The organism is Acidobacteriota bacterium, from assembly GCA_030697165.1.
In the GTDB taxonomy this organism is placed as follows: domain Bacteria; phylum Acidobacteriota; class Vicinamibacteria; order Vicinamibacterales; family UBA2999; genus 12-FULL-67-14b.
This window is the reverse complement of sequence record JAUYQQ010000011.1, coordinates 228526-278781: the sequence shown is the minus strand read 5'-3', so window position 1 is coordinate 278781 and position 50256 is coordinate 228526. Positions and strand designations below refer to the sequence as shown.

Annotated in this window: 46 protein-coding genes (1 of these 46 only partly in view); 34 read left to right on the top strand and 12 right to left on the bottom strand. The window is 67.5% G+C overall.

Annotated elements, in window-relative coordinates:
* From Q8T13_12710 to folK, 6 genes are all read left to right on the top strand, one after another.
* Positions 1–631: arylesterase (locus Q8T13_12710; GenBank protein MDP3718617.1), on the top strand; the 631-nt coding region annotated here is incomplete at its 5' end.
* Positions 632–669: 38 nt separating this feature from the next.
* Complete coding sequence (locus Q8T13_12705; protein ID MDP3718616.1) at positions 670–1410, top strand: ABC transporter ATP-binding protein; 741 nt, start codon at positions 670–672, stop codon at positions 1408–1410.
* Positions 1407–3941, top strand: coding sequence for an ABC transporter permease (locus Q8T13_12700; protein MDP3718615.1), 2535 nt, complete (start codon positions 1407–1409; stop codon positions 3939–3941). The genes Q8T13_12705 and Q8T13_12700 overlap by 4 nt, the downstream gene beginning before the upstream one ends.
* A gap of 135 nt (positions 3942–4076) precedes the next feature.
* Entirely contained in the window at positions 4077–4415 is a 339-nt protein-coding gene (locus tag Q8T13_12695; protein MDP3718614.1) for a TraR/DksA family transcriptional regulator, read from the top strand.
* A gap of 10 nt (positions 4416–4425) precedes the next feature.
* Positions 4426–4917: a hypothetical protein gene (locus Q8T13_12690; protein ID MDP3718613.1), complete on the top strand. Its 492-nt coding sequence runs from the start codon at positions 4426–4428 to the stop codon at positions 4915–4917.
* On the top strand, positions 4902–5387 hold the full coding sequence (gene folK, locus Q8T13_12685) for a 2-amino-4-hydroxy-6-hydroxymethyldihydropteridine diphosphokinase (GenBank protein MDP3718612.1): 486 nt from the start codon (positions 4902–4904) through the stop codon (positions 5385–5387). The genes Q8T13_12690 and folK overlap by 16 nt, the downstream gene beginning before the upstream one ends.
* Here the strand turns inward: folK and Q8T13_12680 are convergent.
* From Q8T13_12680 to Q8T13_12655, 6 genes are all read right to left on the bottom strand, one after another.
* On the bottom strand, positions 5347–8466 hold the full coding sequence (locus Q8T13_12680) for an efflux RND transporter permease subunit (protein ID MDP3718611.1): 3120 nt from the start codon (positions 8464–8466) through the stop codon (positions 5347–5349). The two genes, folK and Q8T13_12680, sit on opposite strands and share 41 nt — an antisense overlap.
* Before the next feature lie 68 nt (positions 8467–8534).
* Positions 8535–9872, bottom strand: a complete 1338-nt coding sequence (locus Q8T13_12675) for an efflux RND transporter periplasmic adaptor subunit (protein ID MDP3718610.1) — start codon at positions 9870–9872, stop codon at positions 8535–8537.
* A gap of 45 nt (positions 9873–9917) precedes the next feature.
* On the bottom strand, positions 9918–11597 hold the full coding sequence (locus Q8T13_12670; protein ID MDP3718609.1) for a TolC family protein: 1680 nt from the start codon (positions 11595–11597) through the stop codon (positions 9918–9920).
* Between the two features lie 38 nt (positions 11598–11635).
* Positions 11636–12097 (bottom strand): periplasmic heavy metal sensor, encoded by a 462-nt coding sequence (locus Q8T13_12665; protein MDP3718608.1) that lies wholly within the window; start codon positions 12095–12097, stop codon positions 11636–11638.
* Positions 12098–12205: 108 nt separating this feature from the next.
* Positions 12206–12697 (bottom strand): hypothetical protein, encoded by a 492-nt coding sequence (locus tag Q8T13_12660; GenBank protein MDP3718607.1) that lies wholly within the window; start codon positions 12695–12697, stop codon positions 12206–12208.
* The gene (locus Q8T13_12655) at positions 12694–13341 is read right to left on the bottom strand and encodes a sigma-70 family RNA polymerase sigma factor (protein MDP3718606.1); all 648 of its coding nucleotides are present in this window, start codon (positions 13339–13341) and stop codon (positions 12694–12696) included. The genes Q8T13_12660 and Q8T13_12655 overlap by 4 nt, the downstream gene beginning before the upstream one ends.
* A gap of 152 nt (positions 13342–13493) precedes the next feature.
* Here Q8T13_12655 and Q8T13_12650 point away from each other — a divergent pair, with 152 nt between their 5' ends.
* The 9 genes from Q8T13_12650 (at position 13494) to selB (ending at position 26473) form a co-directional block, all read left to right on the top strand.
* Positions 13494–15086, top strand: coding sequence for a phosphoenolpyruvate carboxykinase (locus tag Q8T13_12650; protein ID MDP3718605.1), 1593 nt, complete (start codon positions 13494–13496; stop codon positions 15084–15086).
* Positions 15087–15145: 59 nt separating this feature from the next.
* Entirely contained in the window at positions 15146–16585 is a 1440-nt protein-coding gene (gene gatB, locus Q8T13_12645) for an Asp-tRNA(Asn)/Glu-tRNA(Gln) amidotransferase subunit GatB (protein ID MDP3718604.1), read from the top strand.
* Positions 16586–16588: 3 nt separating this feature from the next.
* Positions 16589–18973 (top strand): DUF3108 domain-containing protein, encoded by a 2385-nt coding sequence (locus Q8T13_12640; protein ID MDP3718603.1) that lies wholly within the window; start codon positions 16589–16591, stop codon positions 18971–18973.
* A complete protein-coding gene (gene ftsE, locus Q8T13_12635) occupies positions 18970–19641 on the top strand; it encodes a cell division ATP-binding protein FtsE (protein ID MDP3718602.1) in 672 nt (223 codons plus the stop codon). Before Q8T13_12640 ends, ftsE begins: the two co-directional genes overlap by 4 nt.
* A complete protein-coding gene (locus Q8T13_12630) occupies positions 19638–20525 on the top strand; it encodes an ABC transporter permease (protein MDP3718601.1) in 888 nt (295 codons plus the stop codon). The genes ftsE and Q8T13_12630 overlap by 4 nt, the downstream gene beginning before the upstream one ends.
* 123 nt (positions 20526–20648) lie before the next feature.
* The gene (locus tag Q8T13_12625) at positions 20649–20918 is read left to right on the top strand and encodes a hypothetical protein (GenBank protein ID MDP3718600.1); all 270 of its coding nucleotides are present in this window, start codon (positions 20649–20651) and stop codon (positions 20916–20918) included.
* A 38-nt stretch (positions 20919–20956) separates the two neighbouring features.
* Positions 20957–22267 carry a DUF4147 domain-containing protein gene (locus tag Q8T13_12620; protein ID MDP3718599.1) on the top strand — a complete coding sequence of 437 codons (1311 nt, stop codon included), beginning with the start codon at positions 20957–20959 and terminating at the stop codon, positions 22265–22267.
* Complete coding sequence (rnr, locus tag Q8T13_12615; GenBank protein ID MDP3718598.1) at positions 22257–24545, top strand: ribonuclease R; 2289 nt, start codon at positions 22257–22259, stop codon at positions 24543–24545. Before Q8T13_12620 ends, rnr begins: the two co-directional genes overlap by 11 nt.
* On the top strand, positions 24542–26473 hold the full coding sequence (selB, locus tag Q8T13_12610; GenBank protein ID MDP3718597.1) for a selenocysteine-specific translation elongation factor: 1932 nt from the start codon (positions 24542–24544) through the stop codon (positions 26471–26473). The genes rnr and selB overlap by 4 nt, the downstream gene beginning before the upstream one ends.
* Positions 26474–26476: 3 nt before the next feature.
* Here the strand turns inward: selB and tatA are convergent, their stop codons facing one another.
* A complete protein-coding gene (tatA, locus tag Q8T13_12605) occupies positions 26477–26635 on the bottom strand; it encodes a twin-arginine translocase TatA/TatE family subunit (GenBank protein MDP3718596.1) in 159 nt (52 codons plus the stop codon).
* A gap of 238 nt (positions 26636–26873) precedes the next feature.
* On the opposite strand from tatA, the gene Q8T13_12600 reads away from it, so the two are divergent.
* Genes Q8T13_12600 through Q8T13_12590 form a run of 3 tightly spaced genes read left to right on the top strand, consistent with a single transcriptional unit; the run spans position 26874 to position 30458 of the window.
* Positions 26874–27767 (top strand): energy transducer TonB, encoded by an 894-nt coding sequence (locus tag Q8T13_12600; GenBank protein MDP3718595.1) that lies wholly within the window; start codon positions 26874–26876, stop codon positions 27765–27767.
* Positions 27768–27776: 9 nt separating this feature from the next.
* Entirely contained in the window at positions 27777–28859 is a 1083-nt protein-coding gene (locus Q8T13_12595; GenBank protein ID MDP3718594.1) for an alpha/beta fold hydrolase, read from the top strand.
* Positions 28860–30458, top strand: coding sequence for a peptide chain release factor 3 (locus Q8T13_12590; protein ID MDP3718593.1), 1599 nt, complete (start codon positions 28860–28862; stop codon positions 30456–30458).
* Positions 30459–30549: 91 nt separating this feature from the next.
* Here Q8T13_12590 and groL read toward each other — a convergent pair whose 3' ends face one another.
* The 4 genes from groL to Q8T13_12570 form a co-directional block, all read right to left on the bottom strand.
* Positions 30550–32181, bottom strand: coding sequence for a chaperonin GroEL (gene groL, locus Q8T13_12585; protein ID MDP3718592.1), 1632 nt, complete (start codon positions 32179–32181; stop codon positions 30550–30552).
* 18 nt (positions 32182–32199) lie between these two features.
* Positions 32200–32502, bottom strand: a complete 303-nt coding sequence (gene groES / locus Q8T13_12580) for a co-chaperone GroES (protein MDP3718591.1) — start codon at positions 32500–32502, stop codon at positions 32200–32202.
* Between the two features lie 294 nt (positions 32503–32796).
* Entirely contained in the window at positions 32797–33009 is a 213-nt protein-coding gene (locus Q8T13_12575; GenBank protein MDP3718590.1) for a helix-turn-helix domain-containing protein, read from the bottom strand.
* A complete protein-coding gene (locus tag Q8T13_12570) occupies positions 33002–33940 on the bottom strand; it encodes a phosphoribosylaminoimidazolesuccinocarboxamide synthase (protein MDP3718589.1) in 939 nt (312 codons plus the stop codon). Before Q8T13_12570 ends, Q8T13_12575 begins: the two co-directional genes overlap by 8 nt.
* A 114-nt stretch (positions 33941–34054) precedes the next feature.
* On the opposite strand from Q8T13_12570, the gene Q8T13_12565 reads away from it, so the two are divergent.
* Genes Q8T13_12565 through Q8T13_12550 form a run of 4 tightly spaced genes read left to right on the top strand, consistent with a single transcriptional unit; the run spans position 34055 to position 39145 of the window.
* Positions 34055–35062 carry a lysylphosphatidylglycerol synthase transmembrane domain-containing protein gene (locus tag Q8T13_12565; protein ID MDP3718588.1) on the top strand — a complete coding sequence of 336 codons (1008 nt, stop codon included), beginning with the start codon at positions 34055–34057 and terminating at the stop codon, positions 35060–35062.
* Positions 35059–35523, top strand: a complete 465-nt coding sequence (nrdR, locus tag Q8T13_12560) for a transcriptional regulator NrdR (GenBank protein MDP3718587.1) — start codon at positions 35059–35061, stop codon at positions 35521–35523. Before Q8T13_12565 ends, nrdR begins: the two co-directional genes overlap by 4 nt.
* Positions 35524–35528: 5 nt before the next feature.
* The gene (locus tag Q8T13_12555; GenBank protein MDP3718586.1) at positions 35529–37778 is read left to right on the top strand and encodes an ATP-binding protein; all 2250 of its coding nucleotides are present in this window, start codon (positions 35529–35531) and stop codon (positions 37776–37778) included.
* Entirely contained in the window at positions 37775–39145 is a 1371-nt protein-coding gene (locus Q8T13_12550; protein MDP3718585.1) for a sigma-54 dependent transcriptional regulator, read from the top strand. The genes Q8T13_12555 and Q8T13_12550 overlap by 4 nt, the downstream gene beginning before the upstream one ends.
* 30 nt (positions 39146–39175) lie before the next feature.
* On the opposite strand, the gene ftcD is transcribed toward Q8T13_12550, so the two are convergent.
* Positions 39176–40099: a glutamate formimidoyltransferase gene (ftcD, locus tag Q8T13_12545; GenBank protein ID MDP3718584.1), complete on the bottom strand. Its 924-nt coding sequence runs from the start codon at positions 40097–40099 to the stop codon at positions 39176–39178.
* Positions 40100–40149: 50 nt separating this feature from the next.
* Here ftcD and Q8T13_12540 point away from each other — a divergent pair, with 50 nt between their 5' ends.
* The 12 genes from Q8T13_12540 to ffh all read left to right on the top strand — a co-directional run.
* Entirely contained in the window at positions 40150–41007 is an 858-nt protein-coding gene (locus Q8T13_12540) for a hypothetical protein (GenBank protein MDP3718583.1), read from the top strand.
* Positions 41004–41993 carry an RDD family protein gene (locus Q8T13_12535; GenBank protein ID MDP3718582.1) on the top strand — a complete coding sequence of 330 codons (990 nt, stop codon included), beginning with the start codon at positions 41004–41006 and terminating at the stop codon, positions 41991–41993. Before Q8T13_12540 ends, Q8T13_12535 begins: the two co-directional genes overlap by 4 nt.
* Complete coding sequence (locus tag Q8T13_12530) at positions 41990–42457, top strand: phosphatidylglycerophosphatase A (protein ID MDP3718581.1); 468 nt, start codon at positions 41990–41992, stop codon at positions 42455–42457. Before Q8T13_12535 ends, Q8T13_12530 begins: the two co-directional genes overlap by 4 nt.
* Entirely contained in the window at positions 42442–43716 is a 1275-nt protein-coding gene (locus tag Q8T13_12525) for a competence/damage-inducible protein A (protein ID MDP3718580.1), read from the top strand. Before Q8T13_12530 ends, Q8T13_12525 begins: the two co-directional genes overlap by 16 nt.
* Positions 43716–44351, top strand: a complete 636-nt coding sequence (thpR, locus tag Q8T13_12520) for an RNA 2',3'-cyclic phosphodiesterase (protein ID MDP3718579.1) — start codon at positions 43716–43718, stop codon at positions 44349–44351. The genes Q8T13_12525 and thpR overlap by 1 nt, the downstream gene beginning before the upstream one ends.
* Positions 44327–44899, top strand: coding sequence for a glycerol-3-phosphate 1-O-acyltransferase PlsY (gene plsY, locus Q8T13_12515; protein ID MDP3718578.1), 573 nt, complete (start codon positions 44327–44329; stop codon positions 44897–44899). The genes thpR and plsY overlap by 25 nt, the downstream gene beginning before the upstream one ends.
* On the top strand, positions 44896–45897 hold the full coding sequence (locus Q8T13_12510) for an NAD(P)H-dependent glycerol-3-phosphate dehydrogenase (protein ID MDP3718577.1): 1002 nt from the start codon (positions 44896–44898) through the stop codon (positions 45895–45897). Before plsY ends, Q8T13_12510 begins: the two co-directional genes overlap by 4 nt.
* A 17-nt stretch (positions 45898–45914) precedes the next feature.
* Complete coding sequence (gene ftsY / locus Q8T13_12505) at positions 45915–46838, top strand: signal recognition particle-docking protein FtsY (GenBank protein ID MDP3718576.1); 924 nt, start codon at positions 45915–45917, stop codon at positions 46836–46838.
* Positions 46832–47917, top strand: a complete 1086-nt coding sequence (gene ribD, locus Q8T13_12500) for a bifunctional diaminohydroxyphosphoribosylaminopyrimidine deaminase/5-amino-6-(5-phosphoribosylamino)uracil reductase RibD (protein ID MDP3718575.1) — start codon at positions 46832–46834, stop codon at positions 47915–47917. The genes ftsY and ribD overlap by 7 nt, the downstream gene beginning before the upstream one ends.
* Complete coding sequence (locus tag Q8T13_12495; protein ID MDP3718574.1) at positions 47880–48491, top strand: riboflavin synthase; 612 nt, start codon at positions 47880–47882, stop codon at positions 48489–48491. Before ribD ends, Q8T13_12495 begins: the two co-directional genes overlap by 38 nt.
* 122 nt (positions 48492–48613) lie before the next feature.
* Positions 48614–49771, top strand: coding sequence for a bifunctional 3,4-dihydroxy-2-butanone-4-phosphate synthase/GTP cyclohydrolase II (locus tag Q8T13_12490; protein MDP3718573.1), 1158 nt, complete (start codon positions 48614–48616; stop codon positions 49769–49771).
* A gap of 32 nt (positions 49772–49803) precedes the next feature.
* Positions 49804–50256, top strand: the 5' portion of a protein-coding gene (gene ffh, locus Q8T13_12485) for a signal recognition particle protein (GenBank protein ID MDP3718572.1). Its footprint extends 909 nt past the window's final position; the window shows 453 of its 1362 coding nt (coding positions 1–453); its start codon is at positions 49804–49806; its stop codon lies beyond the right edge, outside the window.

Genomic DNA, 50256 nt, shown 5'->3' with positions numbered 1-50256 from the left:
CGGGGCGCCGGCTCCGGCCGCGGCCCCGGCGCCGTGTGCCGCGACGCCGGCCGCACCGGCGTCCACCGCGCCGCGGCCGCGCATTGTCTTCCTGGGCGACAGCCTGACGGCTGGTCTCGGGCTGGATCCGGCGCAGAGCTTTCCGTCGTTGATCGGCCAGCGGTTGGCCGCTGAGGGCCTCGACTACGAGATCGTCAATGCCGGCGTGTCGGGCGATACCTCGGCCGGGGGGCTGCGACGGGTGGACTGGTCGCTCGAAGGCGACGTGAAGGTGCTGGTGGTCGCGCTCGGCGCGAACGACGGCCTTCGCGGGCTGTCGCCGGTGGAACTCAAGCGCAACCTGAGCGCGGTGCTCGATCGGGCGACGGCCAGGGGCATCACTGTCATCCTCGCCGGCATGGAGGCGCCGCCGAACTTCGGCGCCGACTACACCCGGCAGTTCCGCAGCGTCTATACCGACCTGGCGCAGACCTATCGCGTGCGCTTTGTGCCGTTCCTCTTGCAGGGCGTCGCCGGCAATGCGTCGTTGAATCAGGGCGACGGCATTCACCCCAACGCCCGCGGCGCGCAAATGGTGGCCGACCTGGTGTGGGCGGAACTGACGCCCGTGTTGGCGCGTCCTAACCGGTAAGCCGGGAACCTCTGAACTCCTGAACCCTTAAACCTTCCATGATTCAGCTTCGCGGTGTCAGCAAGACCGTCCAGAGCGGCGGCCAGCCCCTCACCATTCTTCACCCGCTCGACCTGGATGTTCCCGAGGGCCAGTGCCTGGCCATTGTCGGACCGTCTGGCAGCGGCAAGTCCACGCTGCTGGGGCTGATTGCCGGGCTCGACTCGGCGTCGACCGGGACCATTGCCATTGCCGGCACCGAGATCACGAGCCTTGACGAAGACGCGCTCGCGCGGCTGCGCGGCGAGAAGATCGGCTTCGTGTTCCAGTTCTTCCACCTGGTGCCGTCGCTGACGGCGAAGGAGAACATCCAGGTGCCGATGGAGATTGCCGGCCGCCGCGACGCGGCGGCGCGGGCGCAGGCATTGCTCGACGAGGTCGGCCTGCACGATCGCGGGCACCATTACCCCTCGCAGTTGTCGGGCGGCGAGCAGCAGCGCATTGCCATCGCGCGCGCGCTCGCCAACGATCCCCCCTTGATCCTGGCCGACGAGCCCACCGGCAACCTCGACAGTTCAAACGGCCGGCACATCCTCGACCTGCTGCTGCAGGTGCGGCACGCGCGCAAGGTCACCCTCGTCATGGTGACGCACGACCAGTCGGTGGCGGCGGTCGCTGACGCGCGGCTGGTGTTACGCGACGGCCGGCCGGTGGCCGACGCACCCGTGGTGAGCGAGCTTCAGCGCGGTGGGCGAATCGAACCACCTGTCCTCAGCGAGCGAAAGCGAGTCGAAGGATGAGGTTTGTGCTGTTCATGGCCGCGCGCGAGATGCGCGCGTCGTGGCACCGCCTGTTGTTCTTCTTCATCTGCATCGCCATTGGCGTCGGCGCGATTGTCGCGTTGCGCTCGGTGATCCAGAGCGTGCGCCATACCTTCGCCGGCGAGGCCAGGACGCTGATCGCGGCCGACGCCATTATCACGAGCAACCGGCCGCTGACGCCGGAGGTCGTCGCCAAGATCGGCGATCGCGTGACGGCCGCCGGCGCGGACAGCACGCGGTCGATCGAGCTGGCGACCATGACGCGTCCCGCGGACCGTGCCGATGGCCGCGCCCGCATGGTCGAGTTGCGCGCCGTCGAGGCGGGATTCCCGTACTACGGCACCTTGAGCCTGGCCGATGGGGTGACCTACGACCACGCCCTGTTGCGCGGGTTCGGCGTGCTGGTGCGCCCGGAACTGCTGGCGCAACTCGACGTCACGGTCGGCGACGTGCTGGCGATTGGCACCAGGCAGTTCACCATTCGCGGCGTCATCGAGAACGAGCCGGGCCGCCGGCTCGGCGCCTTCAGCATCGGCCCGCGCGTGTTTGTGGACCTGGCCGACCTCGAACAGTCCGGGCTGATGGGGTTTGGCAGCCGGTCCACGTCGCAGCGGCTGCTTCGCGTGCCTGACGCCCGACTCGACCAGTTGGTGCGCGACCTGCGGGCGGACCTGGCCAACGAGTTTGCGCGGGTGCGTTCGTACCAGGCGACCGAGGACGACATTGGCGAAGATTTCGAGCGCGCCGAGAACTACCTGAGCCTGGTGGGCCTCGTGATTGTCATTCTCGGCGGCATCGGCGTGTCGAGCGTGACGCGCGTGTTCGTGCAGCAGAAGATGAAGAGCATCGCCGTGCTCAAGTGCGTCGGCGGGCGCTCGTCACAGCTGCTGGCGGTCTACGTGGCGCAGGTGGCGATGCTCGGGTTGGCGGGCAGCCTGCTCGGGGTCGGGTTGGCCGCGCTGGCCATGCGGGCCATTCCGTCGCTGCTCGCGGGGGCCACGCCGGGCGTGGCGATCGACTACGCCCTGACGGTGCCGGCCGTGGCGCAGGGGATCGGCATCGGGCTGCTGGTGTCGTTGTTGTTCTCCTTGGTGCCGCTGCTTGAAGTGCGTCACGTCAAGCCGTCGTTGCTGTTGCGCGACGAGGCGCGCAGCCGGCGGCCAGACGCGGTCCAGGTCCTGGTGTCGGTCTTCGTGGTCAGCGCGCTGGTGGCGCTCACCGTGTGGCAAGCAGGCAACTGGCGCATTGGCCTGGTGGTCGCCGCCGGGTTTGCCGGCACCGCGCTGGTGCTGCACCTGGCGGGCATCCTCGTCATCCGGGCCATTGCGCCGTTGGCCCGGTCGCAATCATTTGCGCTGCGCCACGCCGTGCTGCAACTGAGCCGCCCCGGCAGCCAGATGCGCATTGTCTTGTTGGCGGTCGGCCTCGGCAGCTTTTTCATCATCGGCGTGCGCTCGCTGCAGCAGAACCTGGTGGACCAGTTTGCCGTGAACGTGACGGCCGATTCGCCCGACATGTTCCTGCTCGATGTCCAGAACGACCAGGTGGCGCGCGTGCGCGCCGCCATTACCGCGCACCAGGAGACGGGGGCCGTGCCGCCGCGCCTGTTGCCGGTGCTGCGGGCGCGGGTGGTCGGCGTGGCCGGCCGCGAGGTCAACCTCGAGAACTACCAGGACGTGCGCGGCCGCGGCTCGCTGGCGCGCGAGTACACGATCACTTACCGCCAGACGCTCGAGCCCAACGAGACGATCGTCGCGGGCCAGTTGTGGGACGGCACGCCGTCGACCGAGCCTGAGGTGTCGATCGAGCAGTTCCTCAGCGAGGAGTTCAAGATTAACCTCGGCGACACCATCCGCTTCGACGTGCTCGGCCGGATCATTACCGCAACGGTCACGAGCATCCGCCTGGTCGAGTGGGGCGACAGCCGCGCCGGCGGCTTCATGTTCGTGTTCAGGCCGGGCGTGCTGGAGCAGGCGCCACACAGCTTCATCGGCTTCCTGCGCGGTCCGCAGGACGCCGCGACGCGGGCACGGCTGCAGGCCGCGCTGGTCGAGGCCGCCCCCAACGTCTCGGTGATCGACGGCCGCGAGATTCTCGCCACGATCAAGGGGGTGGTCGACAACGTCACGCTGGCGGTCACCGTCGTCGGCACGCTGGTGTTGTTCAGCGGATTGCTGATCCTGATTGGCGCCGTCGCCATGACCAAGTTCCGGCGCGTCTACGAGGCGGCGATTTTCAAGACGCTCGGCGCGACGCGCCGGCTGATCGCGATGGTGCTGGTGATCGAGTACGGCCTGCTCGGGTTGCTGGCCGGCGGCATTGGCGCGGCGGGGGCGGTCGTCCTGTCGTGGGCGGTCAGCCGTTATGCCCTCGATATTCCCTTCACGCCCCTGCTCGGCGTGAGCCTCACCGGCGTGGCCGTCACCACCGTCCTGGTGGCCGCGATCGGCGTCCTCTCGAGCTGGGAAGTCCTCCAGAGGAAACCGCTCGCCACGCTCCGCGCCGAGTAGCGTTCCAATGTGGTGTCCGGCTTCAGCCGGACCGCTCCGGACGGCACGGTCCGCCTAAAGGCGGACGCTACAGCGTGCGTGGTAATATCAAGGTTTAGCGCCCCCCCGTTGGGCGCGCTGGGAGTACGAAGTCACATGAACGTCTCGCAACACAAGGACGCCCTGCTCAAGAAGCGGGCGGAACTCGTCGAAGGCGCTGGGCTCAATACCCTCTCGAGCTCCATGGAGCACAATAACGGCCGGCAGGGCGACATGGCCGACCAGGCCTCGGGCAACAACGAAGTGCATATCCAGTTGCGCTTGAAACAGACCGATGCCAAGATTCTTCAGGCCATCGACGAGGCCCTGGTGCGCATCGAGAAGGGCGCATTCGGGCTGTGCCGCGACTGCGGCGAGCCGATCGCCGAGGCCCGGCTGAACGCCATTCCCTGGACGCGGGTGTGCATCACCTGCAAGGAAAAGCAGAAAGGGTAAAGCAGAAGGCGTGAGCACCACATCCACCCTCGCGGACCTGATTCGGGACTTCCTGATCGAGCGCACCGGCTTGCTGATGCGCCATGAAGACGTCGCGCAGCAGGTGCCGGACTACGACATCAACAACGCCTATCAGTACATCATCGCGCGCGAGCAGACGCACCTGTCGTGGCTGCAGCACGCGCTGCTGGACCTGGGCGCGCCGCTGCCGGCCGATCCCGCGCGCCAGGCCGTGGCCGTCGGCAAGGGTGATGCCTGGATGGCGCTCGCCGCCGACGATGCCCGCGACAACGCCAGCTTCGTGGAGAAGTGGCGCGCGAAGGTGGACGAGGTCTCGCATGCCCGGCACAAGGGCATGCTCAAGATCGTGCTCGGCGAGATGCTCGAGCACAAGCGCCTGTTCGACCAGGCCGCGGCCGGCAACCAGAACCTGATCGGCACGTCGCTCGCCATCAACGACCACTCCGGCGTTGTGATGGGCGCGCGGTGGACGGGGCAGTAGCGCCGCCGACCCTCGTGGCGATCGCCCTGGGCAGCAACCTGGGCGATCGCGAGGCCCACCTCGCGTTTGCCGTCGGCCGGCTGGCCGCCCTCCTCAACAATCTCCGTCACTCCACCTGGCACGACAACGCCGCCATCGGTGTCACCGATCAGCCCCGCTACCTGAACGGCGTGGTGGTCGGGACGACCACCCTATCGCCCCGGGAGCTGCTGGACCGGTTGCTGGCGATCGAGCGGGAAGACGGGCGCGAGCGGCCGGCGCGTTGGGCCGCCAGGACGCTCGACCTCGACCTGATTCTGTATGGGAGTGCGCGGCTGGCCGAGCCCGGCCTGGTGGTGCCGCATCCGAGGTTCCGCGAGCGGCTCTTCGTGCTCGAGCCGCTCGCAGAACTGGAACCTGACTGGGTCGACCCGGTCAGCGGGGCAGCCGCTAGTGAGCTGCTTCAGCGGGCGCGGCAGCGCCCTTCTTGAAGAGCCCGCTCCAGCCTTCCTCGAACAACGTATACATCGCCGGCACGAACACCAGCGTGATGATGGTGGAGGTCATCAGGCCGCCGACCACGACCCGCGCCAGCGGCGCCTGCAGTTCGGCGCCTTCGCCAATACCCATGGCCATCGGCACCAGGCCGAGCGAGGTGCAGAGCGAGGTCATCAGGATCGGGCGCAGGCGGTGCTTGCCGGCCAGCTCGATGGCGGCGCGCAGTTCCATCTTGTCGCGGTGCCGCAGCGTGTTGGTGTAGTCGACCAGCAGGATGGCGTTGCTGACGACGATGCCGGCGAGCATGATCACGCCGATGTACGCCTGCATGCTGAACGGCGTGTTGGTGAGCATCAGCATGCCGACCACGCCGATCGCCGCCAGCGGAATCGAGAAGATGATGATGAACGGGTCGCGCAGCGATTCATACTGCGACGCCATCACCGTATAGACCAGCACGATCGCCAGGATCAGCACCAGCCGCAGTTCGTTGAACGACCGCGCCTGTTCTTCAACCTCGTTGCCGAAGCCGACCGCGAAGTCCTTGGGCACCGTAATCTCGCCCATGCGTGCCTGGATGGCCGCTACCGCCTCGCTGAGGGTGGTCTCGGTCTCGGCGTTGACGCGCTGCACGCGCTCCTGGTTCTTGCGCTCGATCGATACCGGGCCGGTCTCGCGGGCGATGACCATGACGTTCTTGGCCGGCACGATCTGGCCGGCCGGCGTGCTCAGCAGCACGTCGCCGACTTCGGCCACTTCCTGGCGATCCTCCTCGCGCAGGCGGACGATGATCGGGTACTCGTTGCCGGCATCGCGATACATCGCCGCCTGCGTGCCGGCGACGTTGGTGCGAATGGTGTTGGCCACGCCGGTCACGGTCAGGCCCAGCAAGGCCGCCTTGTCGCGGTCGACGCGGACCGCCAGTTCGGGACGGCCCTCTTCACGCTGCAGCCGCGAGTCGGCAATGCCGCGGGTGGTGTCGAGCATCGTCTTGAGGTCCTGGGCAATGGCCTTGGACGTCTCGAGGTCGTGGCCGAGAATCTCGATCGACAGGCGGCCGTCCTGGCCGCCGCCGCCCATGCCGCGCATCTGCATGCCGCCCGACGGGCGGGCGCGGACATTGACGCCGGGAATGCCCGACAGGTCGCGCCGCAGCTGCATGGAAATCTGTTCGTTGCTGCGGGTGCGCTGGTCGCGCGGCACCAGCCGGACGTTGACGTTGCCCCGGTGCGTGGAACTGTTGCCGAAGCCGCCGCCACCACCGGCCTGGGTAATCAGCATCGTGGCCTCGGGCACGACCTGGCGGATGCGTTCCTCGAGTCCGATCAGCACGGCCTCGGTCAGTTCGATGCGCGAGCCGACCGCCAGTTCGGCGTCGACCTGCACTTCGCCCTCGTCGGTCTGCGGCTGGAACTCGAAGCCGATCCGTGGCAGCAGGAGGATGGCGATCGCAAACAGGGCGAAGCCGGTGGCGAAGACCGTGGGCCGGTGGTGCAGGGCCAGGTGCAGCGTGCGGGCGTAGAACTCGTCGAGGTGGTTGAGCCAGCCGTCGACCGTGCGGTTCAACCGGGCCATCACGCCGCCGCCGGCATGCTGCGCGTGTGGCGCGTCGAGCAGGCGCGAGCACAGCACCGGCACGATCGTCACGGCGACCAGCAGCGACATGGCCAGCGAGAACGAGACCACCGCGGCCAACTGGCCGAACATGATGCTCGAGACGCCGGTCAGGAACAGCATCGGCACAAACACCGCGATGTGGGTCAGGGTCGAGGCCAGGATCGCCGACCACACTTCTTCGCTACCGTCGATCGCGGCGGTGACCCGGTCCTTACCCATCTCGAGGTGGCGATAGGTGTTCTCGAGCACCACGATCGCGGCGTCGACGATCATGCCGATGCCCAGGGCGAGGCCGCCGAAGGTGAGCGTGTTCAGCGTGTAGCCGCCGAAGTAGAGCAGGGCGAACGTGCCGATCACCGAGATCGGGATCGAGGTGCAGATGATCAGCGTCGACTTGATGTCGCGCAGGAACAGGAAAATGATCAGGATCACCAGGAAGCCGCCGATCATGGCGTGCTCCTGCACGTTGCCAATCGCCCGCTGGATGAAGCGGGACTGGTCGTCGAGCACCCGCAGCGTGATGCCATCGACGTCGGCGTTGATCTTCTCGATTTCGCGCTTGACCCCCTCGGCGATCTGGATCGTGTTGGTGCCGGACTGCTTGGTCACCTGCATGCGAATACCCGGCGTGCCGTTGATGCGCATGAACGAGCGGCGGTCTTCGGTGGTGTCGCGGACCTCGGCGACGTCGCGCAAGTAGACCGGCACGCCGTCGCGCGTCAGCACCACCAAGTTGCGAATTTCGTCGATGTTGGTGAACTGGCCGGGGCTGCGCAGCAGCAGGGTGCGATCGGCGTCGTTGACCTCGCCGAGCGGGATGTTCTGGTTCTCGGTGCGGAGGATCTGGATGATGCGATCCGGCGCGAGGTTGAGCGCGGTGATCTTCTCGCGCGACAGGTCGACGCGAATCTGGCGGCGCAGGCCGCCGTTGATGGTGACCGCGGCGACGCCGGCGACGCGCTCGAGACGCGGCGACAGCTGGTTCTGCGCCAGTTCACGCAGCGTCACCGCATCGAAATCGCCCTCGACGCCGACACCCATGATCGGCATCGCGGTCGAGTCGAACTTGAACACCGTCGGCGGGTCGGCGTCGACGGGCAGCCGGCCGCGGACCCGGTCAAGGCGCGTGCGCACCTCGTCGGCCGCCTCGGCGAGGTCCGAGCCCCACGCGAAGTTGAGGCGGACGTTGGCGTTGCCTTCCGACGAGGTCGAGTCGACGCGCTCGAGGCCGGCGACGGCGCTGACCGCCTGCTCAATCGGGCGCGTGACCAGCTCCTCCATCTCGAGCGGGCCGACACCTGGATAGTTGACGCGCACCGTGATGGTGGGCATCTGCGTGTCGGGCATCAGGTCCACCGGCAGGCGGGTGAGCGAGATGCTGCCCAGCAGGATGATGACCATGCTGATCATGAACATCGTGACCGGGCGTTCGATGGCTATGCGCGGAATACTCATAAAGGGTCTCGATTGGGCGACTGACGTTGTCTGCTACTTGGCGGCACTACCGTGCCGCCCTCCTGGCGCTATTTCGGGGCCGGCCGCTGGCCGCCACCCGGACCACCGGGGCCGCGACCCTGGCCGGCCGGACCGCGTCCGGCTCCGCCCGGTGCCCGTCCGCCCGGACCACCGGGGCCGGCTGCACCGGCGATCATCAACTGGTCGTTGTTGCGGACGGCGGTGGCACCGGTCGTGACGATCTGATCGCCTTCCTTCAGGCCCCCAACAATTTCAATCCGTTCGGGGTCTTCGATGCCGACCTGCACCGCGACGAACTTGGCCCGGTTGTCCTCGTTGGGCACCCAGACGCCGCGCCGGTTCTCGAAGTCGATGACGGCGTTCTTCGGGGCGACGAGCGTGCCCTTGCGCTCCTCCACAACCAGGCTGACTCGGGCATACATGCCCGGCTTCAGGCGCCGGTCGCCATTCGCGATCTCGATTTCCATGGTCGCGGTGCGCGTCGCCGGGTCCAGCACCGGTGCGACCCGGGCGATGCGGCCGAAAAATTTCTCGCCCGGATAGGCATCCACGTCAACCTGGCCGCTGTCGCCGACCGTGACCAGGCGAATGTCCTTCTCGACGACGTTCACCACCATCTTCAACTTCGAGATGTCGACCACCGAGGCAATCGGGGTGTTCTGCGAGACCATCGCGCCCGGGTCAACATTGCGCTTGCCGACAAAGCCATCCACGGGCGAGGTGACCGTCGTGTTCTGCAGGTTGATCTTCAGCTCTTGCAGGCGCGCCTCGGCCTGGGCGAGTTGCGCCTTCGACAAATCAATCTGCGCGTCGGCGGCGAGGAAGCGGGACTCGGCGTCGTCCAGGGCCTGCTTGGCCAGCAACTGGCGTTCGAACAGGTTCTGCGAGCGCTCGAAGTTGACCCTCGCCACGTTGAGGTCGGCTTCGCGCTGGCGAATGGTCGCCTTCGACACCAGGAGGGACGCCTCGGCCTGGCTGACCTGCTCGACGATTTCGCGGTCTTCGATCTTGCCGATGACCTGGCCGCGCCGGACCGGGTCGCCCATCTGCACCGAGACCGTCAGCAGCCGTCCGTTGGTGCGCGGCGCCACGTCTACCGTTTGCAAGCCAATCAGGTTGCCGACGACCGTCAAGTGCGCGGCGACGTCGCCGCGCTTGACCGTGCCGAGTTCCACCGTCATGGGCGAGCGCGGCCCGCCGCCGCCGAAGCCGCCCATGCCCCCACCGGGGAAGCCGCCGCCACCGCCGCCGCGTCCGGCCCCGCCGGGCGGGCCGCCCTGTTGGCCGCCCGTGGTCGCGGCATCGGGATTCGAGAAGACGCCGAGGTACGCCGCCGCGCCAGCGGCCACGGCCACGACCAAACCAATCACTACAAATTTACGCATATAAGAATCCGTCTCTACCCTCGTCGAAAGAATGTCGGTCGCGCGCTACTGCCCGCCGGTGGCCGCGTTCAAGCCGCCGCCGCCGCCGGCCGGCGACTGCTGCGCCCGTTCGAAGTTCACGAGCGACTTGCGGTAGTCGGCCAGCGCCCGGAGTTCCGTGTTCTGCGCATCGCGCAGGTCGCGCTGGGCCTGGACCACGAAGAAGTTGGTCGTCATGCCGACCTCGAACCGGCTTTGCTCGGCCTCGAGGCGCTTCGACGCCAGCTCGCGTGCCGCGGTGGCCGCTTCGACGCGCTTCAGATTGCTCTGCACCGTCAGCGCGGCGTTGGCGACTTCGGCGGCAATCTGCACCTCCATGGCGCGCAACCGCGTCAGGGCCTGGGTGCGCTGCACCCGGGCGCGCGCATGCTGCGCGTCGGCCTGGTTCCCGCCGATCGGATAGCTCATGGTGACGTTCAGGTTCCAGGTGGGGTAGTCGCGCGCTCTCAGCAGCGAGAGCGCATCACTGTATCCGCCGGGGATGATCGCGGACACCGTCTGGTTTCCCAGCGGGCCGGTCCGGACGATGGCCGTGCCGCCGACGCCCTGGGCGCCGTAGCTCGCGTTGAGGTCAACGGCCGGCAGGGACTGGTTCTGGAAAAAGCGGAGGCTGACGTCGTTCGAGTCGAGGTTCTTGCGGGCCGTCACGACGTCGGTGCGCTCGGCCAGCGCCCGGCGAATGGCGCCGTCAATGTCGGCGGGCGCCGGACCAAGCGACGGCAGGTCGACCGGACGGATGGTCTGCCGCCACAGCGGGTCATCGGTGCCGCTCACCAGGAAGCGCTTGAGCGCCAGTTCGGCGGTCTGCGCGGTCGCTTCGGCCGCCGCCAGGTTCTGGCGGCGGGTGGCCGATTCGGCCTGCGCCTGGACGATGTCGAGCGGCGCGAGCGTGCCGACTTCGACGCGCGCCTGGTTGTCGACCACCAGCTTGTCGGCGAGTTCGGTCGCCCGCTGGGCCACGTCCACCGCACTTTGCGCGAACACCAGGTCCCAGTAGGCGTTGCGCACGTTGGCCAGCGTCTGGAACGTGGTGGCACGCGCGCTCTCTTCCGACACGTCGCGATTGATCAGGTTGATCAGCAACTGCTGGCGCATGTTGTCGATCCGAAAACCGCGCAGCAACGGCTGCGTGTAGGCGGCGACCAGGTTGGTCGTGAAGCTGGGATTGAAGGTCGAGAACGTGTTCGACGTTTCGACGCGCGAGTTGCTCCAGTTGACCGTGTAATTACCGCCCCACTTGTTCACGTTCTGCGCCAGGCCAAAGTTGTAGGTCCTGGTGCCGTTGTTGACCTTGGTACCGCCATTCAAGCTGCTGGTGGGCAGCTGATATTGATCGCGCAGGCCGACCGTGGAGTTGGCCACGGGACGATACGTGTTGCGGAACCCCGCGATCAAAAAATCCACCGACTCGGGTTCGAGCCGCGCGACCTGGATGTCGAGGTTCTTCTCGAGCGCAATGGCCACGGCGTCTTCGAGCCGCAGATCGCGCAGCGCGCCAGACGGCGAGCCGGGCTGGGTGATGCCGGAGGCTGCGGGACTGAGGTCGTTCAGGCCCTGCTGATAGGTGCGTACGGCCTGCTGCACGACCGCGTCCTGGCGGGCGGCCTCCGACAATGTCTGCGCCGTGGCGTGGGGGACGGCGAGACAGACTGCTGCCGCCAGGAGGACACACGTAAAGGATTTCATGGTCGTCAAGGATCTCGAGGGTTGCGAATGATTGCGACTCAGTTAGAGCGGTCGTGAAACAGCTCGCCCTTCGGCTTGCGCGCACGCTCGCGCTCGCGGCGATCGTGATCGTGCATTTCCTTCATCTTGGTGTTCTGCTCGTCTGTTAGGACGCGGCGCATCCGGAAGAGTTGCAGGGTCCGGGTGCGGCTCAGTTCGGCGCGCGCGGCTTCCACCCGTTCGGCGGCCTGCAGCACGGCGGCTTCATCCGACGTCGAGTCGGTGATGATCTTCGACAGCTTGTGCTCGGCCTTATCGAGCGCCGCCTTCTGGGCGCGCAGCGACGGCTCGGCAGTCTGGAAGATCGCCTCGACCCGGTCAATCTGCTCCTGGGTCAGCGATAGACCCTTCTGGAAGCGGTCCATCTGCCACCACTTGAAGCCCTGGGCAGCGGCTGGTTGCACACTGGCGACAACCAGAGACAAAGCTAAATAAATGAACGACTTACGTAAGATATGCATGGCTCTGTATCGTTACGACCAGCCCCGGCCGGACGTTTACGGAATAGCGGTTGAGCTTCGCCCGAGGCAGAGAACGAGGTCTGGGCAGGATGGGGCCGAAAACCCGGGCTATTGAGGGTCGTGAAACGGGGTCAGCTCGTCGAGGGTCCGCAGTTCGCTGGCGCTGCGCACCTGAACCGCGAAGTCCACCTCGCCCAGCAGGCCGTCATCCTGCGGCAGGGTGGCACGAGCGGGGAAGTAACCGTTGACGCTGCCACCACTTGGCGCGATCGACGACCCCAGGGGGGCCGTTCGGCGGGGCTGGAACGGCAACAGGTTGACGATCTGGCCGCCGAGCAGCCCGATGATCAACCCTGCCGCCGCCGCAACGCTGATCCAGCGGCGATTGACGCCACTGGCCGGGGCCGGCACGGGCGCGGTTGCAGGGAACCGAATCACCTTCGCGGGGTGCGCCAACTGGGCGAGCCGGGCCAGGATCTTGTGGCGCTGGCTCTCGAGAGCGCGGTCGTCGAAGTGGGCGTCGGCCTCGGCATGCGCCGCGTCCCGGTACGCGGCCAGCGTCGCGTGCAGGTCGGGCTCGGTGATATCGCGTCGGCTCATGCTTGACCTCCCAACACTGCTCGTAACTTGCGCAACGCCCGGAACAGGTGCACCCGAACCGTCGCCTGGCTCATCCCGGTCGCGGCGCTGATCTGCGCCGGGGTCCGTTCGTCCAGGTGGCACAGCGTGAAGACCAGCCGCTGCCGATCGGGCAGCGTCGCCACCGCCTCGGTCACCTGCGCCCACCGTTCGCTCGCCAACATCCGCCGTTCGTTCGACGCCTCGGTGCCGGCCACCTGTTCGACCGGCCGGCCGTTGTCTTCGTCGGTCGAGTGGCTGATCCAGCGTTGCTGCCGGGCCCGTGCCTTGAGGCGGTCGAGCGACGCGTTGACCAGAATCCGCGTAAACCAGACATCGAACGGCAGGCCGTTCCGATACTGCTCGATGTGCAGGAACACCTTGATGAAGGCGTCCTGGACGGCCTCGTCCGCATCCGCGGCGTCGCGAAGGTACTGGAACGCGATCCGCACCGCGCGGCGTTGCAGCAGCGAGACGAGCGCCCCGAATCGCTCTCGTGCCGCATCGCGATCACCGCGTTCGACGAGCGCCTTGATCTCGGCTGCCAGGACGGAGGCGGGCGAGGGATGGGCGCCGTCGGCGGGACGGGGCGGGGCGGCGAGGTCGACGAGAGGCTTTCCTGCCATGTGTTACGGGATTCGGTTGTGGCCTGTTTACCGCAGTTTAACAGGCCCGGGTCAAGTCCGCATACGAGATTGACTTAGCGCCTTTTCAATCTGTACCATTCACACTTTGGATGCGATCGGCTGATACGTTCGAGTTTTTGGAGTCATATTTCATGAGTACTGCACAGGTCGGGCGTGGCTTGGAAGCCCACGGCGTTCAATCCTCCAAGCCGGTTCATTTCAACCTCGGGGCGGCCGCGTTGTACGAGCACGCGATCCGTCGCCAAGAGGGCAGCATCGCCGCGGACGGTCCTCTGGTTTGCCGGACCGGCGCGCACACGGGCCGCTCGCCCAACGACAAATTCGTCGTCAAGGAACCGTCGAGCGAAGCTCATGTCTGGTGGGGCAAGGTCAATCGTCCGATTGAACCGGCCCAGTTTGACCTCCTGCGCCGCGACATCGTGGCGCACTTGAAGAACCAGGAACTGTTCGTTCAGGACCTCTACGCCGGAGCCGACGCGGAGTACCGCCTGCCGGTCCGGTTCATCCAGGAGTACGCCTGGCACAGCCTGTTTGTGCGTAACCTGTTCATCGTGCCCCCCGCCGGCGACCTGGCGGGCTTCGATCCGCAGTTCACCGTGCTGACCGCGCCGACCTTCAAGGCCGACCCGGCCCGCCACGGCACGCGCTCGGAAGTGGCCATCGCCGTCAACTTCGCCTCGCGCGAGGTGCTGATCTGCGGCACGAGCTACGCCGGCGAGAACAAGAAGTCGATCTTCACGGTGCTGAACTACCTGCTGCCGCTCCGGCACGTGCTCGCCATGCACTGCTCGGCCAACATCGGCCCGGACGGCGACACGGCGCTCTTCTTCGGCCTGTCCGGCACCGGCAAGACGACCCTGTCGAGCGACCCTGAACGGCAGTTGATCGGCGATGACGAGCACGGCTGGAGCGATCGCGGCGTGTTCAATTTCGAGGGTGGCTGCTACGCCAAGATGATTCGCCTCTCGGCCGAGGCTGAGCCCCAGATCTTCGAGACCACCCGCCGCTTCGGCACGGTGCTCGAGAACGTGGTCATGGACCCCGGCACGCGCGTGCTCGATTTCGACGATGCCTCGCTGACCGAGAATACGCGCGGCGCGTACCCGATCGAGTTCATCGACAACCACGCGCCCCTGGGCAGTGGCGGACACCCCACGAACATCATCATGCTGACTGCCGACGCCTACGGCGTGCTGCCGCCGATTGCACGACTGTCGGCCGAAGGCGCGATGTATCACTACCTGTCGGGCTACACCGCGAAGGTCGCCGGCACCGAGAAGGGCGTGACTGAGCCGAGCGCCACGTTCAGCACCTGCTTTGGCGCGCCGTTCCTGCCGCTCAACCCGAATGTGTATGCCAAGCAACTGGGCGAGCGGATCGCGAAGCACCAGTCGCGCGTCTGGCTGGTCAACACCGGCTGGACCGGCGGCCCGCACGGCGTTGGCAGCCGCATGAAGATTGCCTACACCCGCGCGATGATTCGCGCGGCGCTCTCGGGGCAGCTCGATAACGTCGCCTACACGCGTCATCCGGTCTTCAACATCGAGGTGCCGGCCGCGGTGCCCGGGGTGCCGGTGGAAGTGCTCGATCCGCGCGGGACGTGGGCCGACAAGGCGGCCTATGACGCGCAGGCGGCCAAGCTGGCCCGGATGTTCGTCGAGAACTTCAAGACCAACTTCGCCGATGCCGACGCCGCGGTCGCCGCCGCCGGCCCGACGATCTAACCGAGCGAGAAGTGAGAAGTGAGAGGTTTCCCCTCTCACTTTTCCTTTAGAATCTACGGATGTCGTACGAGGCCGTCATCGGCCTGGAAATCCACGCCCAGCTGCTCACCGCCACCAAGATTTTCTGCGGTTGCTCCACGGCGTTTGGCGCGCCACCAAACGCGCACACGTGTCCGGTGTGCGCGGGGCTGCCCGGGGCCCTGCCGGTGCTGAACCGCAAGGCCGTGGACCTCGCCGTCACCGCCGCCCTCGCGCTCGGCTGTGAGGTGCAGGAGCGGTCGGTCTTCGCCCGCAAGAACTACTTCTATCCGGACTTGCCGAAGGGGTACCAGATCTCCCAGTACGAGTTGCCGCTGGCGCTCGGCGGCGGCCTGCAACTGCCGCCCTCGGTCGGCGGCCGGTTTGTGAAGCTGACCCGCATCCACATGGAAGAGGATGCCGGCAAGTCGCTGCACGATGGCTTTGCCGACTCGGATCGCAAGACCTACCTGGATTTCAATCGCAGCGGCACGCCGCTGGTCGAGATTGTCAGCGAGCCCGACATGCGGTCGGCCGAAGAGGCGGCGCTGTTCTTCGAGACCTTGCGCCAGATCCTGGTGTGGCTCGGCGTCAACGACGGCAACATGGACGAGGGCAGCCTGCGTTGCGACGCCAACGTGTCGGTGCGGCGCGCGGGCGACCCGACGCTCGGGACCAAGGCGGAAGTGAAGAACGTCAACTCGTTCCGCTACCTCGAGAAGGCGATCGCCTACGAGATTGGCCGCCAGATCGACGTGATCGATCACGGCGGCCGCGTGGTGCAGGAGACGCGGCTGTTCGACGCCGCCCGCGGCACCACCCACTCGATGCGCAGCAAGGAAGAGGCGCACGACTATCGCTACTTCCCCGAGCCGGACCTGCCGCCGCTGATTGTCGAAGCCGACCGCCGCCGGGCCATCCAGGCGTCCATGCCGGAACTGCCCGAGGCGCGGCGGTTGCGCTTCATTGCCGAGTACGCCATCCCCGAGTACGACGCCGCGCTGCTGACGCAGACGCGTGGCGTGGCCGACTACTTCGAGGAGACCGCGCGCCAGTCGGGCAATGCCAAGGCCGCGAGCAACTGGGTGATGGGCGAGGTGCTGCGGAACATGAAGGAGCGCGCCATCGCCATCGCGGCGGTGCCGATCACGCCGGCCGCGCTGGCCGGCCTCATTGGCATTGTCGAGAAGGGCACCATCAGCTCCACCGTCGCGAAAGACGTGTTTGCCAAGATGTACGACACCGGCCGCGCGGCCGCCGACATCGTGGCGGCCGACGGCCTGGCGCAGATCTCCGACAGCTCGAGCATCGCGCCGATCGTGCAGCGCGTGCTGGCCGCGCATCCCGACGTCGTGGCCGAGATCAAGACCGGCAAGGACCGCAAGTTCCAGTTTCTGGTGGGCCAGGTGATGAAAGAGACGAAGGGGAAGGGCGACCCCAAGCTCGTCACCGACCTGATGCGCGCCGCCATCGGCTCGTAAGCGATGTGGATACGAGCGGCGGGACTCTATCTCGTCGCCGCGGTCGCGCTGACCTGGCCGCTCGCGACCCAACTCACCACCCACCTCGGCGCGCTTGAAGGCGCCGGCGACCCGTACCTGAATCTCTGGATCCTCGGCACGGGAATGAAGGCCTGGCTCGCCGATCCCGGGTCGGTGCTGTCGGGCCGCGTCTTTGACGCCAATATTTTTCATCCCGCGGCCGGCGCGCTCACGTTTTCCGATCACCTGCTGCCGCAGTCGCTGGTCATGGCGCCGCTCTACGCGCTGACGGGCAACCTCGCGCTCTGCTACAACGTGCTGCTGCTCGGGTCGATTGCCGGCAGCGGGCTGGCCATGCATGCGTTGGTGAAGGGCGTCACCGCATCGACGCCGGCCGCGTTCGTCGCCGGGCTGGCGTGGGCGTGCTGGCCGTACCGATCCGCACACCTCCTGCACTTGCAGCTGCAGTCGTTGTATTTCCTGCCGCTCGCGCTATTGGCCTTGTACCAGCTTGCGGCGGCGCGGAAGAAGAGCGGCGCTGTGCGGTTGGGACTGTGGGCGGCGTTGCAGGCCATGTCCTCGGTCTACTACGGCGTGATGACCGCGATTGCCCTCGGCGTTGGGGCGGCGGCGGTGGCGTGGACCAGCGGCCAATGGCGCGGCCGACGGTTCTGGTCGCGCACCATCCTGGCCGTGCTCGTCGGCGCGGTACTCGTGGCGCCGGTGGTCTGGCCGTACTGGCAATCGAGCCAGCGCGAGGGGTTTGGCCGCAACCTGTTCGAAGCCGCGGCCCACGCGGCGGCGTGGCCCAGCTACACGCAGGTCCCCCCGGACAACCTGTTGTATGGACGGACCGGACTGCTGCTGCCCCGCGAGCCGGCGCCAGGCGAGCGCGACCGGCGGCACGTCGAGCACCAGATGTTTCCTGGCCTGGTCCTGATCGGGCTGGCCGCCTTCGGAGTGTGGCGCGGCTGGCGTAGCGATGCGCGCCCCGTGGTCGTGTCGGCGGTCGCCATCGGCCTCACCGGCTTGCTGTTGTCGCTTGGCCCCGAAGGCGTGCGCCCGCTGTACGCGTGGCTCGCCGACCACGTGTTCGGCTTCCAGGCCATTCGCGCCCCGGCCCGGTTTGCCGTGGTCTTGATGCTGGGGCTGTGCGTCCTGGCCGGTGTCGGCGTCGCGCAGGCGCGCGTCAAGGCCGGCACGGTCGCGTTGCTCACCGCCCTTATGTGCCTGGAATACGCGAATGCGCCGATGGCGTTCGTACTCGCGCCGCCCAGTTCGACTCCGACCGGTCGCTGGCTTGCCGACCAGACCGGATCCGGCGCAGTGGTCTACCTGCCACTCACGCTCGATCGCGAGAACTCACCGTTCATGGTGCAAGCGCTCGAGCATGGCCGGCCGATCGTCAACGGCTACAGCGGCCAGCGGCCGGCGTTCTACACGTCACTGGTCGATGCGCTGGCGGATCCGGCGTCGGCCGACGCGCGCGCGATGCTGAAGGAGTTGGCGGTGCGCTTCGTCGTCAGCCCGGGCGGCCTGCCGGGCGCCGGCGAGCCCGCGTCACCGTTCGTCGAACGGGCGCGGTTCGACGACCGCGTCATCTACGAACTGGTGTGGACACCCGACAGCGAGGCGGCGCTGGACGAGGTCGCGATCGCTGAACCCCCGCCCCCCGGAGTGCCGCCCTTCGCGGTCGGCGAACAGGCGCGTTACGAGGTCGAGTGGCTCAACGGTCCGCTGGACCTCACGGCTGGACAGATCACCCTGAGCGTCGTCGCGCCAGAGGCGCGTGACGCCGGCGCCGGCGGTGAGGTGCCGGCTTGGGTCTTCGAAGTCGCGATGGCGACGGCGCCCTGGGTGTCGCGGTTCTTCGAGGCGCGCGACCGCTTCCGCACCGCCGCCGACGCGCAACTGCGGCCGCTGCTGCACCAACGGGAACTGCGCGAAGGCAGCCGGTCCGTGGACCGCACGTACGCCTACGATCATGCCGGCCGGCGTGTCAGCACCGGCGATAGCCCAACCACCGCGCGGCAGGACGGCGCGCTGACCCTGCCGCTGCCGCCGGGCGCGCGCGACGCGCTCACGGCGCTGTGGTACGTCCGCACCCTGCCGCTGGCCCCCGGGTACTCGCTGGCGATGCCCCTGAACGAGGCTGGCCGCAACCTGGCGCTGACGGTCGGCGTGCCGGCACGCGAGACCATCACCATCGACGGCGAGACCGTGTCGGCGCTGCGGGTCGAGCCGCGGTTCAGCGCCCGGGTCCAGCGCCGCCAGGCGATTGCCTCGACGCTCTGGCTGAGCGACGATGCGCGCCGGGTGCCGCTGATGGTGGAAGTGGAAGCCGGATTCGGCCGGGTGCGACTGAAGCTAGTAGACTACCGACCGTGATCGAAACGCAGGGACTCGGCAAAATGTACGGCCGCGGGCTGTATGCCTTGCGCGACCTGAACCTGACCATCGACAAGGGTGAGTTCGTGTTCCTGACCGGGCCGAGCGGCGCCGGCAAGAGCACGCTGCTGCGCCTCCTGCTGCTGCAGGAGCGGCCCACCGAAGGCGAGGTGATCGTCGCCGGCCGCAACCTGGCGCGGCTGACGCGCCACGAGGTGCAGGCCTACCGGCGGACGGTCGGGTTCGTGTTCCAGGACTTCAAGCTCATCCAGACCAAGACCATCTTCGAGAACGTGTCGTTTGCGCTGCGCGTGCTCGGCATCCCGGTCGATCAGCAGCGCCGCCGCACGTACCAGGTGCTGAAGTGGGTCGGCCTGCAGCATCGGCTGAACGCGCTGCCGGCCGAACTGTCGGGCGGCGAGCAGCAGCGGGTGGCGGTGGCCCGCGCCCTCGTCAACGAGCCGCACCTGGTGCTGGCCGACGAACCGACCGGCAACCTCGACCCCGACTTGTCGCTCGAGATCATGAACCTGTTCCGCGACATCAACGCCAGCGGCACCACCGTCGTCGTCGCCACGCACGACCGCGAGCTGATCAAGTGGGTGGGGCGGCGGGTGGTGCAACTCGAACACGGCCAGCTGGCCGGGGCCACGGAGGCGCCGCGATGAGCAGCGTCGGCTATGCCTTCGAAGAAGCGTTGGCGAGCGTCCGCCGCGCCGGGCGATCGGCGGGCGTGTCGATCGGCACGATCGCCATCGCCTTCCTGACGCTGGGCGGCTTCATGCTCGTCTCGGTGAACGTGCAGCGGGTCCTCGATCGGTGGCTGGAGTCGGCGGAGGTCTCGGTCTACCTCTACGACGATTTGTCGCCGGAGCTTCGTGACAGCCTCGAAGAGTATGTCCGGCAACAGCCGGCAGTCGCGGCGCTCGAGTACGTCTCGAAAGAGCGCGCGCTCGACCGGTTCCGCGCGGACTTTCCGGAGCTCCTGGATGTCACGACGTCCGTGGAACAGAATCCGTTTCCGGCGGCGTTAGAGGTTCGGTTGAAGCCGGGTGCCACCGGCACCGATGCGGTTGACGATCTGACGACCGGTCTGGCGGGCCGCGATGGGGTGGCCGACGTGCGCTATGACCGCCGATGGCTCACGCGGCTGGCCGGCCTGGTGACGTCGGCGCAGGTGGCGGCGGCCGTTGTCGCCGGCGCGCTGATGCTGGGGGCCGCGTTCACGGTGGCAGCGGTCGTGCGGCTGTCGCTGCATGCCCGGCGCGACGAGGTCGACATCATGCAGTTGGTGGGCGCCCCATTCAGTTACATCCGGGGCCCCTTCATCGTCGAAGGCCTGCTGCTCGGGGGCGCCGGTGCCGTGGTGGCGTGGCTGGCCGTGGCTGCCCTGTACTGGGCAGTGGCTCGCTGGCTCGGCTCCGACCTGGCCGGGTTGCTCGGCGAGGGCCAGCTGAGGTTTCTGGGCGTTCGCGAAACGGTGGTGATGCTGCTCGGCGGCCTGGGGGTCGGGGCTGCCGCGGGATCGGTGGCGTCGCGGTCAGCGAAATGAACGACCGGTCAAATTGAAACGGGACGTCTTCGAATGTCGCCCCGTTGACACATTCGCGCGAACGCCCTACACTGAAATTCATCCAATATGTCGAGGGCGAGGAACAGAGTCCCGCGCTTTCTGATGGATAGTGCCGTTCCGGCCAGCGTGTCGGCACTCTCCGAGTTTTACCGCGAAGAGTTTCTCAAGCACCACCAGTGCTTGTTGGAGCAGCGCGAGTATTACAGCGCACAGGCCATCAACAGCGCCGAAGCTGCGCTCCTCAAGATTATTGCCGGAGTCGATCGCCTGTCGGCCGAAGCCGACGCCGATCAGGTGGTCGCCCAGTTACTCCGCGAGTTCGACGTCGTGACCGGCCTTTCGGGTTGGTCCGATCCGTGTAAGGTCCACTGACAGTTCCGCTCTCCACGCTCAAACAAGATCTCAACGCCATTGTCCGCGCCGGTGTCGACGCGGTCGGCGCGGCGCGGGTGATCGAGCGGGCGCTGACTGACGCCGTGTTGGCGGATGTCCTCGCCTCGCGGCCCCTGCACGTCGTGGCCGTCGGCAAGGCGGCGGCGCCCATGGCCGCCGCGTTCGCCAGCGCGACCCACCTGGCGATTCGGCAGGCTATCGCGATTGGCACTCACGCGGATGCGGGACTGCCCGAGCGCGTGGAATGGCTCGAGTCGAGCCACCCGTTTCCCGATGCGCGCAGCGAGGCGGCCGGCCGGCGCGCGCTCGCGGTCGCGCAGTCGGTGCATTCCGGGGAAGCGCTGGTGATCCTGTTGTCGGGCGGCGCCTCGGCGCTGATGGCCGCGCCGGTGGACGGCATCAGCCTCGACGACAAGATCGGCACCACGCGGCTGATGATGAACGCCGGCGCTGACATCCACGCGCTCAACACGGTGCGCCGGCATCTATCCAACGTGAAGGGCGGACGGCTGGCGGCGGCGTGCATCGGCAGCACCGTCACGCTCGCGCTGTCGGACGTGGTGGGCGATGATCTGAACGCGATCGGATCAGGCCCCGGGGTGCCCGACAGCACCACGTGGAGTGATGCCGCGGCGGCCCTCGACCGCTTCGGCGGCGCCGGTCACCTGGCCTCGGTTCGGGCCTTGGTCGCGCGCGGCGTGGCCGGCGAGCTGGCCGACACGCCTGCGGCGGGGCACCCCTCGCTCGGGCGTGCCAGCGCACGCGTCATCGGCGGACGGCGGGATGCCATGGCCGGGGCGCGCGCCGAGGCCGAGGCGCGCGGTTACAAGGTGCTGCTGATCGACGAGCCCGTGGTGGGCGAGGCGCGGGTCGCCGGACCCGCCTGGCTTGCGCAAGCGCGGCAGTTGTCGCGAGGCGTCGCCGGCCCTGTGTGCGTCATCTCTGGTGGAGAAACGACCGTGCGCGTGACCGGAGACGGTCTCGGCGGCCGTAACCTGGAGTTTGTGTTGTCGATTGCCGAGGCGTTGGACGGGCGCACTAAAGTGCGCCCCTACGGTGGAATAGGTGGAGGCAACCCTTTAGGGTTGCCTGTTGCCGCCGCCAGTATCGGCACCGACGGCATTGATGGTTCGTCCGGCGTGGCCGGCGCCATGATCGATTCGACGACCATGGCCCGCGCCGCGCAGGCCGGCCTCGACGCCCCTGGCGACTATCTTGCAGCGAACAACTCGCTCGCGTTTTTCGCGCCGCTCGGCGATGTGATTCGCCTGGGGCGCACCCAAACCAATGTCGGTGATTTACAAGCGATCGTGATCCATGAACCGTGACGACCTCCTCAAACGCATGCGCGCCAAGGTGCCGCACCCGGCCACCGCCCGCGAACTGTACCGGGTGCTCGGCATCACCCGTGAGGAGCGGCTGGCCTTCAAGCGCCTGCTGCGCCACATGGTCAACGACGGCGATCTCGTCCTGGTGAAGGGCAAGCTCTACGGGCTGCCCGATCGCATGGACCTTGTGGTCGGCAAGCTCGACGGCCACGCCTCGGGGATTGGTTTTGTCGCGCCCGAGCGGCCCATCGAGGGCCTGACCCGCGACATCGTCGTGGCCTCCCACAACCTGCAGGAGGCCCTGCACGGCGACCGGGTGGTCGTGCGCATCGAACGCTACCGGGAAGATGGTCGCGCCGAGGGCAAGATTGTCCAGGTACTCGAGCGCGCCTCGAGCAGTGTGGTCGGCCGCTTCGATGTGGAGGCCTCCGGGCTGGCGTTTGTCGTGCCGTTTGACAAGCGGATTACCGCCGAAGTGCAGATCCCGCGCGAAGAGACCCTGGGGGCCGAGGCGGGGCAGATGGTCACCGTGACGATCACGCGCTGGCCGACCCCCACGCGCGGCCCGGCCGGCCGCATTACCGAGATTCTCGGCGACATCAACGACCCCGGGGTCGACACCGAGATCATCCTGCGCAAGCACGGGATTCCGAAGGAACACAGCCCAGACGCGGTGGCCGAGGCGACCCGAATTGGCGGCGCCGTTCGCGAAAGCGACCTGGCCGGCCGCACCGACTTCCGCGACCGGACCGTCGTGACCATCGACGGCGAGACCGCGCGCGATTTCGACGATGCCATCTCGATCGAGCGGCTGCCGAACGGGCACTATTGGCTGGGCGTGCACATCGCCGACGTCTCGCACTACGTGCGCGACGGCTCGGCCCTCGACGCCGATGCCTTTGATCGCAGCACGTCCGTCTACTTTCCCGAGCGCGCCATCCACATGTTTCCGGAGGAGTTGTCGACCGGGCTGTGCAGTCTGAAGCCGGAGGTCGTTCGCCTGGTGCAATCGTGCCTGATGGAGGTGAGCGCCACGGGCGAGGTGGTCCGGCACGAGATGCACGACGGCATCATCCGCAGCGACGCGCGAATGACCTACACTGCGGTCAACGCCATTCTCACGGACGGCGATGCCGAGACCGTAGCGAAGTACCGGCCGCTCGTTCCGATGTTCGAGCTGATGCGGGACCTGTTTGCCATTCTCAATGGCCGCCGGCGGCGTCGCGGGTCGGTCGATTTCGACCTGCCCGAAGCCCAGGTGGTGCTCGACGAGGACGGCTTCATCGAGAACATCATCGCGTCGGAGCGCAATGTCGCGCACCGCATCATCGAAGAGTTCATGCTGCTGGCCAACGAGACGGTCGCCAGCCACCTCGAAACGCGCCATATGCCGGCGCTGTACCGCATCCACGAGAAGCCCGATCCGCTGAAGGTGATGCAGTTCGAGGAGTTCGTCGGCGCGTTCGGCTTCAGCCTGGGCGCGACCGACGGCCACGTGACGCCGATGCACTTCCAGAAGCTGGTCGACAAGATCCGCGGCAACCCGGCGGAGCGGCCGGTCGCGTTCCTCATGCTGCGGACCATGCAGAAGGCGCGCTACGACCCGGTCAACGTGGGGCACTTCGGCCTGGCCGCCGACAGCTATGCGCACTTCACCTCGCCGATTCGCCGCTATCCCGATCTGGTGGTGCATCGCGCCCTGCGCGAACTGCGGCACACCAAGATCAGCGCTGAACGGCGGCTCGAACTGGAGGAGGACTTGCCGGAAGTCGGCCGGCACACCTCGGAGATGGAGCGACGCGCCGCGGAAGCCGAGCGCGAGATCCTGCAGTGGAAGAAGGTGCGGTTCATGGCCGACAAGGTCGGCGATGTCTTTGACGGCTACATCACCGGCGTCGCCCCGTTCGGCATGTTCGTGGAACTGATCGAGCACTACGTCGAGGGCCTGGTCCACGTCAGCACCATGGCCGACGACTATTACCGCTACCGCGAGACGCAGCACGCGCTGTTTGGCGAGAACAGCAAAAAGCTGTACCGGCTCGGCGATCGCGTCCGCGTCCAGATCATCAAGGTGGACATGGACCGCCGGCAGATCGACCTGGGCCTGGAGGATGTGCTCGAGAAGGTTCGCCAGGACGAGCGCGGACGTGGCCCCGCGCGCAGTTCCGCGCGCCCGAAGAAAGAGCAGCGCAAAGGCACGCCTGAAGAGCGGCGCCGCCGCAAGACCAAGACGCAGCGCCCGGGCAAGGCCGAGCGCAAGGGCCGGAAGCAGCGGTGACCAGTCTCGTCGTCGGCACGGCCGGGCACATCGATCACGGCAAGAGTACGCTGGTCCGCGCGCTGACCGGGATCGACCCCGATCGTTTGAAGGAAGAGAAGGCGCGCGGCATCACCATCGAACTCGGGTTCGCCCATGCCGTGATTGGCGAGACGCGGGTGGCGTTTGTTGACGTGCCGGGCCACGAGCGCTTCGTGCGCACGATGCTGGCCGGCGTGGGCGGCATCGATTGCGTGTTGCTGATTGTGGCCGCGGACGAATCGGTGATGCCGCAGACCCGGGAACACTTCGACATCTGCCGGCTGCTGCGCATTCCGCGGGGCATCATCGTGCTGACGAAGGGGGACCTCGCCGATGCCGACACGCGGCTGCTGGTGCGCCAGGACGTGGCCGAGTTGGTGAAGGGATCGTTCCTGGAAGGGGCGGCGGTCATCGAGGTGTCGGCCAGCACCGGCGACGGGTTGGACGCGCTGCGCGTGGCGATTGCCTCGCAGGCGGCCGAGGTGAGCCAGCGCCCCGGCACGGGCGCCACGCGCCTGCCGATCGATCGCGCCTTCACCATGAAGGGCTTTGGCACTGTGATCACCGGCACGCTGGTGTCGGGACGGCTGGGCGTGGATGACGACGTGGTCCTGTTGCCGTCGGCGCGGCGGGCCAAGGTGCGCGGCATCCAGGTGCACGGCACCACGGCGATCGAGGCGGTGGCCGGGCAGCGGACCGCGGTCAACCTGGGCGGTGTGGAGGTGGGACAGATCGCGCGCGGCGAGACGCTGGCCGAGGCCGGTTCGCTGAGCGTCACCCGCCGTATCGACACCGCGATCGACCTGCTGGCTTCCGCGAAGCCCTTGAAGCATGGCGCCCGCGTGCGCCTGCATCACGGCACCGCCGAAGTGCTGGGCCGGGTCTCCATTGCCGGCACGGCCGTCGAGCTCGCGCCCGGTGAACGCACGTTCGCGCGGGTCCGGCTCGAGACGGCGGCGGCGCTGACGCGTGGCGATCGCTTTATTCTTCGCGCCTACTCGCCGCCCATCACGATTGGCGGCGGTACGGTGATCGACCCGGCCCCGACCCGGCCCGGCGTTCGTTCGGCCGAAGGAGCCGAGAGCCTAGCGGCCCTCGACCTGGACCCGGCGCGCCATTCGGCCGACGCGGTGGCGGCGATGATCACCGCGGCGGGGTTGCCCGGCTTGCCCCGCGACGCCCTGACGGCCCGAGCCGGCGTGCCGCCGGCGGCGGTCGCGAGCACCATCGCCGCGCTGGCGGCGCGGGGTATCGCAGTCGCCGGCGACCGCCTCGTAGCGGCCAGCCACCTGGCGCGGGCGACTGAGGCACTGGTGAAACTGGTGACGGCGTTTCATCGCGCCCAGCCGCTCAGTGACGGCCTGCCGCGCGAAGAGGCTCGCGAGAAGGTCGCCTCCACCTTCGCCAGGCCTTCGGCGGACGAGTCCCTGGACATCACCGTGTTCGAGCGCATCGTGGACGATCTGAAGAAGGCCGGGACGCTGGTCGGGGCCGATCGCCTGGCCCTCGCGACGCACACCGTGGCAGCGACTGGAGAGGACGCCCGCATCAAGGGGGCCATTGCCGCGGCTTACGCGGCGGCGGGATTGAAGCCGCCCGACGCCGCGACGGTGCAGGCCGCAGCCGGCGCGCCGGCGGCGATGGCCGAGAAAATCACCGCGGTTCTAATTCGCGAAAAGGTGCTGGTCCGGCTGGACACGCTGACCTTTCACGCGAGCGCGCTGCAGGCGCTCAAGGATGAGATCCGGGCGATGAAGGCGGGGAGTCCCGGCGGCCCGGTCACGGTCGATATGGCCGCCTTCAAGGACAAGTACGGGGTGTCGAGGAAGTTCGCGATCCCGTTGCTGGAGTATCTCGACCGGGAACGCGTGACAAGGCGAACGGGTGACGTCCGCCTCGTCATCTGACGACTACTTTTCGTCGGTGCTCTCTTGCTTCATTCCGCTCTTGAAGTTCTTGATGCCCTGGCCAATGCCCTTGCCGAGCTCCGGCAGCCGGTTGGCGCCAAAAATGAGGATCACAATCGCCAGAATGATGAGCATTTCCGGCAATCCGAGTGGGCCAATCAAACCAAGCATGAGTGCTCCTTAAGGCCGCGACAGACTGCGACCGTAGAGCGATTGTAGCACCTGGGCGCAACTGTGGTGTCCGGCTTTAGCCGGACCGGCACGGTCCGCCTGAAGGCGGACGCTACATGGTGTGAAGCCATTTGTCCCCAATTGGCGTCAAATGGGTATGGCGCTGGCTTTGCACTTGTCAGCCCATAACCCGTCGGTCAGAATGGCCGTGGGTCCAACTATTTAGCTCATGGCCGAATCCACACCGAAGCGACCTGACGCGACTTCCCGGTCGGCGCCGCTGTACGTCACCGACCGTCCGGCGGAACTGCGTTTCACGATCGCCGAACGCAAGTCGGGCTTCGGTGTCGGCGCCTCGGTGGCCGCGCATGTGGCGGTGGGCCTGATCATGCTGCTGGCCGTGCGGTTTGGGCCCCAGCCGAGCGCAGCGGAATTCATTCCTGACGCTCCCGTCAACGACATCGTCTGGCTGGCGACGCCTGGTCCCGGTGGCGGTGGCGGTGGTGGCGGCAACAAGGCGCCTGAGCCGCCGCGCAAGGCGGAGCTGCCGGGTAAGGACAAGATCACCGTTCCGGTGGAAAAGGCGCCCACGCCAACCCCGGAGCCGCCCAAGCCCGAGCCGCCGCCGGCGGAACTGTTGATTCCCGCGCAAACAATGGCGGCGGCCGAGCAGACCCTGCCTGGCGTCATCCAGCCCAGTGTGCCCGTCGTTTCGGAGTCGCAGGGCGCCGGCTCGGGCGGCGGAGCGGGAACCGGCACAGGGCAGGGGATTGGCTCTGGCCAGGGCTCAGGCCTCGGCGCGGGGTTTGGGGGCGGCACCGGCGGCGGCGCCTACCGTCCAGGGGCGGGGATCACCTTGCCGGTCGTCCTGCGCGAAGTCAAGCCCGCCTACACCGCCGACGCGATGCGCGCCAAGGTGCAGGGCTCGGTCTGGCTCGAGTGCATCGTGATGCCCGACGGCTCGGTTGGCGAGGTCAAGGTCACCCGATCGCTCGACCCGATCTTCGGCCTCGACCAGGAAGCCATCAAGGCGGCCAAGATGTGGCGCTTCCGCCCCGGCATGCGCCAGGGAGACCCCGTGCCCGTCATCATCACGATTGAGCTGACGTTCACGCTCCGGTAGGATTCGCGCATGATGCGCGTGCTACTCCTGCTGGCCTTGGCCGCCGTCGCGGCCCCGATGAACGCTGTCGCGCAGGTGGTCCAGGCCACCTATCCGGCTCCAGTTGAAGGCGATTACGTCGCGCGCGGCTACGTCTTCACGAGCGGCGATCGCATCCCTGAAGTCAAGATTCACTACCGCACCGTCGGCGCTCCGCGCAAGGATGCCGACGGCGTGGTGCGCAACGCCGTGTTGATCCTGCACGGCACGGGTGGCACGGGCGCCGGCTTTCTGAGCCAGACATACGGCGGGCGCTTGTTCGGCAAGGGGCAGCCGCTCGACGCCGAGAAGTACTTCATCATCCTGCCCGACAACGTCGGCCACGGCCGGTCGAGCAAGCCTAGCGATGGGCTTCGGATGAAGTTCCCGCGTTACGGCTACGCCGACATGGTGAAACTACAGCACCTGCTGGTCACCGAGGGGCTGGGACTCACGAACCTGAAGCTGGTGATGGGCACGTCGATGGGCGCGATGCACGCGTGGAACTGGGGCTACATGTATCCCGGCTTCGCGGCGGGCCTGGTGCCGCTCGCCAGCAACCCGGTGGAGATTGGCGGCCGCAACCGCGTGTGGCGCAAGATGCTGATCGACGCGATTGTGACGGATCCGACGTGGCAGGACGGCAACTACACGGAGCAGCCGCGAGGCTTGTCGAGCGCGATCGGGTTCCTGCTGATGGCGACCAGCGTGCCGCTGCAGTGGCAGAAGCAGTTCCCGACCCGTGAGGCGACCGACCAGTGGCTGGCCGGCCAGATTGCCAGCCGCTCGAAGGCGACCGACGCCAACGACATGCTGTACTACTACCGCGCCATCGAAGACTACAACCCGGCGCCGCACCTGTCGAAAATCACGGCGCCGCTTCTGGCCATCAACTCGGCCGACGACTTCGTGAACCCGCCCGAGCTACCGATGATGCAGGAGCTGATCAAGCAGGTGAAGAATGGGCGGTTCATCCTGCTGCCCATCACCGACGAGACCCGCGGCCACGGCACCCATTCGATTCCGGCGATCTGGGGCGGGGAACTGGTAAAATTCATCGCAGAGATTCACTGATTGACCACTGCTGCCTCCATTGATTCCACGCTGAAAGCCGAAGTCGCGCGACGCCGCACGTTCGCCATCATTTCCCACCCGGACGCGGGCAAGACCACGCTCACCGAGAAGCTGCTGCTGTACGCCGGCGCCATCGAGCTGGCCGGCGCGGTGCGCGGCCGCAAATCCGAACGCGCGGTCGTCTCCGACTGGATGGACATCGAGCGCGAGCGCGGCATTTCGGTGACGTCGGCAGCCGTCGAGTTCGACATCGGCGAGCACCACCTGACGCTGCTCGACACCCCGGGCCACAAGGACTTCAGCGAAGACACCTACCGGACGCTGTTTGCCGTGGACGGGGTCGTGATGGTGATCGACGCCGCCAAGGGCATCGAAGCGCAAACGCGCAAGCTGTTCGAGGTGTGCAAGCTGCGCAAGCTGCCGGTGCTGACCTTCATCAACAAGCTGGATCAGCCGAGCCGCGACCCGTTCGACCTGCTCGACGAGATCGAGCGCGTGCTGGGCATTCACGCGGTGCCCATGAACTGGCCGATCGGCAGCGGCGATCGCTTCCGCGGCGTGTTCGACCTCGAGAACTCGATCGTGCACTTCTACGAGCGGAAGGGCCGCGCCCAAGAGGCGCCGGTGCAGGTGTCGAACGCGCACGACCCGCGGCTCGCCGAGCTGCTGGGGCAGGAGCCGTGGCAGCACTTGATCGACGAGACGTCACTCGTCACCGGCGCGGGCACCTCGTTCGATCACCAGGCCTATCTCGACTTCAAGCACACGCCGGTGTTCTTCGGCAGCGCGTTGTCGAACTTCGGTCTCGAGCCGTTTCTGAAAGCGTTGACCGAGCTGGCGCCGCCGCCGCGTCCCCGCATGAGCGACCAGGGAATGATCGCGCCCGAGTCGCCGAACTTCAGCGGGTTTGTCTTCAAGATTCAGGCGAACATGAACCGCCGCCATCGCGACCGCGTGGCGTTTCTGCGCGTGTGCTCCGGCGTCTTCGAGAAGGACATGGTGATCACCAACGCGCGGCAGGGCACGGAGATCCGCGCGTCGCGGCCCTATCGCTTCTTCGGCGGCAATCGCGAAACCATCGAGCGGGCGTACCCGGGAGACGTGGTCGGCCTGGTGAATCCGGGCCAGTTCGGCATCGGCGACACGCTGTACCACGGCTTCGCGCTGAAGTACCCGGCCATCCCGCGCTTCCCGGCCGAGCATTTCGGCATCGCCCGTCTGCGCGACGTCCGCTTCAAGCAGTTTGACGATGGCATTCGGCAGTTGGAGGAGGAGGGCCTGATGCAGGTCCTCTATCCCACCGTGGGGCGGCGCGAGCCGATCCTGGGCACGGTCGGTCCGCTTCAGCTCGAAGTGTTGAAGGCGCGCCTCGAGAACGAATACAACGTGATGTGCGACGTGGACTCTCTGCCGTACAAGGCTGCGCGCTGGGTGGTGGGGCCGGCCGACAAGGTAGCCGCGATGTCGGCGTCAACGGCGGGCACGCGCAGCGCCACCGATCGCGAGGGCCGCCCGATGATCCTGTTCGAGTCAGAATGGGCGCTCGAGTATTGCGAACGCAACAACCCTGGCGTTCAGCTACTGGCGGTCATGCCCTGAAAAGAAAAGGCCCGGAAGCAATAGCTCCCGGGCCTTTAGACTTTCCCTTTGGCACCTTTGGCACCTTTGGCACCCTAGGCACCCTAAGGTGTTAGTACATCCCGCCCATACCGCCGCCGGGCATTCCGCCGCCGCCCGGGGCTTCCTTCTTCTCTTCCGGAATGTCGCAAATCAGCGCTTCCGTGGTGAGGAGCAGTGAAGCAATGGACGAGGCGTTCTGCAGCGCGTTGCGGACCACCTTGGCGGGGTCGATGACGCCGGCCTTGACCAGGTCCTCGAACACTTCGGTGGCGGCATTGAAGCCTTCGTCGCCCTTGCCGTCCTTGACCTGGGCCACGATGATCGAGCCTTCGAGGCCTGCGTTGGTGGCGATCCAGCGGCAGGGCTCTTCGATCGCGCGGCGAATAATCTGCACGCCGATCTTCTGGTCACCCTCGAGCTTGAGGGTGTCGAGCGCCTTGCTGGCGCGCAGCAGCGCCACGCCGCCGCCGGGCACGATGCCCTCTTCGACGGCCGCCTTGGTGGCGTGCATCGCGTCTTCGACGCGAGCCTTCTTTTCCTTCATCTCGGTTTCGGTGGCCGCACCGACCTTGATGACGGCGACGCCGCCGACGAGCTTCGCCAGGCGTTCCTGGAGCTTCTCGCGGTCGTAGTCGGACGAGGTCTCTTCGACCTGGACGCGCAGCTGCTTGACGCGGCCTTCGATGGCCTTGCCTTCGCCGGCGCCTTCCACGATGGTCGTGTTGTCCTTGTCGATGGTGACCTTCTTGGCCTTGCCGAGGTCCTCGAGCTTGATGTTCTCGAGCTTGACGCCGAGGTCCTCGGTCAGGGCCTTGCCGCCGGTGAGGATCGCGATGTCTTCGAGCATCGCCTTGCGGCGGTCACCGAAGCCCGGGGCCTTGACGGCCGCGGCCTGCAGCGTGCCACGCAGCTTGTTGACGACCAGGGTCGCCAGCGCTTCGCCTTCGATGTCTTCGGCGATGATCAGCAGCGGACGGCCGAGACGGGCCACCTGCTCGAGCACGGGGAGCAGGTCCTTCATCGAGCTGATCTTCTTTTCGTGGATCAGGATGACGGGGTTCTCGAGCACCACTTCCATGCGTTCGGGGTCGGTCACGAAGTAGGGCGACAGGTAGCCGCGATCGAACTGCATGCCTTCGACCACGTCCAGCGTCGTCTCGAGGGTCTTGGCCTCTTCAACGGTGATGACGCCGTCCTTGCCGACCTTTTCCATCGCTTCCGCGATGATCTTGCCGATGGTCTCGTCGCCGTTGGCGGAGATCATGCCGACCTGGGCAATCATGTTGCCCTTGACCGGCTTGGACATCTTCTTGATCTCGGCGGTCATGACTTCGACCGCCTTCTCGATGCCGCGCTTCAGTTCCATCGGGTTGGCGCCGGCTACGACGTTCTTGGCGCCTTCACGGTAGATCGCCTGGGCCAGCACCGTCGCCGTCGTCGTGCCGTCGCCGGCCGTGTCGGACGTCTTGCTCGCCACTTCGCGCACCATCTGGGCGCCCATGTTCTCGAGCGGGTCGCGCAGCTCGATTTCCTTCGCCACCGTCACGCCGTCCTTGGTGATGGTGGGGGAGCCGAACTTCTTGTCGAGGACGACGTTGCGGCCCTTGGGGCCGAGGGTCACCTTGACCGCGTCGGCCAGCTGGTTCACGCCGCGGAGGATCGCCTGGCGGGACTGTTCGCCGTAAATAATCTGCTTAGCCATGTATATGAATCTCCGTCGTTACTTCTTTTTCCCGCCCTCGATCACCGCCAGGACTTCGTCCTCGCGCATGATGAGGTAATCCTCGCCGTCGACACGCACTTCCTGCCCCGAGTACTTGCCGAACAGGATGGTGTCGCCTTCCTTGACGTCGAGCGCAATGCGCTTGCCGTCCTTGTCAGCCTTACCAGCGCCGACAGCCGTCACCTTGCCCTGCTGCGGCTTTTCCTTGGCCGAGTCCGGGATGATGATGCCGCCAACCTTCTGTTCTTCTTCCTCAGTGCGCTGCACGAGGATGCGGTCGTGGAGCGGTCTTAAAGCCATGCTGTTGCTCTCCGTCTCTAACGTTTGCTGGTTATGTAGCGTGATGGTTCTTTGGCAGTCGACTGCCCTGTTAGCTAGCAGTCGACATGCACGACTGCTAATGATAGCGGAGGCCGCAGAGGGCGTCAAGGCGTGCCCTGCGGCCGGGGTGGCGGGGGCTCGCTTCGCTCGTGGGGCTCGGCCTTCGGCCTTCGTCGGGCTCGCTATGCGTCGTAGGGCCCCACGAGGCGCGTAGCGCCGAGCCCCACGAAGAGCCCGGAGGGCTCGAGCCCTACGCGCCGCGAAGCGGCGCGCCTACAGGGACCGGACGCGAATCTTCAGGTCTTTCACCTTGCGCGTGAGGGTGTTGCGGTGCACGCCCAGCGTGTCGGCGGCTTTGCACAGGTTGCCGTCGTGTTTGTCGATGACGCAGCCGATGAAGCGCTTCTCGAACTCGCGCTGCGCGTCGGCGTAGTGCACGCCCCGTGTCACCATCTCGGCAACCAACTGGTCCAGGAGCTTATTCACCCCTGTCCCCCGTAGCCTCGGCGGAGGGGGAGGCGGTCACCAACTCCTGGCCCGTCAGCCGGCGATAGGCGTCCATGTACTTGTCGCGGGTGCGCGCGACCACGTCCGCCGGCAGGGACGGGACCGGCGGCTGCTTGTTCCACTTGATCGACTCGAGGTAGTCGCGGACGTATTGCTTGTCGAAGCTCGGCTGGGGACCGCCGGGCGCATACCGGTCCTTGGGCCAGTAGCGCGACGAATCGGGCGTCATCATTTCGTCGATCAGCAGCAGCTCGCCGCTGTCGGTCAGGCCGAACTCGAACTTGGTGTCGGCCAGGATGATGCCCTTGGATTCGGCGTGCGCCACGCCGTGGGCGTAGAGCGCGAGCGTCAGTTTCTTGAGCCGCGCCAGCAGCTCCGCGCCGACCACCTGCGCGGCGGCCGCTTCGCTGATGTTCTCGTCGTGGCCCGAGTCGGCCTTGGTCGCCGGCGTGAACAGCGGCTCGGGCAAGCGGTCCGACTCGCGCATCCCCGACGGCAGCTTGATGCCACACACTTCGCCGGTCGCCAGGTAGTCCTTCCAGCCCGAGCCCGAGAGATAGCCGCGGGCCACGCATTCCACGGGCAGGGGATTGGTGCGCCGGGACAGCATCGACCGGCCCTCGAGCTGCGCCGCGTACGTCTGCGCGGCGGCGGGGTAGGCCGGCACGTCGATCGACAGCATGTGGTTCGGCACGATGTGGCCGGTGCGGGCGAACCAGAACGCCGACAGCTGGTTCAGGACGCGGCCCTTGTCGGGGATGCCTGAACCCAGCACGTAGTCGAATGCCGAAATGCGGTCCGTCGCCACCAGGATCAGGGCATCGTCTATGGCATAGACATCACGCACCTTCCCGCGGCGGACCAGGGACAAGCCATCAAGCTGGGTATCTAAGAGAGGTTGTGAAGGCACGGGCGCTCGTGTGAAAGGAAGGCAACATGGTAACGGCCCGGCGGACCATGCGCAAGACGCCAATGTGCTGGGGTGCCGCGCCCAATCGATACCTCATGTAGTATGGACGGTGGTTTGCGCATCGTCCTTCGGACACTGGTCATCCTTGGTCTGGCGGTTGGGCTTCTGTACCTCTTCCTGCGAAATGCGGACTTGGGCAAGGTGCTGACGTCGGTCAGGGCCGCGCGGGTCGATCTTCTGGTGGTCTCGGTGGTGATGACGTGCGTGACGTTCTTGATTCGCGCCGAGCGCTGGCAGTACCTGCTCGCCCCGCTGGGGCCGACCCGTTTCATGGTGGTGTTGCGAACCACCGTCATTGGGTTTGCCGCGTCGGCGGTCTTGCCCGCCCGCGCCGGCGAAGTGATTCGCCCGTATTTGCTTGCCCGCAAGGAAGGGCTGAGCGCCACGGCCGCCTTCGCCACGATCATCGTCGAGCGCATCCTCGACCTGGTGGCGGTGTTGCTGCTGCTGGCGGCGTTCCTGCTGTGGTTCGATCCCGGGCTGGAGTCGCGCGATTCGGCCATGTTCAGCGCCATTCGCTACGGCGGCTTCGTCATGGCGCCGGTGGCGCTCGGGATGCTGGTGGTGATGTTCGTGATGGCCGGCCACCCCGAGCGGTTGCACGGGTGGCTGCTCAAGGCCGAGCGGGTCTTACCCGCGCGGATCGCGACGTGGATCGCACGACTGGCGCGAACGTTCGCTGAAGGATTTGCCGTGCTGCGCAGTCCGTGGCGGGTCGTGGCCGCCCTCGGCTGGTCGATCGCCCTGTGGGTGGTGGTCGCCGGCGGGTTGTGGGCGGTGGCGGTGGCCTTCCGCATCGACATGCCGATGACCGGCAGCTTGCTGATGCTTGCGCCGCTGGTGGTGGGCGTGGCGGTTCCGACGCCGGGCGGCGTCGGCGGCTTTCACGAGGCGTTCCGGCTGGGCGCGACCTCGTTTTTCGGGGCCGATAACGACACCGCCGTCGGGGCGGCGATTGTCCTGCACGCCATCGGCGTCGTGCCGGTGGTGATCGCGGGCATGATTTTCACGATCCAGGAGGGCCTGAAGATTGGCGGCCTGGCGAGAGGAGACCTCGGGTGAAATGTCCGTTCTGCGGTGAACTCGGCGACAAGGTGGTCGATTCGCGCGAGAGCCGCGAGGGCGATGTGATTCGCCGCCGCCGCCAGTGCCTGAACGACACGTGCCGGAAGCGCTTCACGAGCTACGAGCGCATCGACGAGATTCCGTACATGGTCGTGAAGAAGGACGGCACGCGCGAGCGGTTCGAGCGCCAGAAGCTGATTGGCGGCCTGCTCAAGGCCTGCGAGAAGCGGCCGGTCAAGGTCGCCGACATCGAAGAGATTGCCGACATGGCCGAGCAGCTTCTGATTGAGAAGCCCGAGCGCGAGATTCCCGGCAAGGACCTGGGCGCGCTCGTCATGCAGGAACTGAAGCGCCTCGACCAGGTCGCGTACGTGCGGTTCGCCTCGGTCTACCGCGACTTCCGCGATGTGGACGACTTCGTGCAGGAAGCGCGCGCCCTGCGAGGCAGCAAGGAATAGGCCCAGTGGCGTCCGCCAAGCCCCGCGCGCCGGTGCGGGCGCGCCGACCGTTCCGCGACAACCCGCCACTAATCCTGGCCGGCATCGTCATGCTGCTCGTCGCGCTCGGCGGCATTGTCTGGCTGGCCGATCGCACCTCGACGCTGTCGCCCGACTTCCTGACCGAAGTCGTGCTCTACGCGCTCTACGCCACCAACATCACCATGCTCGTCGCGCTCGGCTTCGTGCTGGCGCGCAACGTGATCAAGTCGGTGTTCGACGGCCGCAGCGGCCTGCCGCTCGGGCGCTTCCGCGCCAAGCTGGTGCTCGCGTTCCTCGGCCTCACCGTCATTCCCGCAGTGCTGGTCTTGATTGTCGGCAGCCGCGTCGTGCTGACCGCGGTGGACCGCTGGTTCAACACGCCGATGGAAGAGATCCTGTCCGGGGCGAACAGCATTGCCGCCGACTACTACCAGGAGCGCGAACGGCTGGTCACCGAGCAGGCCGGGCGGCTGGCCCGCGAATTGGGGGCTATCGACCTGACCACCGCCGACATGACGCGGGTGCAAAACATCGTGGCGCCCGAAGTCACTGGCCCGCGCGTGGCGGTGGTGCAGGTCTACCGCGCCGACCGCGTGCCGGGCCAGCCGCCGAGCGTGGTGTCGCTGGTCGATGTCGCGGCACCGGCCATGCCGCAGGGGTGGGCGCGCGGGTCGGCCGATCGCCTGGCCGGCCGGGCCGCGAGCGGGACCGAAAACGCGCCGAGTGTCCTCGAGCAGCTTGCCGGCGGGGGAGACCTGCTGCACGTCGGCGAGGCCGTCCGGAACGGGGCCGGACAAGTGACCGGCGCGGTGGTGGTGAGCGAGTACCTGTCGGGCGAACGTGCGGAGCGGGCGCGCCGCATGACGAAGGCCTACGAGGACTACACCCAGCTGCGGGTCTTGAAGCAGCCGCTCGCCGGCGTCTACGTGTCGTTCTTCGTCATGGTCACGCTGCTGATCCTGGTCGGTTCGACCTGGATGGGCCTGTACCTGGCCAAGCGCATCACCCGTCCGGTGCAGATGCTGTCGGAAGCCGCCAAGGAGATTGGCGCCGGCCACTACGATCACCGGATCGCCCACGAGGGGACCGACGAGTTCGGCTCCATGGTCGAGGCGTTCAATGCCATGGCCGCGGAAGTGGCGTCGACCCGCCGCCGGCTGGAACGCGCCGGCATCGACCTCGAGCGCAAGCACGAAGAGGGCGAAGGCCGCCGCCGCTATATCGAGGCCATTCTCGAGCGCATTGCCACCGGCGTGGTTTCGATCGATCGCTCCGGCCGCATTGGCACCATCAACCCCTCGGCCGTGCGCCTGCTCGAGGTCGATGCCGCCGTCGTCGGCAGTCCCGCGGTGGACGTGTTTGCGCGCCCCGACCTGGCGGTGATCAACGACGTGCTCGACCAGGCAGCCAAGGCGCGGATGGATTCGTTCGCGCAGGAAGTGGCGCTGGTGCGGGACGGCCGCGAGCGGCACGTGGTGGCGGCGGCGACGCGGGTGCCTGGCACCGACGGCGGCTTCGACGGCACCGTGCTGGTGGTCGATGACGTGACACCGCTGATTCGCGCGCAGAAGGTGGCGGCGTGGCGCGAGGTGGCGCGCCGGCTGGCGCACGAGATCAAGAACCCGTTGACCCCGATCCAGTTGTCGGCCGAGCGCCTGCGCCGCAAGTTGAGCGACGTGGCGCCGCCGCTGCAGGACCTGGTGCAGGAATGCACCGCGACCATCATCGGCGAGGTCGAGTCGCTCAAGGGCCTGGTTGACGAGTTCTCGCAGTTTGCCCGTATGCCCGCACCCCGCGCGGTGCCGACCGAACTGCACGACCTGTTGAACACCACGCTCGCGCTGTACGACGGGCTGTTCGCCTCGGTCACCTTCGAGAAGCGCTACGACCCGGGCGTCGGCCAGGTGCGGGTCGACCCCGAGCAGATGAAGCGGGTCATCATCAACCTGGTCGACAACGCGATTGAGGCGATGGGACGCAGCGGCGCGATTGTGGTCGAGACCGCCCGGGACGTGCCGAACAGCCTGATCCGGGTGGTGGTGGCCGACACCGGCCCCGGCATACCGTCGGCCGAGCGCGACAAGCTGTTCCTGCCGTACTACTCGACCAAGGGCCGCGGCAGCGGCCTCGGCCTGGCCATTGTCCGGCGCATCGTCGCCGAGCACGGGGGCAGCATCGACGTGTTCGACAACGTGCCGACCGGAACCCGGTTTATCATCGAGCTACCAGCCTGATGCCGTCCATTCTTGTTGTTGACGATGAACCCGGCGTGCGCTCGTCGATCAGCGGGGTCCTGAAAGACGAAGGCTTCGAGGTCGAGAGTGTCGGCACGGGCGAGGAATGCCTGGAGCGGGCGAACAGCGATGCCTTTGACGTGATCGTCCTTGACATCTGGCTGCCCGGCCTCGACGGCCTGACCACGCTGCAGCGGCTGCGCGAGCGCCAGATCGATTCCCAGGTCGTCATCATCTCGGGCCACGGCAACATCGAGTCGGCGGTGCGCGCCATCAAGATGGGGGCGTTCGACTTCATCGAGAAGCCGCTGTCGCTGGAGAAGACGGTGCTGGTCGTGCGCAACGCGCTGCGGCAGCGCGATCTCGAGGCCGAGAACCGCGTGCTGCGGGCCAAGGTCGATCGGCAGCAGAACTACACGATGGTTGGGGACAGCCCCGCCATGGCGCACTTGCGGCAGCAAGTGTCCCTGGCCGCACCGACCAACGGTCGCGTCCTGGTCCTGGGCGACAACGGCACCGGCAAGGAGTTGGTGGCCCGGCTTATCCACCAGAGCAGCCGGCGCAAGAGCGGCCCGTTCATCGAGGTGAATTGCGCCGCCATTCCCGAGGAACTGATTGAGTCCGAGCTGTTCGGCCACGTGCGCGGAGCGTTCACCGGCGCCGTCGCTGACAAGCCGGGGCGGTTCGAGCAGGCCAATAACGGAACCATCTTCCTGGACGAGATCGCCGACATGAGCCTCAAGACGCAGGCCAAGGTGCTGCGGGTCCTCCAGGAGCAGGTGATGGAGCGCGTCGGCGGCACCCAGCGGATCAAAGTGGACGTCCGCGTGGTCGCGGCGACGAACAAGGATCTGGTCGGCGAGATTGCCGCCGGTCGCTTTCGGGAAGATCTCTATTTTCGGCTCAATGTGATCCCGATCTTCGTGCCGGCCTTGCGCACGCGTCAGGACGATATCCCGCAATTGGCCGATCACTTCATGGCCTTGCTGGCCACGGAGTACGGCCGCAAACCAAAGCGGCTGGCGCCGGAGGCGGCGGCGCGGCTGCGCCAGTATTCGTGGCCGGGCAACGTGCGCGAATTACGCAACGTCATCGAACGCCTGATCATCATGGTGTCGGGCGACACGATCACGGCGCAAGACCTGGGCTTCCTCGGCCGCGACGGTGTGCCCGACGCGCCGGCGTCACCGGGTCCGGCGCGACCACTGTCCGAGGCGCGCGACGAGTTCGAGAAAGACTACATCCTCAAGACCCTGGCGTCGCATCAGGGCAACATGTCGCGCACGGCCGAAGTGCTCGGGGTCGAGCGCTCGAACCTGTACAAGAAGCTGCGTGCCTTCGGTGTCACGCCGCGCACCGAGAAATAGCAACCACGAAGGACGCGAAGCGCACGAAGCCTAGGTTGGCTTCTTCGTGTCCTTGGTGTCTTCGTGGTTGAGTTTGTTCTCGAGAATCTGGCCGCTGGAGAATCCTTCGAGACGCAGGAAGTACTCCGCCGTTTGCGTGAGCGCCGCCGACGGCACCAGCCCGACGATCTCGCTCTCGAGCACCTGCACCCCATAGCGCTCGGCCTCGCGCTTCACCAGGTCGAACACCCGGTAGATCGGCGTCTTTTCGTAGTTGGTGAGGTTCATCGACACCTGGACGATGCCGCGGTCTTCGAGCGGAATGCCCATGGCCTTGACGAAGCGCAAGCCGCCGCTGCTCATGCGGATGGCCGACGCAATCTTCTTCGCGACCTCCAGCCGGTTGGTGGCCAGGTTGATGTTGTAGGCGATGAGCGGCATGCGCGCGCCGATCACCGACGCGCCGGCGGTCGCGTGCGGCGCGGCCGGACCAAAGTCGGGCGCCCACGCCGGCTGCCTCATCTTGGCGGCCAGCCCCTCGAACTCGCCCCGGCGAATGTCCTCGAGGTTCTTTCGGGCGGCGTTGGTCGACGCGTCCTCGTACAGGTAAACCGGCAGTTGGTACCGCGTCGCCACGTCGGCCGCGATGGCCTTCGCCAGCGCGACGCACTCGGCCATGGTCACGCCGTCGATGGGAATGAACGGCACGACATCCACGGCGCCCAGCCGGGGGTGCTCACCCGTGTGCGTGCGCAGGTCGATGGCGGCGATGGCTCCTTCGAACAGCCTGGGGATGCCGGCGGCCAGTCCTTCAGCGGTGCCGGCCAGCGTGAAGACAGAACGGTTGTGGGTGGCGTCGGACTGGACGTCGAGGACGCGCATGCCAGCAACGCCGCGGAGCGTGTCGGCCAGGGCGTCGATGACATCGAGGCGGCGACCTTCGCTGATGTTAGGAACGCATTCAATGGTCGGCATGGCTATCCATTGTAGGTCAGGGTAAGTGCTATAATCACCGTCACTTACCCATGGCCGACCCGCACACGTCAGGCCCTCGCCGGCCTGAGGCGCTGCCCGCTGAAGACGAGGGGCGTATCGAGCATCTGCTCGTGACGGGTCTCGATCACTATTTTGCCGGTGAGTTCGACGCCGCGGTCAACCTGTGGACCCGCGTGCTGTTCCTCGATCGCAACCACGATCGCGCGCGGGCGTATATCGATCGCGCGCGCAGCGCGCAGGCGGAGCAGCAGCGCATTTCCGAGGCGCTCGTGCACCAGGGCCTCGAAGCGTTCGATCGCGGCGAGGTGGTGCGCGCCCGCGCGCTGCTGAGCGATGCCCTGGACCAGGGCGCCTCGCACGACGTGGCGCTCGGCGTGATTGGACGCATCGATCGCCTCGACGTGGGCCAGCGCACCTCGTCGCACGTGGCGCCGGCGGGCCGCGAACGCGCCCGGGTCAGGCCCGCGACCACCGGTCAGCCGACCGAGGAGCCGCGCTCGCGCAGCCTGGTGTTGTGGCTGCTGACGGCGGCGGCGATTGTGATCGTGGCCGCCATTTCGTTTGTCGTCGTCACGCCGAACGGCCTGGCCGACTGGTTCCCGGTCCAGGCCACCGCCGGGACGCCGGTGACCGCTTCGGTCACGCCGGCGCCGCTGCCCGTGCCGGCGCCCACTGAAACCTACCTGGTCCAGGGCCGCGCGCTGTTTGGGAGCGGCAAGTTGCGCGACGCGCTGCGCGTCCTCGACCGCGTGCCGCTCGGCGACTCGTTACGCCCGGATGCGGATCGCTTGCGCGGCGCGATTCAAACCGAGCTGCTGGCGATTGCGATCGCCGAGGCCTCGGCGCCCGCGCCCGCCGTCCCGTCCACCGAGCCGCCCCGCGAATGAAGTGCCCGAAGTGCGGTTACCTTGGGTTTGAGACCACCGACCGGTGCCGGAACTGCCAGTACGACTTCTCGCTGTCGCCCTTCAGCACCGAGCCCGATCTAGCCCTGCGACCAGACCCGGCCTCGGAATCGTCCGGTGACTTCGAGTTGCCGGCCATCAAGCGGCAGACCGACAACCTCGCCGCTGGGGCGCTGGATCTCGATCGCCTGTTTGGCGATGCCGAGTCCGGCACGGCGGTCGCATCCGAACCCCGGTCCGGCGCTCTCGAACCCTCAGCCCCGTCGTTGATGTCGCTCGCCGAGCCCCACGCCCGGGCCGAGCCGGAGCACGAGCCGCCAGACGTGCCGGCGGATCCGAACGCGCTGCCGTTCGATGACGCGCCGCTCCTGCCACGCGCGGCGCGCACGCCGCTGGCCGTGCGCCGCGCCACCCCCGAGATCCCGCGCAACCGGCCACGGACCACGCGGCCAGTCCGCATGGAAGCGCCGCTCGCGTTCGAGCCGGCGCCGGCGCCGCCGACCAGCGCCGAGGTCAGCGCGCTGACTGCTGAAACCGTGGCCTCACTGATGCAGGCGCCGACGCTGGCGGCGCGGGTTGGCGCCGGCGTGATCGACCTCGCCCTGCTCGCGGCGGTGGACGCCGCGGTGTTGTTTCTCACGCTGCGCATTTCCGGGCTGCAAACGACGATCGAGGATCTGCGGGTCATTCCGGTGGCGCCGTTCGCCGCCTTCCTGGCGCTGCTGGCGTTCGGCTACGTGGCGGCGTTCACCGTGGCCGGCGGACAAACCATTGGCAAGATGCTCCTCGGGCTGCGGGTGATTGGCGACGACGGCCGGCCGATCGACGCGGCCGGTGGCGTGTTGCGGGCGGTTGGCTGCATGCTGGTGCCGGCCACGCTGGGGCTGTCGTACGTGCCGGCGTTCTTCAGCAGCGATCATCGCGCCTTGCACGATCGTCTGGCGGGCACCCGCGTGGTCAGCGAATGAACCAGTTGGCGTTGTTTGTGGCCACCTTTGGCTACGTCGGGTTCTTCCCGATCGCTCCCGGCACCGCCGGTTCGCTGGCGGCCCTGGCGCTGTTCGCCTTCGTCCGCTGGGTGGGGATGCCGGCGTTCGAACTGGGAACCATTGCCGTGGTGCTGGCGGCGGGCATCTGGTCGGCCAACGGCGCCGAGCGCGCCCTCGGCCGCAAGGATCCCGGGCCGGTCGTGATCGACGAAGTACTCGGGATGTTGATCACGCTGGCATTGCTGCCGGTGTCGCTCGCCGGCGTCCTGGTCGGATTCCTGCTGTTCCGGCTGTTTGATGTCGTCAAGCCGTACCCGGCCGGCCGCCTGGAGCACCTGCCCGGCGGCTACGGCATCATGCTCGACGACGCGATGGCCGGGGTGTATGCGTACCTCGTGCTGCGCCTGTGCATGTGGTGGATGCCGTCGTGGCTGATCGCGTAGACTCCCGCCCCCTCGACGCGACCATCATCGCCGTTGGCAGCGAGCTGCTCACGCCCGAGAAGACCGACACCAACTCGCTCTTCATCACCCAGGTGCTGAACGATCTCGGCATCGCCGTGACGTGCAAGGCGATCATCGGCGACCACCGCGGCGAGCTCGCGTCTTACCTTGCGCACGCCTTGCATCGGCACCGCGTGGTCGTGATGACTGGTGGCCTCGGTCCCACCGACGATGACCTCACCCGCGAGGTGGTGGCGGGCCACCTGGGGCTGTCGATGCGCGAAGACCCCGTGATCATCGAGGCGATCGAGCGGCGGTTTGCCTCGCGCGGCTGGAAGATGCCGGCCGTCAACCGCCGCCAGGCCCAGGTGCCGAGCGGCGCGACCGTCCTCGACAACCCGAACGGCACCGCGCCCGGACTATGGCTCGAGCACGACGGGGCAGTCATTGCCTTGCTGCCGGGCCCACCCCGCGAGATGCAGCCGATGATGGCCGGCGAGGTGCGGACACGCCTGGCCGCCCTCGCGGGCGACACGCGGCTGTTTCGCCGCCTGGTGCGCGTATCCGGTAAGGGCGAATCCGCGGTCGAGGAAGTCGCGCAGCCCATTTACTCGCGCTGGCTGGCGCAGCACCCGGCGATCGACACGACCATTCTTGCCGGGCTTGGCCAGGTCGAGCTGCACCTGGTGCTTCAATCCGCCGACGCGCCGTCGGCGGCGGCGGCGCTGGACGCAGCGGTCGATGAGTTGACGCGCGCACTCGGTCGCGACGTCGTCAGCACCAACGGCGCGTCGCTCGAGGCCACGGTGGGCGAGTTGCTGCGCGCGCGCGGCTGGCGCGTGGCGCTCGCCGAATCCTGCACCGGCGGTCTGGCCACGTCGCGGTTGACCGACGTGCCGGGGAGTTCCGACTACGTCGAGCGCAGCATCGTGGCGTACAGCAATCAAGCCAAGGTTGACCTGCTTGGCGTGCCCGCGTCGTTGATCAGGGAACATGGCGCGGTCAGCGAGCCGGTGGCCGCCGCCATGGCCGAAGGCATTCGCGACCGCGCCGGCGTGCAGGTCGGCGTCAGCATTACCGGCATCGCCGGGCCCGGCGGCGGCAGCGCCGAGAAGCCGGTCGGCACCGTGTGCATTGCCGTCGCCGGCGCGGCCACACACGTGCGCACGTTCCGGTTCCCCGGCGGGCGCGACATGGTCAAGGCCATGTCGGCAAACTGGGCCATCGACCTGTTGCGCCGCTCGTTGCTGGGAGGCTGATGTTCGCGAGGGTCTTTGTCGCCATTGATGTCGGCGATGCCGTTCGCGCCGAGGCCGCCCGGGTCATCCAGGTCATCACCAACAAGATCGACGCCGTGAAGACGCCGCCGAAGATCACCTGGGTCAGGCCGGCGGCGATGCATGTGACGCTGCGGTTCATCGGCGAGGTTGACGAGGCGGCGCTGCCGGCGCTCTGCGAGCAGCTGTCCCCGCCCTACGACATGGCGCCGTTCGAGGTCGAGTGGCGCGGCATCGGCGCGTTCCCGTCGCCGCGTCATCCGCGGGCGCTGTGGCTCGGGGTGGTCGCCGGCGGTTCGCCGCTCGGCGCGCTCGAGGCCGAGGTGAGCCGGCGGCTCGCGGGCACGTTCGATCCCGAGTCGCGGCCCCTGCTGCCGCATCTCACGCTCGGGCGCATCAAGATGGCCGGGGCGGGTGTCGATTGGCCCAAGGTGCTGCAGTCGGTCGAGGTGCGCGGCGCGCGATCGGTGGTGGATCGCGTCACCCTGTATCGCAGCCATCTGACACGGCCCTTCGACAGGCTCAGGGTCGCCCCGAGCGCAGTCGAGGGGCGAGGGCCGCACTATACTGGACTGGTCAGTGCGCCACTCGTATGGACCTCCTTCCCGCCATCCTGATCGGCTACGCCGTCGGCTCGCTGCCGATCGGCTACCTCGTCGCGCAGTCGGCGCGTGGCGTGGACCTGCGCCAGGTCGGCAGCGGTAACGTCGGCGCGGCGAACGTGTACCGCACCGGCGGATGGCGCATGGGGCTCGCCGTGATGCTCGCCGACGTCACCAAGGGCGCCGGCGCGGTGTTGGTGGTGGGCCCGGGGCCGGCGGGGGTGGCGGCCGGGGTGGCCGCCGTGGTGGGCCAGATCTATCCAGTCTGGCTGGGCTTCAAAGGCGGCAAGGGCGTGGCGACCGCCAGCGGCGTGTTCGGGGTGCTGGCGCCGTGGCCGACGGCGATTGCCGCGGCGGCGTTCGGGTTGACGGTCGCCCGCACCCGCTTCGTCTCGCTCGGTTCCATCGTCGCCGCCGTGCTGCTGCCGGTGATCGAGTGGTCGACGCCGGGCCTGCGCGCGGTCGACCTCGGCGCCACCATCGTGGCGGCCTTGATTCTGTTCCGTCACCGCGGCAATGTCGCCCGCCTGTGGTCGCGAACCGAACGCGCATTAGGGACATGACACACACCATCGGGGTGTTGGGATCGGGTAGTTGGGGCACGGCGCTGGCCGTGCACCTGGCGCGGACCGGGCACGACGTCCGCCTGTGGGCCCGGGACGCTGCGCTCGCTACGCAGATGGCGACGACGCGGGTCAACGCGACGTATTTACCGGGCATCGAACTGCCGCCGTCGCTGGGGCCGACCCATGCGCTCGAAGACGCGCTGGTCGGCGCTCGGTTCGTCGTCGTTGCGGTGCCGTCGCACGGCGTGCGCGACGTGATGCGGGCGGCCAACCCGTTCATGGCAACCGGCTGCAACGTGGTCAGCGCGACCAAGGGTCTCGAGCAGGGCTCGATGCTGCGCATGTCGGAGGTGCTTCGCGCCGAATGTCCTGCCGGTGTCGAGGTGGTGGTCCTGTCGGGCCCGAGCTTCGCGATCGAGCTGGCGCGCGAACTGCCAACCGCCATGGTCGCCGCTGGGGCATCGTCTGCCGCCGTCGAGATGATCCAGGCCCACTTCCGGTCGAACTCGCTGCGGCTGTATGGCAGCAGCGACGTGGTCGGCGTGGAGATCGGCGGCGCCCTCAAGAACATCATTGCGATTGCGGCCGGAGTGGTCGAAGGCCTCGGGCTCGGTCACAACGCACTGGCGGCCCTGATCACGCGTGGCCTGGCCGAGCTCTCCAGGCTCGCGGTCGGCCTGGGCGCCCAGCGCGAAACCATGGCCGGCCTCGCGGGCCTGGGCGATCTCGTGCTGACGTGTACTGGCGATCTCAGCCGGAACCGGCAGTTAGGGATGGCGCTGGCGCGCGGTGAATCGCTGGCGCAGATACTGGCCCGGACGAAGACGGTCGCCGAAGGTGTGCGCACGACCGAGGCGGCGCTGGCGCTCGGCGCCCGCCATGGGATCGAGCTCCCGATTGCCCAGGGAATGTCCGACGTGCTGGCGGGCCGCAGTGACCCGCAGACCGCGATCAGGAACCTGATGGGCCGCAAGCAAAAGCTGGAACACGCGTAGAAAGATCTGACCAACGAATGGGCCTTTTTGACAAGTTGAAGCAGGGGCTGCAGCGCACGACGCAGCAGCTGGTTGACAAGTTTGAAGACATCGTGCGGCTCGCCGACGCTACCGAGGCGCGCACCCGCGACATCGATGCCGAGACCGCCGAAGCGCTCGAAGAGGTGCTGCTGATGGCCGACGTCGGCGTCGCCGCGTCGGGCGAAATTGTCGGCGCCGTCACACGGCGGCAACGTCGCGGCGAGAGCCTGCGCGAGCTCGTGAAGCAGGAGATGTTGCGCGTACTGGAAGCGACGACCCCGCTGGCTCCGCCCACGGTGAAGCCGCACGTCATGCTGATCGTCGGCGTCAACGGCGTCGGCAAGACCACCACGATCGGCAAGTTGGCGAATCAGTTGAAGCGCGAGGGCCGCACGCCGCTGATTTGCGCGGCCGACACCTTTCGTGCCGCGGCGGTGGACCAGTTGCAAATTTGGGCGGATCGCGCCGGCGTCGAGATGGTCCGCGCGCGCGAGGGGTCGGATCCGGCGGCCGTGGTGTTCGACGCGATCACGGCGGGCAAGGCTCGCCAGCGCGACGTCGTGCTGGTCGATACCGCCGGCCGGCTCCATACGCGCACCAACCTCATGAACGAACTCGACAAGATCCGGCGGGTGGCGAGCCGCGAGGTGGCCGGGGCACCTCACGAAGTGCTGCTGGTGCTCGATGCCACCGTCGGGCAGAACGGCCTGGCGCAGGCCCGCGAGTTCACCAGCGTGGCCGGGGTCACCGGGATCGTGTTGACCAAGCTCGATGGCACCGCCAAGGGCGGCATCGCGGTCGCCATTGCCCACGACTTGAAGCTGCCGATTCGGTACATCGGCGTCGGCGAAGGCGTGGACGACTTGCTGCCGTTCTCGCCGCGTGAATACGTCGACGCCATCTTCCAAGAGAAATGGTGAGCGACGCCGATTACATGCGGCGCGCGTTGTTTCACGCCCGGCGGGCCGAGGGTGTCACGACGCCCAATCCGATGGTGGGCGCCGTGGTGGTCGGCACCGACGGCGTGATCGTCGGCGAGGGCCGGCACCCTCGCGTCGGCGATCCACACGCCGAGGTGTTCGCGCTGCAGGCCGCCGGGGAGCGCGCGCGCGGCGCGACGCTCTATGTGAATCTCGAGCCCTGTTGTCACGTCGGCCGCACCGGTCCATGTACCGATCGCATCATCGGCGCCGGCATCGCGCGGGTGGTCGCGGCCATGACCGACCCCAATCCGCTGGTCAGCGGGCGGGGCTTTACGCAGTTGCGCGCGAGCGGCATCCAGGTGGAGGTGGGGCTGCTCGGCGAGGACGCCGCGCGCCTCAACCGGGCCTTCACGACCGTGCAGACCGCGGGACGGCCCATGGTGACCGTAAAGGTCGCCACCAGCCAGGACGGCAAGATCGCGGCGGCCCCCGGGGTGCGCACCGCGATCACCTCGTCGGCGGCCAATCGCCGGACCCAGCGCCTGCGCGGAGCGGTGGACGCCGTGGGGGTGGGGTCGGGCACGGTCCTGGCCGATGATCCCGTGCTGACGGCCCGCGACTCTTACCGCTTGCGGCCGCTGGCGCGGGTGGTGTTCGACCGCCGGCTGCGCACGCCGTCCAGCGCGCGCCTCTTCTCGACGCTGGCCGCTGGCCCGGTCATAATAATCAGTACGGCTGAGACGGTGGCGCAGCAGCCGGGTCGCGCCGACGCCTTGCGGGCGGCGGGCGCCACCCTGGTGGCAGGCACCGGCGACCTGGCCACCGACGTCCGGGCGCTGCTGGCGTGGGACATCTCAGCGTTACTGCTCGAGGGGGGCGGCGCTTTGCATGCCGCGGCCTGGCGGGCGCGTATCGTCGACCGTGTGATTGTGATTGTGGCGCCCACCGAACTGGGTGAGCAGGGCGCCAAGGTGTTCGACGGACTGCCGGTGCCAATGTCGCAACTCATTCCAGTGCGGGTTGAGACGCTCGGGCCGGATGCCTGGATGGAAGCAGATGTTCACGGGGATCGTTGAGGCGGTCGGCACGCTGGCCGAGGTCAAGGGTACGGGGGGCGGATACCGCGTGCGCATCCACACGCCGCTCGCCACCGAGCTGAAGCTGGGCGACAGCGTGGCCGTGAACGGGGTGTGCCTGACCGTCATCCTGATTGACGGCGAGCACGTGCTGGCCGACGTCGGCCCCGAAACCGCGCGCGTCACGACCTTTGGCGCGTTGCAGCGCGGGCAATCGGTCAATCTGGAGCGGCCGCTCCGGTTCGACGGCCGCGTCGATGGTCACTTCGTCCTGGGCCACGTGGACGGGGTCGGGACCGTCGAAGACGTCCGGCCCGAAGCCGAGTCGCATTGGGTGACGATTGCCTTTCCCCCCGGGCTGGCCGCGTATTTCATTCGCAAGGGTTCGGTCGCCGTCGACGGCGTCAGCCTCACCGTGGCCGGCCTTGGCGAGCGGCAGTTCGACGTGCAGGTGATCCCGTTTACCTGGCGGACGACGACGCTCAAGCTGCTGCGGGCCGGCGACAAGGTCAACCTCGAATGCGACTTATTCGGCAAGTACGCGGTCCGCGCCATGGAACTCAGGAAGTCATGACCACTACGAAGCCCCAAGCCGCCAGCCCCAAGTCGCGGGCCCTGAAGATTGCGACGGGCGCGCGGCCGCAGTCGCCGTTTGCGACCATCGACACCGCGGTGGCCGCGTATCGCCGCGGCGAGATGCTGATCGTCGTCGATGACGAGGATCGCGAGAACGAAGGCGACCTGACGATTGCCGCCGAGCACGTGACGCCGGAGGCGATCAACTTCATGATGACGCACGGGCGCGGCCTGATCTGCATGCCCATGACCGCGGCCCGGCTCGACGAACTGAACATCCCGCTGCAGGTGCCGCAGCAGATGAACTCGACGCAGTTCGAGACGGCTTTCTGTGTCGGCGTCGAGGCGAAGCGCGGCACGTCCACCGGCATCTCGGCGCACGACCGCGCGCGCACGGTCCTGACGGCGATCGATCCGAAGACCAAGCCCGCCGACCTGGCGCGGCCGGGGCACGTGTTCCCGCTGCGCGCGCGCGACGGCGGCGTACTGGTGCGCGCGGGCCAGACCGAGGCGGCGGTTGACCTGTCGCGCATGGCGGGCCTGGAGCCGGCCGGCGTGATCTGTGAGATTGCCAAGAAGGACGGCACCATGGCGCGCGTGCCCGAACTGGCGAAGTTCGCGCGCAAGCACAAACTGCTGATGATCACGGTGGCGGATCTCATCCAGCACCGGATGCAGCACGAAGGCCTCGTTCAGAAAGCGGCGGAAGCGGATTTGCCGACCGAACTCGGCCCGTTCCGCATTCACGCCTACACCAGCGTCCTCGACAGCATGACCCACGTCGCGCTGGTGGCAGGGGACATCAGCTCGGGCAAGGACATCCTGGTGCGCGTGCACTCGAAGTGCCTGACCGGTGACGTGTTCCATTCGGCCCGCTGCGACTGTGGCGACCAGCTCGATGCCGCGATGCGGCGCATTGCCGCCGAAGGCCGGGGCGTGCTCCTGTATCTCAACCAGGAAGGGCGCGGCATTGGCCTGGCCAACAAGATTCGGGCCTATGCACTGCAGGACCAGGGCCTCGACACGGTCGAGGCGAACGAGAAGCTGGGCTTCAAGCCCGACCAGCGTGATTACGGCATCGGCGCCCAGATCCTGCGCGACCTGGGGGTCCGAACCATGCGGCTGCTGACCAACAATCCCCGTAAGTTCGTGGGTCTGCAGGGGTACGGCCTGTCGGTGTCCTCGACCCTCCCACTGGAGATTGCCGCCTCCGACACCACCCGTAAGTACCTGAAAGTAAAGAAAGACAAGCTCGGGCACCGCCTCAAATCGGTTTGACCGATCGCTTGAAGTTCATGTAGGATAAGGGTTTGTTCGACGCCCTTAGTAATCGCCTGCAGGACGTCTTCCAGTCCATCAAGGGAGAAACACGTCTTACAGAAGCGACGGTTGAGAACGTCCTCCGGGAGATCCGGCTGGCGTTGCTCGAGGCCGACGTCAACTTCAAGGTCGTCAAGGCCTTCGTCGATCGCGTGCGCGATCGGGCGATGGACCAGGCGGTCCTCAAGAGCCTGACGCCGAGCCAGCAGGTCATCAAGATCGTCCGGGATGAACTGCTCGCGCTGTTTGGCGATGCCAAGGGCGGGCTTCAGGAGAGCTCGGCGCGACCGCGCGTGATTTTGATGCTCGGGCTGCAGGGCTCGGGCAAGACGACGACGACCGGCAAGCTGGCCAAGTGGCTGGTGAAGCAGGGGAAGCACCCGATTGTGGTGTCCACCGACGTCCGGCGTCCGGCGGCCATTCAGCAGTTGGCCATCGTCGCG

Excerpts from the sequence above, each read along its gene's own strand:
- Q8T13_12705 (MDP3718616.1), top strand. The coding sequence starts at position 670 with ATGATTCAGCTTCGCGGTGTCAGCAAGACCGTCCAGAGCGGCGGCCAG.
- Q8T13_12700 (MDP3718615.1), top strand. The coding sequence starts at position 1,407 with ATGAGGTTTGTGCTGTTCATGGCCGCGCGCGAGATGCGCGCGTCGTGG.
- Q8T13_12695 (MDP3718614.1), top strand. The coding sequence starts at position 4,077 with ATGAACGTCTCGCAACACAAGGACGCCCTGCTCAAGAAGCGGGCGGAA.
- Q8T13_12680 (MDP3718611.1), bottom strand. The coding sequence starts at position 8,466 with ATGAGTATTCCGCGCATAGCCATCGAACGCCCGGTCACGATGTTCATG.
- Q8T13_12675 (MDP3718610.1), bottom strand. The coding sequence starts at position 9,872 with ATGCGTAAATTTGTAGTGATTGGTTTGGTCGTGGCCGTGGCCGCTGGC.
- Q8T13_12670 (MDP3718609.1), bottom strand. The coding sequence starts at position 11,597 with ATGAAATCCTTTACGTGTGTCCTCCTGGCGGCAGCAGTCTGTCTCGCC.
- Q8T13_12665 (MDP3718608.1), bottom strand. The coding sequence starts at position 12,097 with ATGCATATCTTACGTAAGTCGTTCATTTATTTAGCTTTGTCTCTGGTT.
- Q8T13_12660 (MDP3718607.1), bottom strand. The coding sequence starts at position 12,697 with ATGAGCCGACGCGATATCACCGAGCCCGACCTGCACGCGACGCTGGCC.
- Q8T13_12655 (MDP3718606.1), bottom strand. The coding sequence starts at position 13,341 with ATGGCAGGAAAGCCTCTCGTCGACCTCGCCGCCCCGCCCCGTCCCGCC.
- Q8T13_12650 (MDP3718605.1), top strand. The coding sequence starts at position 13,494 with ATGAGTACTGCACAGGTCGGGCGTGGCTTGGAAGCCCACGGCGTTCAA.
- gatB (MDP3718604.1), top strand. The coding sequence starts at position 15,146 with ATGTCGTACGAGGCCGTCATCGGCCTGGAAATCCACGCCCAGCTGCTC.
- Q8T13_12640 (MDP3718603.1), top strand. The coding sequence starts at position 16,589 with ATGTGGATACGAGCGGCGGGACTCTATCTCGTCGCCGCGGTCGCGCTG.
- Q8T13_12630 (MDP3718601.1), top strand. The coding sequence starts at position 19,638 with ATGAGCAGCGTCGGCTATGCCTTCGAAGAAGCGTTGGCGAGCGTCCGC.
- Q8T13_12625 (MDP3718600.1), top strand. The coding sequence starts at position 20,649 with ATGGATAGTGCCGTTCCGGCCAGCGTGTCGGCACTCTCCGAGTTTTAC.
- rnr (MDP3718598.1), top strand. The coding sequence starts at position 22,257 with ATGAACCGTGACGACCTCCTCAAACGCATGCGCGCCAAGGTGCCGCAC.
- Q8T13_12600 (MDP3718595.1), top strand. The coding sequence starts at position 26,874 with ATGGCCGAATCCACACCGAAGCGACCTGACGCGACTTCCCGGTCGGCG.
- Q8T13_12595 (MDP3718594.1), top strand. The coding sequence starts at position 27,777 with ATGATGCGCGTGCTACTCCTGCTGGCCTTGGCCGCCGTCGCGGCCCCG.
- groL (MDP3718592.1), bottom strand. The coding sequence starts at position 32,181 with ATGGCTAAGCAGATTATTTACGGCGAACAGTCCCGCCAGGCGATCCTC.
- groES (MDP3718591.1), bottom strand. The coding sequence starts at position 32,502 with ATGGCTTTAAGACCGCTCCACGACCGCATCCTCGTGCAGCGCACTGAG.
- ftcD (MDP3718584.1), bottom strand. The coding sequence starts at position 40,099 with ATGCCGACCATTGAATGCGTTCCTAACATCAGCGAAGGTCGCCGCCTC.
- Q8T13_12540 (MDP3718583.1), top strand. The coding sequence starts at position 40,150 with ATGGCCGACCCGCACACGTCAGGCCCTCGCCGGCCTGAGGCGCTGCCC.
- Q8T13_12535 (MDP3718582.1), top strand. The coding sequence starts at position 41,004 with ATGAAGTGCCCGAAGTGCGGTTACCTTGGGTTTGAGACCACCGACCGG.
- Q8T13_12530 (MDP3718581.1), top strand. The coding sequence starts at position 41,990 with ATGAACCAGTTGGCGTTGTTTGTGGCCACCTTTGGCTACGTCGGGTTC.
- thpR (MDP3718579.1), top strand. The coding sequence starts at position 43,716 with ATGTTCGCGAGGGTCTTTGTCGCCATTGATGTCGGCGATGCCGTTCGC.
- plsY (MDP3718578.1), top strand. The coding sequence starts at position 44,327 with ATGGACCTCCTTCCCGCCATCCTGATCGGCTACGCCGTCGGCTCGCTG.
- Q8T13_12510 (MDP3718577.1), top strand. The coding sequence starts at position 44,896 with ATGACACACACCATCGGGGTGTTGGGATCGGGTAGTTGGGGCACGGCG.
- ftsY (MDP3718576.1), top strand. The coding sequence starts at position 45,915 with ATGGGCCTTTTTGACAAGTTGAAGCAGGGGCTGCAGCGCACGACGCAG.
- ribD (MDP3718575.1), top strand. The coding sequence starts at position 46,832 with ATGGTGAGCGACGCCGATTACATGCGGCGCGCGTTGTTTCACGCCCGG.
- Q8T13_12495 (MDP3718574.1), top strand. The coding sequence starts at position 47,880 with ATGCCTGGATGGAAGCAGATGTTCACGGGGATCGTTGAGGCGGTCGGC.
- Q8T13_12490 (MDP3718573.1), top strand. The coding sequence starts at position 48,614 with ATGCTGATCGTCGTCGATGACGAGGATCGCGAGAACGAAGGCGACCTG.